The organism is Alteromonas sp. KS69, assembly GCF_003989595.1.
GTDB classification, from domain to species: domain Bacteria; phylum Pseudomonadota; class Gammaproteobacteria; order Enterobacterales; family Alteromonadaceae; genus Alteromonas; species Alteromonas naphthalenivorans.
The window spans coordinates 1-44,151 of the sequence record NZ_PYHU01000023.1 but is presented as its reverse complement, the minus strand read 5'-3'; the positions used below and the strand labels follow the sequence as shown (position 1 = coordinate 44,151).

Below are 44,151 nucleotides of genomic sequence, written 5' to 3'. Positions count from 1 at the left end.
ACAGTTAATCCGAACATAGCCTTACACAAAGTAAAGATGACACACAGATAACAAAATTAAGACAAGGAAATGACAAGGCTAAACTGATTTCCCCTTATATACTGTAGTCATATATAGTTAGGGTAATAGATGATTCTATCGATAAACTTGTATTTAGGCAGCGAGCTAAAGTTATTACTAGAAGCGGTTACCCTACATAAAATTTAATCCCCCTTTACCGATACAACGCGAGGTCGAGTTTTGCTAAAGATTATTGTACTAATACCACTTATCTTGTCGTTATTGTGGTTTGGCTACTTGAGGGTGAATAGCTATTCCCTAGCACAAGGCAAACAAGGTTTTACTTACATACTGGTACTGTCGAGTGTTATTGCGGTATTTTACGCGCTGATGCTCTTTCTGACTCATTAGTACTTTTACTTATTAAAGAAAAACGCTCACAAAAAAGCCAGTGTTGGCGAAGCGATAACCACATCGCTTGTTCAACACTGGCTTTTTTAGCGTATTTTTCACTTACCGTTAAGGCGAGGAATAGCGCTAGGCTTACTATATAACGGTTTTACGTTTCAACCTGGTTATATTCTCACAAGCCTTTAAACAGTAAGATCAGTAATACTAAAGGTTCTCAGACACCGTAACATCAGCATCAGCACGTAAAGCTTCAATGAACTGCTGGTAAACACGTTGACCTTGCATCTGTGCTAAACGAGGTTTCAGACTTTCTGACATCTCAGCACTTAGCGCAGGGGCACTGTTCACTTTAACAAGCTCTACAATGGCAACGTCACCGCTCACGGTCGCAATCACATCTACGCGCTTTTCAGCTTCGGTAGATAACGTAAACAGTTTATCAACGATACTGCGGTTTAGTGTACTACCACTTCTCGCTACGGCTTCAGCACTTTCCCAGTTAAGAGACTTTTCTGCTAATGTTGCATCTACACTTTCGCCTTGCTGAAGCGATTCAACAACACTTGTAGCCCAGCTTTCAGCAGCTTCTTGTGCTTTCTGTGCTTTCACTGTTGACACAATTCCATCACGAACTTCATCTAGGGCTTGAGTACGCTGTGGCAAGTGCTCTACAACACGCACAACAACTACCGTTTCATCATCTAGTTCGATAATGTCACTGTTCACGCCTTCATCGATAAGTTCAGAAGAAAACGCGACTTCAGTCAGTGCAGGTGAGCTCATATTTACTGGCACAGTGTTACGGCTAAACAAACCTGTTTCTTGTACCGGTAAGTCAACGGCGTTAGCAACATCTTCTAGTGTATCAGGCACTTCAAATGCAATTTCAGCCATGGTGTTTTGCAGCTCGAAGAATTCTTCTAATGCTTTATCGGTAAGCAATGTCTCGCGGATTTCTGCTTCTACGTCTTCAAATGCTTGAACTTGCGCTTCTTTAAGTTCAGTCAATTTAATGATGTGAAAACCGAATTCAGTTTCTACAACGTCGGTATAGTCTCCCACATTCGCTAAACTAAATACCGCTTCATCAAACGCATCGTCCATCATTCCAGGAGTAATAAAATCTAGATCACCACCATTTTCAGCTGAAAAGGTGTCATCTGAATTATTTTCAGCTAACTCAGCAAAATCAGCACCGTCGTTCAGTTGGTCTAATAGTGCTTGAGTTTTCGCTTTTGCTGCATCAGCATCATCACCTGACTCGATAAGAATATGTGAAACTCGACGCTCTTCTTCTTTGCCATAACCGCTAAGGTTATTGTCATAGTAAGTGCGAACGGCTTCGTCATCGACGCTTACGCGGCTTTTAACGTCTTCTACTGTCAGTGATACATAGGCAAGCTTAATTTGCTCTTCGGTATCAAATGCAGTGATGTTAGCGTTGTAATATTCGGCAATATCATCTTCTGTTACTTCCACCGACTCGGCGAATGAAGCAGAGTCAATCATCACGTATTTAGCGTCACGCGTTTGAAGCTGTAATGCATTCGCACGTTCAGCTTCTCCAGGTAACGCAAACTCAGAATTGGTTAACGCTGCAGCCAATTGATTTTGTGTCATTTGAATGCGTAAATAATCACGGAAGTCAGCAACCTGAAAGCCGTTTTGACGCAAAATAGTTTGGAAACGGTCGTTGTCGAATTGACCACCGAACTGAAACTCTGGCATTTGTACGATAGTTTCACGAATTTGAGCATCGCTAACGCGTAAGCCCATTTCCTGTGCTTGTTGCTGAATGAGTTTTTCAGCAATAAGTCTATCTAGTACGTTACGACGAAAGTCACTTAAATACTGTTCGCTTGAAAACAACTGGGCAATGCTTTCGCCAAATTGTGATTCCATTTGTGCCCGTTGGTTCTGATAACCGCGTTCTAATTCCTGAGCAGAAATTTCTTCGCCATTAACTGTTGCTACTGCCGTAGTACCTGAAGACGTCAGGTAGCTTCCTACACCAGCAAACACGAAACTCAATACGATTAGGGCAATAATTGCCATTGCCCATGGGCCTTGAGAACCTTCTCTGATTCTTTCTAGCATGATTGTTCTTCAACTCCGTTGCTTACTACACTTGCCCTTTAGCGTTGGATAATACCTACGCTAACATCATGGCAAAAAATAAGCGGTGATTATAACCTAATACCTGTGAAGATAAACGGCTTAACAAAAACTAATCCTTCTATTGTCCAATAAAACCGCAGCGTGATGCGCAATGCACTGTCGCGCTATAGGTGAGATAAAGAAAATAGTGGGAAATGATAAATTCGGCGTTACAAATAAAAAAGGCGATGGCATAAGCCATCGCCTTTTTCTTGCAAGTTTTGCTTAGTTACAAGCGTCTTTCAGAGCTTTACCAGCTTTGAAAGATGGAACTTTCGCCGCTGAAATCTGAATAGTCTCACCAGTTTGTGGATTACGACCACTACGAGCAGAGCGCTCACGTACTGAGAAAGTACCGAAACCGACTAGTGCCACTTGGTCACCGTCTTTAAGTGCTGCAGTTACTGAGTCAGTGAATGCATCTAGAGCGCGGCCGGCAGCTGCTTTTGAAATATCTGCGCCAGCAGCAATTTGGTCGATAAGTTGAGACTTGTTCACTATTATGATCCCCTTCGATTGTTATTATACTGTTTGTCCAAAACGATTTGATTGAACGTTATAGCAAGCTTGATTCTGAACATCAAGCATCTGTCACAATTAATTAACTTTTATTGAATCGCTGCAATCCCTTTTGTGGCAAGGCTTCAAGCGAATACAAATTAAAGGTAACACAACTCTTGCGACAAGAAAGCCCTATTTTGAAAAAAATAGGCGAATTGGCGAAGGTATGCACACTTTTTAATCAATTATTGCAAATTTAAGGCTGCAAGCCTTTAAAATTAGGACATGCAGCCAACCATTTTAGCTTTTAGTTGCAACCTCAAAAGACTCTACTGGCTCTTGAAGTGCAATATCAAGCACATCATCAATCCACTTTACAGGGTGAATTGATAAATCTTTTTTCACGTTTTCTGGAATTTCTTCCAGATCACGTTCATTTTCTGCTGGAATAACCACCGTTTTAATTCCACCACGGTGTGCGGCTAGTAGCTTTTCTTTCAAACCACCAATGGCCAACACTTCACCACGCAGTGTTATCTCACCGGTCATGGCCACATCGCATTTAACGGGGTTACCTGTTAACGATGACACCAAAGCTGTACACATGGCGATACCCGCACTTGGGCCATCTTTAGGTGTAGCACCTTCAGGCACATGCACGTGAATATCGCGTTTTTCATAAAAATCTTCGTTAATACGAAGCTTTTCAGCGCGACTACGCACTACCGTCATTGCAGCTTTGATAGATTCCTGCATAACATCACCAAGCGAACCGGTTGATGTCATCTTGCCTTTACCCGGCACTGAGGTGGTTTCGATAGTCAGTAAATCACCGCCTACCTGTGTCCACGCCAACCCGGTAACTTGGCCAATTTGATTGTCTTTGTCTGCCTTACCGTAATCGAAGCGTTGTACACCTAAGTAATCTTTAAGATTATCTTGAGTCACTGACACTTTATCTTTGCTCTTAGTCAGCAAGATATCTTTAACGGCTTTACGACATACCTTAGAAATTTCACGTTCTAAGCTACGAACGCCTGCTTCACGGGTGTAGTAACGAATCATGCCGATAATGGCAGATTCGGTAATCTCAAGCTCTTTAGACTTAAGCCCGTTACGTTCCATCTGCTTACTGATTAAGTGACGTGTTGCGATGTTTAGCTTCTCGTCTTCGGTATAACCAGAAAGACGAATAACTTCCATACGGTCAAGTAATGGGCCTGGAATATTCATGCTATTCGAGGTCGCCACAAACATCACATCAGATAAATCGTAGTCCACTTCTAAATAGTGGTCACTGAAACTATTGTTCTGTTCTGGGTCAAGCACTTCAAGTAACGCAGAAGCTGGGTCGCCACGCATATCAGACGACATTTTATCAATCTCATCTAATAGGAAAAGTGGGTTTTTAACTCCAACTTTTGCCATTTTCTGCACTAATTTTCCAGGTAATGAGCCTATGTAAGTACGTCTATGTCCACGAATTTCAGCTTCATCACGCACGCCGCCTAATGCCATACGTACATACTTGCGCCCTGTCGCTTTCGCAACAGATTGACCAAGAGAGGTTTTACCCACACCAGGAGGCCCTACAAGACACAAGATGGGTCCTTTCAGCTTTTTAACACGCTGTTGTACCGCGAGGTATTCTAGAATGCGTTCTTTGACTTTCTCTAACCCGTAATGATCTTCATTTAAAACCACTTCAGCGCGAGATAAATCTTTCTTCACTGGTGAACGCTTATTCCACGGTACATTGGTTAGCCACTCAATGTAGCTGCGTAATACGGTAGCTTCTGCCGACATGGGCGACATCATCTTAAGCTTTTGCAACTCAGACTTAGCTTTGTCCAACGCTTCTTGCGGCATTTTGGCGTCTTCGATTTTCTTCGCTAACGCTTCAAATTCATCCGGTGCATCATCAAGCTCACCGAGCTCTTTTTGAATGGCTTTCATTTGCTCATTCAAATAGTACTCACGCTGGCTTTTTTCCATTTGCTTTTTAACACGGGTGCGAATTTTCTTCTCAACCTGTAGCAAATCGATTTCACCTTCCATCAAGGCCATTAAATACTCAAGGCGTTCATTCACCCCTTTCATTTCTAGCACTTTTTGTTTTTCGGTGAGTTTAAGCGGCATGTGCGCAGCCATGGTATCTGCTAAGCGTGCAGCATCTTCGATACCATTTAGCGACGTAAGTACCTCAGGCGGTATTTTTTTGTTTAGCTTAACGTAACCTTCAAACTGCGATACCGCAGAGCGAATAAGCACTTCTTGCTCGCTCTCATCAATAGCACCGTCTTCAATTTTATTTACGTTAGCTACAAAGAATGGCTCTGATTGCTCGTAACCTTCAACTTCACCACGCACACTCCCTTCAACTAACACTTTCACCGTGCCGTCAGGAAGTTTCAAAAGTTGAAGAATGGTGGCAATAGTACCAACGGTATAAATGTCATCGGCATCGGGTTCATCCACACCGGCGTCTTTCTGGGCCACTAAGAAAATCTGTTTCTCGTTTTCCATTGCCGCTTCAAGACAACGGATCGATTTTTCTCGCCCGACAAATAAGGGTATGACCATATGCGGATAAACAACCACGTCCCTTAAGGCAAGCACAGGAATTTCAATGCGATTTTCTCGCTCAACTGTCATACGTGTTCTCTATTAGTTAGCATTGTCGATTGATATGGGGATGCTAGCGCAAAGTTCAAATAAAACATTCTTAATGTACGTAAATTCGCTGCTTTCCCTGCTTTTCTTTACCATTATCGATTTTAGACCGTATGGCAATAGTTTGTTGCCGAATCTATCAGAAAGGATAGGTTAAACGGGTTTGTTTGCTTAAATAACCAACAAGTTGTTATTTGAGAGGCGGAAAAACGCTAATTTTAGCCATACAGGAAAGCGTAACATTTGAGTATTATTTTTATGCCGTTGAAGTGAATAATCTTGAATGTTGAGGTTGAGGGTGAAAGTAAGCTCGAGGTTAACAAACCCTCACGCAGAAAATATTTATAGGCTTTTAGAAAACAAAAAAGGCCCTGAAGGACCTTTTCTAGAAAGCAAAGCTACCTACTCAGAGGCTGCTTTTTTATCTGTATTGTCGTAAATCAAGATAGGCTTAGACTCGCCGCGAATAACGGTTTCATCAATAACTACTTTGCTTACGTCTACCGCAGACGGTAATTCGTACATGGTATCAAGCAGAACTGCTTCAACAATTGAACGAAGACCACGGGCACCCGTTTTACGTTCCATCGCCTTTTTAGCGATAGCATGCAGTGCGTCGTCACGGAACTCAAGTTCCACATCTTCCATATCAAATAAAGCTGAATACTGCTTCGTAATCGCATTCTTAGGCTCTTTAAGAATTTGAATTAAGGCTTCTTCATTCAATTCTTCAAGACTAGTGACCACTGGTAAACGACCGATAAATTCAGGAATTAACCCGTATTTAACCAAATCTTGTGGTTCTACTTGTTTGAACAACTCGCTAATTTGCGCGGTGTTTTCGGATTTAGACTTAACAGCCGCACCGAATCCAATACCCGTTCCTTTCTGCGCACGTTGTTCAATAACCTTATCAAGGCCTGCGAACGCGCCACCACAGATAAACAGAATCTTAGAGGTATCTACCTGCAAAAATTCTTGCTGTGGATGCTTACGACCGCCTTGTGGAGGAACCGAAGCAACAGTCCCTTCAATAAGCTTAAGCAATGCTTGCTGCACACCTTCACCCGATACATCACGAGTAATAGATGGGTTATCTGATTTACGCGAAATTTTATCAATTTCATCAATGTAAACAATGCCGCGTTGGGCTTTTTCTACATCGTAATCACATTTTTGCAGAAGCTTTTGAATGATATTTTCAACATCTTCACCCACATAACCAGCTTCGGTTAATGTGGTCGCGTCTGCCATTGTGAAAGGAACGTCAAGCAAACGTGCAAGCGTTTCCGCCAGTAATGTTTTACCACTACCCGTTGGGCCGATAAGTAGGATATTACTCTTACCAAGCTCCACACCATCGTGCACATCACCATTACGTAAACGTTTGTAGTGGTTATATACCGCTACAGACAATACTTTTTTGGCGTGCTCTTGACCGATAACGTAGTCATCTAGGTGCGCATGTATTTCACTTGGCTTTGGTAAAGCATCCTGCTTTTGCTTAGGCGCGATCTCCTTGATTTCTTCGCGAATGATATCGTTACATAACTCAACACACTCGTCGCAAATAAATACCGACGGGCCTGCTATTAACTTTCTTACTTCGTGTTGGCTTTTGCCACAAAACGAGCAGTACAGTAACTTGTTATCACCGTCACCGCTTTGTTTATCACTCATTACTATTGCCTCTGCCTTGCCTGAACCGAAAACCAAATCGTGCCAAGCACTAGTTCAGGTCTACTATATATAACTATACTACTTAGTTGCAGCCGCGTCAGATCGATTTGTCATAACTTGGTCGATAAGACCATACTCTTTGGCTTCGGTTGCACTAAGGAAGTTGTCACGATCGGTATCGTGGGCAACTTTTTCATAATCTTGTCCAGTATGTTGGGCCATTAAGCGGTTCAACTTCTCTTTAATAGACAGGATTTCCTTCGCATGAATTTCAAAATCTGATGCTTGACCTTGGAATCCACCTAAAGGTTGGTGAATCATCACGCGAGAATTCGGTAAACAGTAACGCTTACCTTTAGCACCACCAGATAGCAAGAACGCACCCATGCTAGCCGCTTGCCCCACACATACCGTGCTTACGTCTGGCTTGATGAAATTCATGGTGTCGTAAATTGCCATACCCGCAGTTACAGAACCACCAGGTGAATTGATATAAAGGAAAATGTCTTTTTCTGGATTTTCAGCTTCCAAAAATAGCATTTGAGCCACAATCAGGTTGGCCATGTGGTCTTCTACCTGCCCTACTAAGAAAATAACATTTTCTTTTAGTAGACGAGAATAGATGTCGTACGAACGTTCACCTTTGGAAGTCTGTTCAACTACCATAGGAACAAGTGCATTCATTGGATCAAATGGGGTATTAGTCATAGCTACCTTGATTATCTAGCGTTAAAAACAAAAATGCTCGGAAGGCTCCGAGCATTTAAGCAGTTGCTGACAGGTGAAGTCAATCAGACAGTAAAAAATTACGCCTGTTTGTTCATAACCTCGTCAAAAGCTTTAGTTACTTCGGTAACTTTAGCTTGCTCAAGTACCCACTCAACCGCCTGCTCTTCTAATGCAACATTTTGCATTTGCTGCATGAGCTCTTGGTTGTTGTTGTAGTATTCTACAACTTCTTGAGGGTCTTCATACGCAGAAGCAGCAGTTTCGATCATCTCGTTTACTTTTGCTTCGTCAGCTTTAAGTTCGTTTTGCTTAATTACTTCACCTAATAATAGGCCAATTGAAACACGACGCTTGGCATTATCAGTAAATAATTCAGCAGGCAACTCAGGAAGGTTTTGACCACCGCCCTGTTGGCTGAAACGCTGCTTAGCTTGTTCACGTAAAGCGTTAACCTCTTGGTCGATAAGTGCTTGAGGAATATCAAGCTCATTAGCGTCAACCAATTTAGCAATAACGTCTTCTTTAACCTGAGTTTTAAGTGTTTGATCTAGCTCGCGTTGCATGTTCTTACGAACTTCAGCTTTAAGCGCGTCAACACCACCTTCCTGAACACCGAACAAGGTAGCAAACTCTTCGTCAACTTTAGGAAGTGACTGGCCTTCTACTTTTTTCACTGTTACTTGGAATACCGCGTCTTTACCTTTAAGGTTTTCTGCGTGGTAATCTTCAGGGAAAGCAACTTCTACTGTTACTTCTTCGCCCGCTTTCGCGCCTACAAGTGGCTTTTCGAAACCTGGGATCATGCGATCTTGACCTAGTTCAAGTTCGAAATCTTCAGCTTTTCCGCCTTCAAATTCTTCACCGTCGATAGAACCAACGAAATCGATAACAACTTTATCGTCTTTCTTCGCTTTACGTTTAACTTCTTTCCAAGAAGCGTGTTGCTTCTGTAGCGTTACCATCATGTTATCAAGATCTTCGTCAGTAATCTCTACTACTGGCTTTTCGATTTCAATATCGTTGATGCCTTTAACTTCTACTTCTGGATATACTTCAAAAGAAGCAACAAATTCCAAATCCTGACCATCTTCATCTTTAGTCAGTTCGAAATTTGGCATACCAGCTGGTTGAATTTTTTCTTGAACGATAGCCTGGTAGAAGTTTTGCTGCATTACATCACCAGCAATTTCTTGACGCACTGCTTGGCCGAAACGCTTTTTGATTACGCTTACTGGTACCTTGCCTGGGCGGAAACCGTTAATACGTTGCGTTTTCGCCAACTGCTGTAGGCGAGATTTAACAGCTGAATCAATAGCGTCAGCTGGAACGGTGATAGTAAGACGGCGTTCTAAACCCTGGGTCGTCTCGACTGAAACTTGCATTATATTACCTCAACTTTACGCCTATTTAAGCGCTTTGTTCTCAATCCCCTCTCCCGTCATGTCTATGTGACATATCACACCGGGGTAGAGGTCGTTTCCGACGTTTGCACTAACAAAACACCACACAATACTGTGTTAATCGCGTATTTGTTACAAACATACGAGTTAAAAAAAGACGCCGTAGTATACAGTCGCAGAGAACGAGAGTCGAGAGGGAAACACAAGTTTGTAACACGCTTTTGAATGATAAGTGTGCAAACGGATAGAAATAAGGAAATTAATAAGGAAAATATAACGAGGATAGAGTAAATGGTCGGTGAGATAGGATTTGAACCTACGACCCCTTGTACCCAAAACAAGTGCGCTACCAAGCTGCGCCACTCACCGACAATAATACTTAACAAAACACTTAAAAAGCACTTACAACAGCGCTTTAAACAGCTTTTGTGAAAAAAGCCTAAAACATGGTGCGGAAGGAGAGACTTGAACTCTCACGCCGTGAAGCACTGGAACCTAAATCCAGCGTGTCTACCAATTCCACCACTCCCGCGAAAAAGTGGGGTGGACGATGGGGCTCGAACCCACGACAACCGGAATCACAATCCGGGGCTCTACCAACTGAGCTACGCCCACCACTGAGGTGCTTGCAATAAATAAACATGTTGAATTGATAGTACATGTTTATCTTTAAAGATTCGACCAATCTGAATCAGGTCCTACCTGACTCGCATGGCGCGTCCGGCAGGATTCGAACCTGCGACCCACGGCTTAGAAGGCCGTTGCTCTATCCAGCTGAGCTACGGACGCTCGGCGAATCTTCGCTTGCAAAAAATGGTCGGTGAGATAGGATTTGAACCTACGACCCCTTGTACCCAAAACAAGTGCGCTACCAAGCTGCGCCACTCACCGACTGCGTAACGATACGTTTGAAGCAATTTGCGTCTGTGCCGTTACGGGGTGCGAATATTACTGACAAGACCCCACCTCGTCAAACACTTTTTTAAATAAAATATTCAACCGCTCACAAAGCACGCATAAATGTGCTTTTTTGAGCACTTTGGGCATTTTTCAAACTAACCGAAACCTAAAAACAGATAATTTAGTGCGAACTTGAAGGTAGGCGGCGTACTCGTTCATCGTAAACAACTTCACTCTTTATCGAAATTTACTTTTTATAAGCGCAAATCTTTAAAAATTTTCTCGATTTACAGTAATTGTATGTTTCTACTGGTCGCCAGTAGCAGTTTTATGAAACAATAATTAGCACTTAATGACCACACATTATAATCACTTCTATGACAGCTCATTTAATTGACGGCAAATTGATTGCCAAACAAGTACGCCAGCATGTTGCTTCTTATGTAGATTCACTTATTAACGCCAAGAAACGTCAACCTGGTTTGGCCGTGGTATTAGTCGGTAGCGATGCCGCCTCTCAAGTTTATGTTTCTAATAAACGTAAAGCATGTGATGAAGTGGGATTTGTATCTCGTTCTTTTGATTTACCCGCTGACACTACAGAAAACGAACTGTTAGCGCTTGTCGATCAACTAAATGACGACAAAGAAATAGACGGGATTTTAGTGCAGCTGCCCCTACCTGCCGGTTTAAATGCAGAAAAAGTATTAGAGCGCATTCACCCACATAAAGATGTTGATGGGTTTCACCCTTACAATATAGGTAGATTGGCACAACGTATCCCCGCACTTCGCCCATGTACTCCAAAAGGTATCATGACCATGATCGAGGCCACTAAGCGCCCCGTTAAAGGTTTAGATGCGGTTATTGTGGGTGCTTCTAATATCGTAGGTCGCCCTATGAGCTTAGAACTATTGCTTGCAGGTTGTACGGTCACTACTTGTCATAAATTTACACAAGATTTAAAAGCCCATGTAAGTCGTGCAGACCTTCTTGTGGTCGCGGTAGGCAAGCCAAACTTTATTCCTGGTGACTGGATTAAGCCCGGCGCTATCGTTATCGATGTAGGCATTAACCGTGTGAGTGACGGTTCGCTCGTTGGCGACGTGGATTTTGAGCCTGCTAAACAACGTGCGGGGTGGATTACCCCCGTTCCTGGCGGCGTGGGCCCAATGACAGTGGCCAGCTTAATAGAAAATACCCTAGAAGCTTACGTCAAATACCATTCCTAAGTTGAATTTGTGAACGATACACAGTTTATAGAAGCCACTATGCGTTGGGTTGATGACATTGTCATCAACCACAACTTTTGCCCCTTTGCCGGTTTCGTACGTCAACCGGGCCAAATTCACTGCGTCGTGGTTAACGGGGATGCAGGCGATGTTATTACCTCGCTTTTCGATGAGTGTAAACGCTTAGACGAACAAGATAATATTGCTACTACCCTTATCATCGCGCCTTCATCATCTACAGCTTCCTTCGATGATTACCTGGATGTATTAGCGATATGTGACCGTATGCTATCTGATTGGGGGTACACTGGCGTGTATCAACTCGCCAGTTTTCATCCTGACTATCAATTCGATGGCGAAGCTAAAGACAGCGTCGCGAATTATACCAACCGCTCTCCCTTCCCTCTACTTCATTTAATTCGCGAGCGAGATATTGCCCGCTATATGAAAAACGAAGATGATGCAGAGAAAATTTACACTCACAATATTGCCAAAGCCAATGAACTAGGTTGCCCTTATTTTGAAAAAGTATTGAAGGAAATGCGAAGCGCTAAAAATAAAAACGGCCTGTAAATGTACAGGCCAAAAGGTTTAATTGGGTCCAGGGATGCCAAATACGGCAGCCCCAAATGTCCGTAATTGGTTCAAGGTTTTAAACTTGAATTCGTACTCTACGTAAACTATGTGAGAATTTTATGACAGTGCGTTATGCAAGTAGGATTTTAAGGTAATGACCCCTAGTCAGTTTCCCCTTTCCGCTATCGGTCATATACAAACGCCGTTTAAACAAAAGTTTGCTATTCCCCGACAGCCCAATTTAGCCAAGGCGAAAGGGCAAGTAGTATTAGCGCCTGACTTTGATGATCCTCGAGTGTTTAAAGGTTTAGAGGTATTTAGCCATGTATGGCTACTCTTTCTCTTCCATGAGAATTTAGATAAAGGTTGGAAACCCTCGGTGAAAGCCCCTCGTTTAGGCGGAAATGCAACGCTTGGGGTGTTTGCCTCAAGAAGTACGCATCGCCCGAATGGTATAGGCATGTCGGCAGTGAAAAATTTAGGTTCTGACATTGTAGATGGAAAGCTTACCTTGCACGTCGAAGGAGTAGATTTGTTAGATGGCACCCCAATTATCGATATTAAGCCTTATTTACCCTACGCCGATGCGCTCCCCCATGCATCGGATAGCATGGCAGAACTGAATCACGCAGCCCCCATACCCAACTTAGAGGTAACCATTAACCCTCTCGTGCAAAACATGTTGAACGAAGCCGCATCGCAGCACCCGGATCTACCCACACTACTAACAGCCGTGCTGGCTCAAGACCCCCGCCCCGCTTATCGTCATAAACTATTAAGTGATGAAAAGACCTACCATACTGCACTGTATAATTATGACTTTGCCTTCACAGTAAAAAATAGTGTGGTTGAAGTCATTGGGATTAACACGCTTTAGTCGCACGTGGTTGTAGCACTATTGCTCACAGTTAATTAGAATACGCTCAATTGTATTTTTCATAGTTATAGGAAGACCGCTTCGAATGCGCACTAGTCAATATTTACTTGCCACGCAGAAAGAAACTCCGGCCGATGCTGAGGTTATCAGCCACCAGTTAATGTTACGTGCTGGTATGATAAGAAAACTGGCTTCAGGCCTTTATACGTGGTTGCCAACTGGGCTTCGCGTACTGAATAAAGTGGCAAACATCGTTCGTGAAGAAATGAACAAAGCAGGCGGTGTAGAAGTGTTAATGCCAGTAGTCCAACCTGCTGACTTGTGGGAAGAGTCTGGCCGTTGGGAAGAATATGGCCCAGAGTTACTGCGCATTAAAGACCGCCACCAGCGAGACTTTGTGCTAGGTCCTACACATGAAGAAGTAATCACATCGTTAGTTAGAAACGAAATCAGTAGTTACAAACAACTGCCAATTAATCTTTATCAAATTCAAACTAAATTCCGTGATGAAGTACGTCCTCGCTTTGGCATTATGCGTGGTCGTGAGTTCACCATGAAAGATGCTTACAGCTTCCACTTAGACGATACGTGTTTAGATAAAACTTACCAAACAATGTATGAAGCCTATGGAAATATCTTCAATCGCATGGGCTTAGACTACCGTGCGGTTATTGCAGATTCAGGCTCAATTGGTGGAAACCATTCCCATGAATTCCACGTCCTTGCCGAGTCTGGTGAAGATGCCATTGCCTTTGCAAGCGACAGCGACTACGCCGCAAACGTTGAAATGGCGGCTACTGCAATGCCAGAAAAACAACAAGCTTCAGGCGCAGCAGCAGAAGTCGTAAGTGGTAAAGCTTCAGATAGCGCACTTAGCATTTATGTTGTTAAAGGCGAAACGGAAGAAGAGAGCACAACTGAACAGTGGGTTGTATTAGTATTGCGCGCAGAACATGAGCTTAACGATGTTAAAGCGGAAAAAGTCACTGGCGTAGCTAGTCCGCTTGTTATAGCAAGTGAAGAAAAAGCCACTGAAATCTTAGGCGCTCATCCTGCTTTCGTTAACCCTAATGATATTACGCTGCCAATGCATGTCGATTTTAGTGCCGCAGCACTTGCTGATTTTGTTTGTGGTGCAGGCGAAAATGGCCAAATCACGAAAGATGCAAATTGGACTGTGGACATACAAACGGCAGATTTACGTAACATTGTGGCTGGTGATGCTTCACCAGACGGCAATGGTACTATAGAAATAAAGCGCGGCATTGAAGTGGGCCATATTTTCCAATTAGGTAGCAAATACTCAGAAGCGATGAATTGTGGTGTACTAAGCGAAACGGGTAAACATCAAACGCTTACCATGGGGTGTTATGGAATTGGTGTTTCACGTATTGTTGCGGCGGCTATTGAACAAAACCATGATAAATACGGCATCATGTGGCCTGATCCTATCGCGCCATTTAAAATTGCATTAATTCCAATGAATATGCATAAATCTCACCGTATCAAAGAAGCGGCTGAGGCACTGTACGAACAACTGATTGCGTTAGGTATAGACGTATTATTTGACGATCGTAAAGAACGCCCAGGTGTTATGTTCAATGACATGGAATTAATTGGTATACCTCATAGCATTGTTATCGGTGAGAGAAACCTCGACAATCAACAAATTGAATACAAAAACCGCCGTACAGGTGAAAAGCAATTATTAGATTTAGATTCGGCTAAAGACTTTGTTGTTAGTCTCTAACTTTGTCTATTATTGAAAGATAAATATTAGTAATTTTGCATTTGACCTTGTATACAGCTATGCAATAGCGGTTAGCTACAAGAATAAAAAACGGTGAACATATGCGGTTAACATTTTACGGCGTGAGAGGCTCTATTCCTACTCCTGGAGAAGCCTATGCACGCTATGGTGGTAATACCGCATGCGTTCACATTGAATTAGCCGATGGCACCGATATTGTGCTTGATTCGGGAACGGGTATCAGGCTGTTGGGGAACAAACTTCGCAGCAAAGATACGCCTATTCACTTGTTGCTCAGCCACAATCACTGGGATCACATACAAGGTTTTCCATTCTTCAGCCCTATCTTTCAAAAAGACCGAGATATCTATATTTACCCAGGGCAAACGACATTGCCCGAACACGATCAGATTTTAAGGCAAATGGACGGCTCAACGTTTCCTGTCCCTGTCAGTGCGTTACAGTCAAAACTCCATCTAACCATTATCCCGCCAGAGCAAGATATTTGGGAGATTGGTACTGCTACCATTCGCCGAATCCCTATTAATCACCCTGGTAAGGGTAGCGCCTATAGTATTGAAGAAAAAGGCATAAAAATCGCCTACATTACTGACAACGAACTCTACCCGCCGTATAATAAAGAAACCGACTTTTTAACGTTTGTCGATTTTGCTAGAAACGCAGACGTTATTATTCATGATGCACAATATATGATGTCCGATATGCCGGCTAAAACTGGGTGGGGCCATTCGGTTGCTGAAGAAGCCGTAAAACTTGCCATGGCGAGCAATTCAAAAAAATTAGCGCTATACAGCCATGATCCAGATCGTACAGATGAGGATATTGATAAGCTGGTTGAACACTGCATGGATTACATCACTATTGCAGAATCGAACCTAGAAATATTTGCATCAGCGGAAGGCCAGTTACTGGATTTCACTCATTAAAATAAATTAGCAAAAAACAACAACGACTTACCTAACGGAGAACACCACCAGTGTCAGTGTTTAAGCCATTTTTAATATTGGCTGCAGTCAGTCTGTGCAGCATAAATGCGCTTGCCCAAGAAAGCGCGCAAGATGAACAAGAGAGTGATATTGAAGTTATTGATATCATTAAACGAGATACCACAACAGAAAGTGCGCTCGATAATCGTATGGAAGGTGATAAGGAAGCAATTGATAACGTTTTTGCTATTACCCAGCATAGACAAAACTATTTACTTCCTATGAGTTACATTACCAATCCAAATTCGAACGGAAATGAAGAGCTCACAGAAGAAAATGTTGATAAAAAAGAAGCCAAGTTCCAGGTTAGTGTAAAGCTGCCTCTCTATTTGGAAGACACTGGATTTGATGGCATTTACCTCGGTTTTACCCTCACCTCATTTTGGCAGTTATATAATAGCGAAGTGTCAAAACCCTTTAGAGAAACCAATTACGAACCAGAGATATTTTGGCAAGAAACGGCAGACTACTCTGTTTTAGGGTATAAATTTAATACCTTTCAATTAGGGTTTAACCATATGTCTAACGGACAGAGTGGCCTTAGTTCTAGAAGTTGGAACCGTATTTTCGCCTCTGTTGTGTTTAGTGACCAAGACGATATTTATTACCTAAAAACTTGGTATCGTATTCCTGAAGATGAAAAAGAAGACCCACTTGATCCTACAGGTGATGACAACCCAGATATCGAAAACTATTATGGTCGTGTGGAATTTGGTTATGGGCGCAAGCTTGGCAATTTTAAAGTAATGGCATTGCTTCGAAATAACCTTAACTTAGGGAATAACCGAGGTAGCATTCAGCTTGATTTAACCTATCCGCTTACCGACCGTTATGAATTATTGTTTCAATATTTTAACGGCTACGGCGACTCGCTCATTGATTACAACCGCTCTCAAGAACGAGTAGGACTAGGCTTTCAGCTACTTTTCCTATAAGCAGTTTTTAATAAGAGGCCCTACTTGATAGGCCTCTTGTTTAAATGACGCCAGCTGCTTTATAAAGTTGAAGATGAACTTCTACTAACGCATCTATGTCACGCTGATACCCGCCCCCAATAACCGCCGCAATGGGTATGCCCATACGTTCAGCGAACGCAAAAGCCATATCGTCTCGGGCGCTAACGCCTTCAGTCGTGATGTTTAATAAGCCCAAGTCATCATTGATGTGAATATCTACACCAGCGTCATAGATAATGGCATCTGCTTGAAATTGCATAGCAACCATGGCGAGCGTTTCTTGCACCGCATTTAAGTATTCGTCATCTTCACAGCCCTTCGCCATGCCTATATCGATGTTTGAATGCTGCTTTCGATAAGGGAAGTTTTTCTCACCATGAACTGACACGGTGAAAATACTATTATCGTATTGAGTAAGCTTAGCGGTACCGTCACCCTGATGGACATCAAAGTCGATAATTAATACATTGTCTATACCGCTAAATTTTTGCATGGCTTTCGCCGCAAGAAATAAATCGTTAAATAAGCAAAAACCCGATCCAAAATCTGAAAAAGCATGATGGTAGCCTCCGGTTAAATTTAACGCCTTTCCATGTTTTATGGCCAATTCAGCAGTTAAACAGGTGCCAGCTACTGCCGTAAGCGTGCGTTCGATGAGTTGATCGGACCAAGGAAAGCCAATACGACGCATAGCTTTTTTATCTAACGTGCCGCTTGTTAACTGCTGAACATAGTCTTTGTCGAAGTGACACTCTAATTCCGTTATCGCTAACGGTGAAGGAGTGTGAAATACACTATCAGCAACACCGTGAGACGATAACGCGTTTCGAATGCCCTGGTATTTATCAATGGGGAAACGATGGCGTTCAGGTAGGCTAAGTTGGCTATAAATAGGATGGAATACCAATGGGATCATAACGTCTCAGTCACTACCTTATTTTATTTGCGGCGAAAACCCCAGTGAGTTTATGAAAAAGGAGCATGCACTTAAACTAACTCCGTTTCATTATACGCAATATCATGTGTTAGCGGGTTAAACTGTTCACCACTTTTTCCACATTGTCTGACATGCTTTTCATCGACTGTGCCATGTCATCACGTTGTGCCAATTTATGATAGCGGTCGGACGATGCCACCACGTTCGCAATAATACTTTCCACCTGCGACAACACTGCTTCTTGTTCGTCTGCGGCTTCATTAAGGGCAACCACTACACTCGCCGTTTCTTTAATATCCTCAACCACGTTATTTAAGGTTTGCAATGCAGTACCAGCTTCAGTCGCATTGCTGTCTGAAAGCTGTTTACCTTCTTCCATGGCCAGAACGGCTCCACGGGCTTCTGCTTCAAAGCTACTAAGAATATCGTTTATTTCTTTCGTTGATTGCTGTGTTTTAGCTGCTAACGCCCGCACTTCATCTGCCACCACGGCAAAACCTCTACCATGTTCTCCTGCCCTAGCAGCTTCAATTGCAGCATTCAAAGCCAATAAGTTGGTTTGATCGGCAATCTCATTGATAACGTTAACCACTTTAAGAATATTCTTACTGCGGCTTTGAAGGTCGCTGACAATGTCACTCGACTCTGTTACCGTTTTTGCTAGTTGTTTGAACCCTGCATTCGCCCGCTCAAAAGTTGAATAACAACTTGCTACGTTATCCTCTGAATTTTTGGTAGCCACAGCCACTTGGTCGGTAATGGCGACCAAGTTCTGCACTATACCTTTTAATTTATCTGTGGTGGCATCTAAAGAGAGTGAAGCATCGCGCTGCTCTACCGCACCATCCATAATTGACTGCCCCACGTCGCCAAGGGCAACAAAAGCGCGCTCCATTTCTGATTCAGTTTGATGCAACTGGGTAACCGAGGCTTTTAACTTGCTTTGTAATGCTCTGGCAGAGTCAGCCAAAATGCCAAGCTCGTGCCCACTTGAATACGTCAGCGAGTAATCGTACTGACTAGTAGCTAGATTAGAAATGCATGCAGCCACTTCACGGGTAGGGTTAATTACCTGCGTGCGAAGACGACTAATTACATAGGTAACAGATAGCAGTGACAGCGCGATAGCAGCAAGCAAAATCAGCCATAACATCCTTCGCGTACCGTTTTTCAAATCAGTAATGGCTAGCTCAGATTGATGTGCTATTTCATCGGCAATACTTTCTAGTAACTTCGCAGGTTCTCGGTCAATACCGCGAACGTAGCTATCCCCTACTTTCGGATCTAAACCCGATGCTATAAAAGCCGCATAGCCTTCTCGATACTTTTCAGCCATATAGGCGTGCGCCGTTTGGAACTTTCGAATATCCGCTTTGGCTTTATCACTCACTACAGGGTTCGACAGCATTTGGCTGAATTGCTGCTTTATCTCAGCTTCCCGCTTTTGGAAGCGAGACCAGTACTTTTCGCGGTCGTCGTCGTCATGCCCTCGCAGCAGTGTATTTTTCCACTCCTGAACCTGGGTTTTGAAGGTATTTAACGTTGCGTTTACGTCTCGTTCTGCCTGAACAAGTGTATGCTCTAGTGATTCGAAACTGCTCAACAGCGAAAAAGATTTATAAATAGATGCGGCGTTTAAAAATACCAATAAACATAAGCTCGCAAGCACAGGGGTAATTACTAATCGACTGATACTGGTATAATTGAACACGGCGGTTAACCTTTAGTCTAATAAAAATTCGAAAATCGTGAAGCGCCGCCATTAAATGATATATAAATGACAAAAACATTACAGGTAACGTATAACTTTACACACCTTTAAATGCGTATTTATACGAAAGAAATATAGTCAAAAAAAAAGGCCTTGCGGCCTTTTTTTATTCCCACTCAATCGTAGCTGGGGGTTTACCTGATATGTCGTAAACGACGCGGGAAATACCATCAATTTCATTAATAATACGATTCGATACTTTACCTAAGAAGTCGTATGGTAAGTGCGCCCAATGTGCCGTCATAAAGTCGATAGTTTCTACCGCGCGTAGTGATACAACCCAATCGTATTTACGGGCATCACCCATAACGCCCACAGAGCGTACAGGCAAAAACACGGTAAAAGCTTGGCTCACTTTCTGATATAAATCGGCGTTATATAATTCTTCAATGAAAATAGCGTCTGCGCGGCGTAGTAAATCACAATACTCTTTTTTCACTTCACCAAGCACACGTACACCTAAACCAGGCCCTGGGAATGGGTGGCGATAAAGCATGTCGTACGGTAAACCGAGTTCAAGACCGATTTTGCGTACTTCATCTTTAAACAATTCACGTAATGGCTCAACCAAACCTAGCGCCATATCTTCTGGCAAGCCACCAACATTATGGTGAGACTTAATCACGTGGGCTTTACCTGTTGCTGAACCGGCTGATTCAATAACATCAGGATAGATAGTGCCCTGCGCTAGCCATTTCGCATTGGCCAGCTTTCCAGCTTCTTCGTCGAATACTCGGACAAATTCATTACCAATGGCTTTACGCTTAAGCTCTGGATCTTCAATATCCTTTAAGCGTCCTAAGAAGCGCTCTTCTGCGTCAACACGGATAATATTGAGACCAAAATGGTCACCAAACATTTCCATCACTTGGTCAGCTTCGTTTAAGCGAAGCAAACCATTGTCTACAAACACACAGGTAAGGTTCTCACCGATAGCACGATGAAGCAGCATGGCAGTAACCGATGAATCGACACCACCCGATAAACCCAGAATAACGCGATCGTCGCCTACCTTCTTCTGGATACGCGTAATGGCATCTTCGATAATGGCATCAGCAGTCCATAGTTTTTCGCACTTACACACATCTAAAACAAAATGACTTAGTAAACGCATGCCCTGTTTAGTATGAGTAACTTCAGGGTGAAACTGAACGCCATAAAATTGCTTTTCTTCGTTATACATAGCAGCATGGGGGCAGGATGCTGTTTGCGCGATGGTTTCAAATCCCTCAGGAACCGCAGATACCTTGTCACCATGACTCATCCACACGTCGAGCAATGCATTACCATTCTCGCCAATACTGTCTTCAATATGGCTAAGTAAAGACGTTGGTTTAATAATTTCTACTTGCGCATAACCAAACTCTCGCTTGTCTGAGCCTAAAACACCACCACCCAGTTGCGCTGCCATGGTTTGCATGCCGTAACAAATACCAAAAACAGGCACACCAGCTTCGAATACATATTCCGGGGCGCGTGGAGAGTTTTCCTCAGGCACTGACTCAGGACCGCCAGATAAAATGATACCATCGGGGTTAAATTCTCGAATTTGTTCTTCGGTCACGTCCCAAGCCCAAAGCTCACAATAAACGCCTATTTCACGTACACGACGTGCGATAAGCTGCGTATACTGTGAACCAAAATCTAAAATAAGAATGCGTTGGTCGTGGATATTTGTGGTCATGTTTTTACCCGTTTTATAATAGAACGAAGGCGGCAGTAAGGCGGAAAACTACCCGCCTCTTAATGCGCTATATATGATAATAACTCGTCGCGAATCTAGCCTAAACGGTAGTTCGGCGCTTCTTTAGTAATGCTAACATCATGGACGTGTGACTCGCCCATACCTGCAGAGGTAACACGAACAAACTGCGCTTTTGTGCGAAGCTCGTCAATACTGCCACAGCCGGTAAGCCCCATGGCTGAGCGTAGCCCGCCCATTTGCTGATGGATGATATTCGCAATAGGCCCTTTATAGGCTACGCGACCTTCAATACCTTCAGGTACAAGCTTTTCTGCATTATTTGATTCTTGAAAATAACGGTCAGATGAACCGTGGTTTTGGTTCATTGCACCAAGCGATCCCATACCGCGATACGATTTAAAGTAACGACCTTGGTAAAGTTCAACTTCACCTGGCGCTTCTTCTGTTCCCGCTAACATGCTACCTACCATTACGCAGCTTGCGCCAGCAGCAAGCGCTTTCGCGATATCACCAGAGAATCGAATACCGCCATCGGCAATAACCGGAATGTCTGTACCTGCAAGTGCATCTACCGCATCAGATACCGCAGTAATTTGTGGTACACCACAACCGGTCACTATACGAGTAGTACAAATTGAACCTGGGCCTATACCAACTTTAACTGCATCAACGCCTGCATCGGCCAGTGCTTTTGCACCATCACCTGTTGCTACGTTACCGGCAATAATTTGGACATCAGGATAATCACTGCGCACTTTCTTAACGCGGTCAATAACACCTTGTGAATGACCATGAGAGGTATCGATAAGTAAAACATCTACACCGGCTTCAACTAAAAGTTGAATACGCTCATCAGTACCTGGCCCAACGCTAACTGCTGCACCAACACGTAATCGACCCAATGAATCTTTACAGGCATTCGGTTTATTTTCTGCTTTTTGGAAATCTTTAACTGTAATAAGACCAGTAAGCTTGAACGCATCATCAACCACAAGAATTTTTTCAATGCGGTGTTCATGCATAAGATCGAGTACTTGGTCTGAACTTGCACCTTCTTTAACAGTAACAAGGTCGTCTTTACCCGTCATCACATTACTGATTGGTAGTTCTAGGCGCTTTTCGAAACGTAAATCTCGACCAGTCACGATACCAATTAAATTATTTTGATGATCGGTTACCGGAAAACCAGAGTAACCTAGACGCTTAGAAAGGGTAATAACTTCGCCGATAGTGGCATCTTTAGCAACCGTAACGGGGTCAGAAACCACACCACTTTCGTACTTTTTCACTTCACGAACATGCTTTGCCTGTTGCGCAGGTTCCATGTTTTTGTGAATAAAGCCGATGCCGCCCTCTTGAGCAAGTGCAATCGCTAGGCGTGCTTCAGAGACGGTGTCCATCGCCGCAGATACCATAGGGATATTTAACGTGACACCACGAGTTAGACGAGTTTGAAGTTTGGCAGTATGAGGAAGAACTGTCGAGTGGCCGGGAACCAGCAACACATCGTCGAACGTCAGGGCTTCTTGGATGATTCGTAGCATGCAACAACACCTATTCAGTTGAGGGTTAATTGCGGCGCAATTGTAGTGTTTTTTAGATTTCAGGTAAACTCTATTTTATTAAACCAGACGATTTTTTCTTATGTTTACATCTTCACCCTCTACATCGCGACAAATTTTAACAGTTACTAAGCTAAATCGGCTCGCTCGTACCGTGCTTGAAAGCGAGGTAGGACTCATATGGTTATCCGCTGAAATATCTAATTTTGTGAGTGCCGCTTCCGGTCATTGGTACTTCACACTAAAAGATAACAAGGCACAAGTGCGCGCTGCCATGTTTAAAAATACGAATCGTGGTGTGAAACAGCGCCCTAAAGAAGGCGATAAAGTGCTCGTAAGGGCATCTGTAGGTATTTACGAAGCCCGTGGCGACTACCAGCTTGTAATAGAGCATATGGAGAGCGACGGCGAAGGTGCCCTGCAGCAAGCCTATGAAGCGTTAAAAGCAAAACTTAACGCTGAAGGTTTGTTCAGTATTGACCGCAAGCGCCCCATGCCTGAGGTTATTAATCGAATTGGTGTTATAACCTCATCAACAGGCGCGGCACTGCATGACGTACTTAGTGTATTGAAACGCCGTAGCCCGCAAACGGAGGTCATTGTTTATCCTTCCATGGTGCAAGGTGAAACCGCGCCTAATCAGCTTATTAACGCCCTTCGCACTGCGAATCAACGAAATGAAGTAGATGCACTTTTGCTAACCCGTGGTGGTGGCTCGTTAGAAGATTTATGGTGTTTTAACAATGAAAACCTTGCTAGAGAAATTGCCGAGTCGCAATTACCGTTAATCAGCGCCGTTGGGCATGAAGTTGATTTTACTATTGCTGATTTTGTTGCCGATTTACGCGCCCCTACCCCTTCGGCAGCCGCGGAAATATTGAGCCAAGACACGAACGCGCTCAGCGAGAGCTTAGTTCAGTATAAGCAGCGCTTAACCCGTGCCATGCTTCAAAAACTTAGTCATTTAGCTCAGCAACATAAACTTCAGCACCAACGTTTGCAGTCAGTGCATCCGCAAAGCAAAATACAAAATCAGTGGCAAGCCCTCGACAGACTACAATTGCGTTTAAGCCATGCTATTAACAATAAACTCGCTATCGAAAATAAACGGTTTGAGTCTGTCGATAATCGCTTAGCGCGACAAAACCCCACGGTGCGTGTGAATCAAGCTAAAGCGCGCATGATACAAACCCATAAAGCGCTATGTAACAACATGAAGCAGTTAGTAAATAGTAAACAACAAGCTTTTGCTGCAAAAGTGGGTTTATTGCAGTCTGTTAGTCCGCTTTCTACATTGTCGCGAGGCTACAGTATTACGATGTCGAGCGGAAAGGCAGTTACCTCTGTAGATACCGTTAAAGAAAACGATATACTTATGTCTCGAGTGACTGATGGAGAAATAACCAGTAAAATAGTGGAAATTCGTCGTCATCAATAAAGGTTGGCCTTTGTTTCCTATTTTTTCGCGTTCGGGCTGGTTGCTACTTGCGCTAGCCTCTTTATGCGCACCAGCAGTTCATGGTCAACAACAAGCAGTATTATCTGAGCTACCGGTGTTGCCTGAACCGTCATCTTTATCGGCACCTGCGCCTGAAGTTCCTGCAATCGCAATTTCTCTGGCGGTGTTTTCTACTTACCCCAGTGAAACCCTTTTGGATGCCTGTGGCGATACAGAGCCTAATCAGGCGTGTATTGAAGATACCATTACCCCAGAAGCATTTATCTCTACACTGATAGCAAAATCTTGGTTCACTGAGATTAAGCCTTTTGGCAACGACTCAGACTACGAACTACTTATTGCTAACGTGGCTAAGCAAGATGAAACTTCCACTATAAGTGGAGCGCTACGTGAAGAGCTAGATGAAGAACTGGATAAAGAGAAACACTTCACTGAATTAACGCTGCAATGGCGAGGAATAGAGATTGATTCTTTGGTTGTTAGCAGTCAAGTAAATAGCAATGAAACGGCAACAAAGAAAGCCATAGAACCGCTACTATCGTGGTATAAACATGCTACCGAAAACGGGCTGTTCACCCCAAGGTTTTTATATCATGCGCTAAACGCGAGCGATTACGGCAACCATTTAAGCGTACCTGAGTCTTTAGGTGATTTCACCAGACTTGATACTCAGCTGTACCCCGACCCCTTCAAAGGCTCAATTACAAGATATACCCACCCTTCTTTTGAAGATGCGTTAGTTGATGTAACGGTTTATCCCATATTGGCGAAACTCGACACGAATGCGTCACGTAATAAAGCGAACTCGGCCAGCACTGCTAATACTGAAAACTCAGCCCGCACCGACGCTTTGCTTCACCAGCAATTAGATGAAGATTGGAACAAAGCTGACCACGTTGCCACCGCGCGTAATTTAACCTTGTCTCAACCCCAACCAATGTCGCCTTTTAATGTGAAGGGCTTTGCTAGTGGATGGCGACTAGCGCTTAAAGCTGACTCGCCAGTAGACGACCCTATTTTCGCGACAACCTATGTATTTACATGCAACGATAAGATAGTGAAAGTGGCCACCACTTTCCCTAGTGACTTCTCTGACAACTTAGCCCACGAACTCATTGCACATATCACTGTGCCAGAAGAATCTGTGCTTATGCAGCAAGTTCGCGCCATGCTCAAGTAAATAAACGCGTGAAGCACACACCACATAAAACCAAAAAGGTCGGCGCTATTAATAGCGCCGACCTTTCTGTATGTTTGGAATAATAACGTTTCAAACCTGCATATCGCCATTGCCCAAAACGCTTAGTTACCAAGCTTGTTCCGATTAACAGTTACTTTTTCTTACTATGATAAGACAGTAAACGCTTTCGTTTTCGTTCTTGAGTAAGCGTGAGCTTGTTCTTTTTGCCTTCAAACGGGTTAGCCCCTTCCCTAAATTCGATGCGTATAGGCGTGCCCATCACCTGAAGCGCTTTACGGAAGTAGTTCATCAAGAAGCGCTTGTACGACGTAGGTAAATCGTCAACTTGGTTACCGTGAATAACAATGACCGGCGGGTTATAACCACCAGCATGTGCATATTTCATTTTAACCCGACGACCGCGAACTAGCGGCGGCTGATGGTCATCTTGAGCCATTTCCATAATTTGGGTAAGCATAGAAGTATTAATACGCTTAGTGGCGCTTAGGTAAGCTTCTTGTACAGATTCGAATAAGTTACCTACACCGGTGCCGTGCATTGCAGAAATAAAGTGCAAACGTGCAAAGTCGATAAAACCAAGACGGCGATCGAGTTCCCTTTTGATATCGTTTTTAATATCTGTACTCAACCCATCCCACTTATTCACGGCAATAACCAGTGAGCGACCTGAATTTAACACAAAGCCGAGTAAACTTAAGTCTTGGTCGGTAATGCCCTCTCGGGCATCAATAATCATCAGCACAACGTTCGCTTCATCAATCGCTTGCAACGTTTTAACGATAGAGAATTTTTCAACCGCCTCATTCACTTTTCTGCGTTTGCGAACCCCAGCGGTATCGATAAGAATATATTCACGGTCGTCACGTTCCATTGGAATGAAAACGCTATCGCGGGTAGTACCTGGAAGGTCAAAAACAACAACTCGTTCTTCACCTAAAATACGATTCGTTAACGTAGACTTACCTACGTTAGGCTTTCCAACAATGGCCAGCTTGATAGGCTGTTCTTGAAGACGCTTAAGCTGTTCTTCAGCATCAATCTCTTCTTCTTGAACTTCTTCAACAATACGCATGTCAGGAAAAGACGCTTCAAGTGGCACTAGAGCATCTTGAAGTAACTGGCTTACACCACGTCCATGAGCCGCGGCGATTTGCTTAACCGTACCTAAGCCCAGCGCGTAAAAGTCAGCGCTTTCGCTATCGCCATCAATGCCGTCGACTTTATTTGCAACAACTAACACTTTTTTGTTGAGGCGACGAATATGGTCAGCGATCCCTTGATCTGCAGGCAGTAGGCCTGCTCTGGCATCAACAAGTAATAAGACTACGTCGGCTTCTTCAATGGCTAAAAGTGACTGCTGCGCCATTTCAGCATCAATACCTTCTTCGTCACCCGTGATACCGCCGGTATCCACCACGATGAATTGACGCTGCTCAAACTTAGCCTGACCGTACTTGCGGTCACGGGTAAGCCCTGGGTAATCAGCGACCAGCGCATCTCGTGTATTAGTTAAACGATTAAACAAGGTGGACTTACCCACATTAGGGCGGCCTACCAAAGCAACAACGGGCAACATGTATCAAATCCTAAAGGAAAAAAGCTAAAAAACACAAACCGCAAGTAAGCATAGCTTACTTGCGGACAGAGTGTGATTGGGCATTATACCTGTTTAGGTATGATGCGTCAGCCTAACAGAAGATATTAGGCCAACTATCCAACAAATTATGTTGTTGAACAGGCTATAACGTAGAAATGGCTGCCACTACGCCGTTACGGGTCATGGTTACTACCACACCGTCAACGTTTAATGGTGCATCGTATATAGCATCGTCTTCATCATCGCCGCCTACATCAACGCGAGCCACTATTTGGCCAGTCTCTTGTTCAATCCAATGAACGAAACCCCAGTTGTCACCAACAACAATATGCTCACCCACTGGCGTTGCCGCAGTAACAGAACGAGACTTCAGGCTACCTTGTGACCAAAGCTCTACACCGTTTCGTCTGTCTAGGGCATAAATATTAGAGTTGTTATCTACAACAAAAATACTGTTTCCTTCAATACTTAGGTTGCGATACGAACCGTACTCACGCTTCCAGATAATACGACCACTGCGCAGCTCTACTGCTGCCAGCGTCCCATTGTAAGAAACCGTATAAATGGTGCCACCAAAAAGCACGGGGGTGGTATCAAGGTCAACAATACGCTCTAACTCTGTCGCGCCCGTTGGCGTGGCAATAACGGTTTCCCAAGCAAGAATACCTGACTCAAGTAAGTTAACTTGCAACTTGCCCGTAGGGGTTCCTATCAAGGCGCCGCCGTTTGCCGCTACAGGGCCAGAAATACCACGAAGGGTTAATGGCGGTGTATCGCCTTCATGTCGCCATAACTGCTCACCAGTTCGAGTATCAAAGCCAAATAAGGTACCCGCGCCGGTATTAACAACTAAAATACCTTCGTCAGCAGAAGGCGCCGCTAACACTTCACCAGGAACAGACGCTTCCCACTTGGTTTCGCCGGTTTCGGAATCAAGTGCCATTACAACGCCGTTTTCTGTACCTACAAATAACAATCTGTCGGCAACGGAAATGCCACCAATACGCGCACTTGCTCCACTGCGCCAAAGGCGTGCAATAGAGTCCCACCAGCCGTCATCTTCGAATACGGCGAAGTCACGTTCCCATAAAACATCACCGTTCTCTGGGTTCATAGCCACAACACTGCCATGGCGGTCAGCGGCATAAAGGTTTTCGTAAGCATATACCGGGCGAAGGCGAGAGAAATAATGATCAACACCGTCGCCGATGTCTCTGTCCCATTTTACTGAAGGCGTAAACTTCGCATCGATTGGTTTCAAACGGCGAATTTCGAGCTCTTCTTCATCTGCAAACCAATCAGAGACGGTAGAACAACCAGAAAGCGTTACAGAGATGGCCAATGCCATGCCCATCGCCCGAGCAAATCGGCCCTTACGGCCACACGTATTGTGAAACAAATTGCTTACCTCTTTATTTTTATGTACCAGCTTATTGGCCCGCAGCAACGGCTAAGTTGTCTAACTTCATTTGCAATAACGGGTTGTTGGCATTTTTTTCAAGCGCACCTGAGTAGGCTAAACGAGCATCATCAAATTTACTTTGTTGCTGATATACATCACCTTTCAGTTCAGATACTTCAGCAGCAAATGCTTCGTTTGTAATATTGCCTAGCGTAGACAACGCTGCGTCTAGCTGGTTCATTTCAATTTGAACTCGCGTTAAACGAATAGCGGCTAGCGCTTTTAATTCTTCATTTTCAGCAAAGGTAACCACATGGTTTAGGTGTGATGCAGCGGCGTCAAAATCACCAGCATCTACAGCTTGTTTGGCTGCCAATAGACTAGCAATACTGGCGTAGCCTGAGTCTTCGTTTGCATTAATAAAGGCGGTAATTTTATCTGCGCTACCTTCTTCACCATAGGTTTCAACTGCGTTTTGGTATTCCACTGATGCCGCTTCTTTGGTTGCCATCTGCGTATCAGAGTAATAACGCCAGCCCCAAAGGCCACCTAGCCCCAATGCTGCGCCAACGATAATGGCGGTACCGTGCTCTTTCCAAAAGCGTTTAATCGCTTCTACTTGTTGATCTTCTGTTGCGAATTGTTCCATGATTTCCTCTTATTATGCGTTCAGCAGGTCGGCAATAGTGCTCGACAACGCATTAAAAGCGATTGTCTGTTGCTCTTGACCATCACGTAATGGCTTTACTGCTACTTCACGTGATTGCATTTCTTGTGACCCTAACAACAAGGCAAAACGTGCCCCTGTTTTGTCAGCGCGTTTTAATTGTTTTTTAAAGTTTCCGCCGCCACAGTGCATCATCACCCGTACATTAGGCAATGTATCACGAAGGTGTTCTGATACTTCCAAGGCATAGGCCTGAGCATCGTCGCCCATCGCGGTAACGTACACATCAGCACTACTAGTATCTAATGCATCTTCACTTAACGTGGTAAGCAAGAGTACTAAACGTTCCATACCCATAGCAAAGCCTACCGCAGGTGTGGCTTTTCCGCCTAGCTGTTCTACCAAACCGTCATATCGGCCGCCCGCACAGACTGTGCCTTGTGAACCTAAGCTTTCGGTTACCCACTCAAACACGGTACGATTATAATAATCCAGCCCACGCACTAAGCGAGGGTTAATTTCGAATGAAATACCTGCTTGTGTTAAGCGTTCACATAAGCTGTCAAAGTGGGTTTTAGATTCTTCATCTAAATGATCAAGCAATGACGGCGCATCAGCAATGGCTGCTTGCACATTCGGGTTCTTGCTATCAAGTACACGAAGTGGATTTGACTCTAATCGGCGAAGCGATTCTTCATCAAGCTTATCTGCGCGTTCTTTCAAATAGCTAATTAAAGTTTCACGGTAGGCCTGACGGGCTTCGTTTGAACCTAATGAGTTAATTTGCAAGGTAACGTGCTTTTCAATACCAAACGCTTTCCATAATCGAGCGCTTAATAAAATGACTTCCAAATCGATATCGGGGCCATCAAGGCCATAAGTTTCAACACCGAACTGGTGGAATTGACGATAACGCCCTTTTTGCGGACGTTCGTGGCGGAACATTGGCCCCATGTACCACAAGCGTTGCTGTTGGTTATACAACAAGCCATGCTCATTACCGGCACGCACCGTGCTGGCAGTACCTTCAGGGCGAAGGGTTAAACTGTCGCCATTTCTGTCTTCAAAGGTATACATTTCCTTTTCGACAATGTCGGTCACTTCGCCAATAGAGCGCTTGAACAAGTCAGTGCTCTCTACAATAGGCGTGCGAATTTCTTGATAGCCATAACTGGCCACCACTTGACGGAGTACAGATTCTACTTTCTGCCATGTACCGGATACTTCCGGCAGGCAATCATTCATTCCGCGAATTGCCTGAATAGTCTTAGCCACGTGAAATTCTCATACTGCTAAATAGTGAAAAGCCCCGCATTATAGGGGCTTTGTAGATAAACAACAATCGTACAGGCTTAGTCTTTCACCGATACCTGTATTTTGTTGGCTTCGCTCATACGGGTTGCTTTCGCACGAATTCTTGCTTCAAGCTTGTCGATAAGGTCATCGTTGGCTAATCGCTCTTTCACGCGCTTACCATCTTCATATAAGCCGCTCATGTTTCTGGCGCCCGTTAAGCCTAAGTCTGATACCTCAGCTTCACCTGGACCATTTACTACGCAGCCGATAATAGACACATCCATGGGCGTAAGAATATCTTCAAGGCGTTGTTCTAACGCGTTTACCGTACCGATAACATCAAACTCTTGTCTTGAACAACTCGGGCATGCAATGAAGTTAATACCTCTTGAACGGATTCGGAGCGACTTTAAAATGTCGAAACCCACTTTAATTTCTTCGACAGGATCAGCAGCCAGTGAAATACGAATAGTATCACCAATACCCTCTGCCAAAAGCATGCCTAGACCGACAGAGCTTTTTACTGCACCGGCACGTTGACCGCCCGCTTCAGTGATACCCAAATGTAGTGGCTGATCGATTTGCTGCGCTAATAGTCGATAAGCCCCCACCGCCAGAAACACATCAGAGGCTTTTACACTCACTTTGAATTGGTCGAAGTTAAGCTTATCGAGTATATCTACATGTCGCATAGCCGACTCAACCAAGGCTTCAGGCGTAGGTTCGCCGTATTTCTCTTGTAAGTCTTTTTCCAGCGACCCGCCATTTACGCCAATGCGAATGGGGATATTTTTGTCTTTGGCACAATCAACCACGGAACGTACACGTTCCATATTGCCAATATTACCAGGGTTAATTCGTAAACAATCAACACCGTACTCGGCCACTTTAAGCGCAATGCGATAGTCGAAATGAATATCAGCGACCAAAGGCGTGCTTACTTGTTTACGAATTTCCTTGAATGCTTCAGCAGCGTCCATGGTAGGTACGGAAACACGAACAATCTCACCACCTACGGCGACAATACGATTAATTTGATCAACCGTCGCAGCCACATCTGTGGTACGCGTATTCGTCATAGATTGAACAGCAATGGGTGCACCATCGCCAATAGGAATATTACCTACATTAATACGCGTGGACTTTCTGCGTTTGATAGGACTTTCTGCAAACATCTAATTACCTACATAGGAAGCGAGAATCGCGCTATCTGGCCATTTTGAAAGGCCGTGATATCCACGGGGTCGCCATTAACTGATATACGTACATTATCCGGTTTGCCGAGTGTAACTGCAACAGGAGGCACACCTTGAATTTCCATAACACGGCCAGATTGCTTAACACCGTAAGCAATTGCCTCACCGGTTGCGTCTTTTATGTTCACCCAACAATCGTCGTCAAAGGTAAATGTCATTGATATAGGCACTGCCCCACTTTGACTACCTGAACTCGAGGAATTGCTGGCAACTTGGCTACCTAAGCGGATTTCACCGGAGTCTGAATCGCTCACCAATGCAGTCAGGTTATTACTTTCATTGATACCTGCAGACGGCGGCAAGCTTTCATCATCTGTATTACTGCTATTACCATCGACAGATTGAGGAAGCACTGTGCTCTGCGTATCAGTGCCCGTAATAGTGCTTGTTGCTGTATTAGTACTCCTGCTGTTTAACACACCCGAATTAGTGCGGTTAGTTGCTTGAGGAATGGGGGTGTTTGCAGCTTCTTCTTTAATTTTTTCAAGATTAGGCGCTTCAACGATAGCTTCATCACTAGGTTGTTGAACCCACCAGGCTACAATGCCACCGATTATCAGCAATAAAATAATATAGGTAACCATCATCCAGCGATCATCGTGTGTCTGTTTAGCGACACGACGAGAAAAACTCTGCAGTTTGGCCGGTGGTTCTACACTTGTATGATATTGCTCGAAGGCAGCAACAACTTGTTCGGCATTTAATCCTAGTTGTTTCGCGTAGTTTCTTACGTAGCCTTTTGTAAAAGTAATAGAGGTGGTTTTATCCACAGCATCTTCTTCTAAGGCATTGATTTGAGTGACTTTCAAGAAAAGCTTGTCAGCAATTTGCTGCTGCGTTAGCCCTAGCGATTCCCGTCGCTCTCGAAGCATTTTACCTGGGCTTGGCACGGTAGATTCTTGTGCTAAACCTGCTTCTTCAGTCGTTTGTTGTTCTGACACCATTCGACTTCCTATTCCCCTTGCATGTTGTGTGGTACTAACCAAAGCTTCATACCGGCAAAAATCGAGCCAGCATTTTCAATGTTGTTCCACTCCTTCAGCGAGGTAATTTTAATGTTATGCTTCAGAGAAATACGATAAAGGTTTTCGTTCGCCTTTACTATGTGGAATTGCGCTTGCTGGGAAGACAATCCCGTTTTTGTTTCTGTATTCGCATGTGCTGAGTTAGATACTGTATCAGCATTAGTATCTTCCCCTTTTACTTTTCGTTCAACCTGTGGCGTATGCTGCGCTAGAATATTCTTATATTCCGCTGTATACGGGCTGTCAGGAAATAAGGTTGATAATTTATACCCTACTTCTTTTGCCCCTTCCCAATCGTTTGTTCCTTGATGTATTTCAAAGGCCAGCCATAAGGAATCGGGAGAAGGTTTAGCAACGCGTTGGTACTTGTCTAACGTGTACTTCGCTGATGTCCACTGCTCGGTGGCAATATAAAGCTCTGTCAGTAAATATAAACTTTTAGCACGCAAGGGCTGGTGTTTAAGTGCACTTTGAAAGTAGGTAATAGCATCATCAACATTGCCTTGGCTTTGTGCACATAAGGCGAGATTTTCGTAAGTTTCTGCTGAATTGGCATATTGTTGATTACTCACTGCCTTAAGGAAGTACTCCTTAGCGCCCTCGTAATCACCATCTTGACACTTGAACGCGCCATAGCTGTTGGCAATATCACCGTTATTGGGTGCTAACGACATTGCTGTTTGATAGAGATCATCAGCGCGCTTTGCATCCCCAACCAGTTGGTAATAATACGCAATAGCATAGTTAACCTCAGCTGAGCGTGGATCGTATTCTAACGCTTGATCTAAATTCACTTTAGCTTGTTTATAATTATTGTTTTTAAGGTAGGTTAACCCTAAAGACATACGAGTTTTAGCAGCTTCCTGGCGATCAAAGTTACTATTGTAACTCCCAGGTTGCGAGTTGCTTACGCACCCCGCTAAAAAGACTACAGCTGCTATCAATCCTATTCGCATGTTATTACCCTAATATCTTAATGATTATTGGGCCATTTTTACCGAAATCGCTTCGCCCTTCACCTGTTTTTTTAACAATCGCTTAGTTCTGTCTACAACATCACCTACTAATTGCCCACAAGCCGCATCGATATCGTCGCCTCGTGTTTTGCGTACAACAGTGGTAAACCCATAATCCATAAGAACTTTTGAGAATCTATCGATACGCGAATTACTTGAACAAAGGTACGGTGAACCCGGGTATGGGTTAAACGGAATTAAGTTTATTTTACACGGTGTATCTTTCAATACTTTCGCTAATTCATGCGCTTGGTCGGTGCTGTCGTTAATATGTGAAAGCATAACGTATTCAACCGTCACTCGGCCTTGGTTAGCTTTCGATTTTTCAAGATAACGGCGTACGCCAGCCAAAAAGGCTTCAATATTGTATTTTTTATTCACTGGTACAATTTCATTGCGCAGCTCGTCATTTGGCGCATGTAATGAAATCGCCAAAGCCACGTCAATTTGATCGCCCAGCATATCAAGTGCAGGTACCACACCTGAGGTACTTAACGTTACGCGGCGCTTAGATAGGCCAAAACCAAAATCATCTAACATAATGTTCATGGCTGGCACCACGTTTTTAAGGTTAAGCAAAGGCTCACCCATGCCCATCATGACTACGTTAGTAATAGGACGTTTGCTGGTATCTTTTGATAAGCCAAGAAACGTGGCTACACGCCATACTTGACCAATAATTTCACTCACGCTCAAATTACGGTTAAAACCTTGTTGAGCGGTTGAGCAGAACGTACATTCAAGGGCGCAGCCTACTTGTGACGATACACAAAGCGTTGCACGGTCAGCTTCTGGGATCCATACCGTCTCCACTTCCTGACCGCCCTCAAGCGCTAACGCGAACTTAATGGTGCCATCGCTCGCTTCTTGGAAATAGGCAATCTCTGGCGCTTTCACTTCACAGTGTTCTATCAGCATCGCGCGCAGGTTTTTATTCAGGTTGCTCATTTTCTCAAAATCGCTTTCGCCCTGCTGATAAATCCATTTCATTACCTGATCGGCACGAAATGGTTTTTCTCCTTTTTCTTTGAAGAAATTACGCAAGCCTTCGCGATTAAGATTTAACAAATTTGTCTTTGCCATAAAATGATGACCCTTTTACCTATTCAAGGCTATTGCCTTGTACTGCTAATATGATGACGCGAACGGACATTAGGAGGTTCGAATCCATGTTGCTCTAAATCTACTTGAGTTATTAAGATGAAACCTCATGAGCCTCTATCGGAAGCCCTTAAATAACGAGTTACTCTTTAAAGCGTAAGTAGTGAAAAGCCGTTCACTTGTAGGACGTAAGCAGAAGAAATGCTGCTAAGAAAAACGTTACGCCCAAAACGGTCAAAAGTCATAGACCAAAGCCGTTCAAAATTTGCGCGGATTTTACCATACTTGTTCAAGTAGAAAAAGCGTAACCCACAGACTTAATACAGGGTGTAACTTGCTATATTGTTACGTCTTCTTGACGAAGCTAGCCAAAACTAGAGGCTGTACAATAAAGCTGAAAAACAGACTTACAGAAACAAAAAACGAGGCCGAAGCCTCGTTTTTTAGATTCGGTCGTTTGCGATTAACGCGTACGAGGACAAATCTCTTCTTCAGAGAAGAAGTAAGCAATTTCACGTGCAGCTGATTCTGGTGCATCAGAACCGTGACATGCGTTTTCATCAATTGAAGCAGCGTAGTCAGAACGAAGTGTTCCAGCAGCGGCATCAGCTGGGTTAGTTGCACCCATGATTTCACGGTTTTTAACAACAGCGTTTTCGCCTTCAAGAACCTGAACCATTACTGGGCCAGATGTCATGAAATCAACTAGAGCGCCGAAAAAAGGACGTTCTTTATGTTCTGCGTAGAAACCTTCAGCTTGTTCTTTGCTCATGTGGATCATCTTAGATGCCACGATGCGAAGACCAGCAGATTCGAAACGGTTGTAAATTGCACCGATAACGTTTTTAGCTACCGCATCAGGCTTGATAATCGAAAAAGTACGCTCTAGAGCCATTGTTTTCTCCAAACAAATTTAAGTCTTATGAATTTTTGGCCGCGAATTATAGGCAATTATTAACGGCTTGACCAGCGGCGATTTCAACACCCCATGGCGCTCTACTACACGTGATAAAAGTGACACTATTATGACAGCGTTTATGACGCACTCGGTTTTGGACGCATATTACACTTAATTTTACCTAGCGCCCGGCACCAATATTTATATAACTAACTGTTTTCTTTAGCAAGATGTTGAATTTTCGCCACGATTGCACGAAGTCCATTTCCCCGAGTCGGCGTAATATGGCGCTCCAAATCTAGCGCTTCGAAATAGCCATCAATATCAAATTCAAGAATATCTTTCGGCGATTTATTATTATACGCCGCTAAAACTAACGCTAATAAGCCTTGAACAATCACTGCGTCACTGTCTACTTCAAAGGTAATTTGGTTATTGTCGTAAGACTCAACCAGCCACACACTGCTTTGGCAACCTTTTACCAGCCTGTCTGCCGTGCGCTTGTCTTCTGGCAAGCCAGGCACAGATTTACCTAAATCGATAATATATTGATAGCGCTGTTCCCAATCATCGAAAAACGCTAAATCATCAATTATTTCTTCAGTAGAGGGTAATGCCATGAATAATCCTGTGTTATTAAAAGAAAAGGCCCGCTTCTAGCTGCGCTTCTTCACTCATCATTTCTCGTGACCACGCTGGATCGAATACTAACTCAACATTGACGGCAGTAACAAAGGGAACAAGTGCTACACGATATTCTACATCGCCTACCAATACTGGCCCCATGCCGCAACCTGGCGCGGTTAACGTCATATCAATATCAACTTCGCCACTATCTTGATTAACGTTAACCTTATAGATAAGCCCTAGCGATACTAAGTTAATCGGTATTTCAGGGTCGAAGATAGTTTCAAGCGCATCCCAGACCTGCTGCTCACTCACTTTGCCATCTTCAGGCTCGGCGAAGTTAAGTACTTGGGCTTTACGGCCAATCGCATCGGCATCGGTGCCGTCAATACGGTACATATTGCCACGCCACGTAACCGTGTAATTTCCACCTAAATCTTGCGTGATCGTAACAAACTCACCTTCTGGTATGGTTGCAGGGTTTCCTGCTGGAACAAGACGTGCTTTACACTCTCGTTCTGTCACCACCATCTTCTGCTTCATGCTATAACTTCTTAATATTGCAGTTAGCCAACGTTGAAGCTTTCGCCACAACCACACTCATCAACCACATTTGGGTTGTTGTACTTGATAATGCCGTTCACACCTTCAGTCACATAGTCAATTTCCGTACTACGTACTAGGTCTGCTGCATCTTCTGAAACCGCAACACGAAGGGTTGGTGAAATTTCTACAATTTCGTCGCCGTCTTTCGCGCTATCAGCAAAATCAAGTTCGTATGCATAACCGGTACAGCCACTTACACGGGTAGACAAGCGAATTAACTGACCCGGCTTGTCTTTAAGCTTGCTTTCAAAATGCTTAATGGCGCTGTCGCTCAAGGTAATAAGCTTTGTGCTAGGAACAAATGTTTCAACACTCATAGTGCCTCCTTAGGCCAACATCATTTTCGCTTTCTTAAGTGCAGCAAATAAGCTGTCCACTTCTTCAAGCGTGTTGTAAATTGAGAACGATGCACGAGCAGTGCCTGGAATACCAAAGCGCTTCATCAGCGGCTGAGCACAGTTATCGCCCGTTCTTATTGCTACGCCTTGCCTATCAAGAATAAACCCAACATCACCAGGGTGCGCACCGTCTAATAAAAAGCTTAAAACACCAACTTTATTAGGCGCAGTGCCAATTAAACGCATACCTTCAAACGCAAGTGCTTGTTCAGTGGCGTAGCTTAATAGTGCTTGTTCATGGTTATGTAATGCGGCCATATCAAGATTTTTAAACCAGTCAACAGCAGCACCTAAACCAATAGCGCCCGCAATATTAGGCGTACCTGCTTCTAAGCGATTCGGCAATTCGCCCCACGTCGCTTCATGATAAGACACGTCTTTAATCATTTCGCCGCCGGTTTGCCATACTGGCCAGTCTTCTAGCACCGATTTACGGCCCCATAAAACGCCAATGCCAGTAGGTCCGAACAGCTTGTGCCCGGAAAAAGCGTAAAAATCACAGCCTATGTCTTGTACGTCAACGCCGCCATGGGCAATGCCCTGCGCGCCGTCCACTAACACCCATGCACCTACTGCTTTCGCTTTTTCCGTTAGCAGTTTAATAGGGTTAACCGTACCTAATGCATTTGATACATGCGGAAACGCCACCATTTTAGTGCTAGGTGTTAAGAGTCTATCGAAAGCGTCGATATCGAGCTCACCGTTATCGAACACCGGCACAATATTTAATGTTGCGCCAGAACGTCGACACGCTTGCTGCCACGTAACCAAGTTCGCGTGGTGCTCTAATTCTGTCACCATGACTTGGTCGCCTTCGCGAAGCAACTGCCCCAACCCGTTAGCCACAATATTAATGGCTTCAGTGGTCCCGCTGGTCCAAATCACTTCTTCCCGCGCACTGGCGTTAATGAAGCCCGCTACACTCGTGCGCGCATTTTCATAACGTCGAGTTGCTTCATCAGATAAATGATGAGCGCCGCGATGCACGTTCGCATTGGTGTTCGTATAGAAATCGACAATGGCATCAATCACCGCATGCGGCTTTTGTGTTGTCGCCGCGTTGTCGAGGTAAACCAATGGCTTACCATCTACCGTTTTAGCAAGGATTGGAAACTGGGCGCGAAGCGCAGCAACGTCTAAGCTCATTTTACCTCCATGTGTGCAAAGCGCTCGCTTAGCACAGGAAGTAGCCAATCGCGGATAGCCGCATTTGGCATATCGTTAATTAGCTCTTGAATGAAACCAAAGTTCAACATCACTAAGGCTTTACTGCGCGGTACGCCGCGAGTCAGCATGTAATAAAGCGCTTCACCTTCAATTTCTGCCACTGTTGCACCGTGAGCACAGCGCACGTCGTCAGCATAAATTTCAAGTTCAGGTTTAGTGTTGATAACACCGCGACGAGACAACAATAAGTTACGGTTGTTAAGCTCTGCCAAGGTCTTTTGCGCGTCACGGTGAATGTGAATACGACCGTTAAACACCGCACGGGCTTTATCACCCACAATCCCACGCGCATTTTCTTCTGTGGTGCCGTTAGGCATGGCGTGCTCAATGGTTGAATGTAAGTCGAATAACTCACCTTCAGCCAACAAATAAATCGCGTTCATTTTGGCGTTAGCAAATTCACCGGCATGATGCATATCTACATCTAAGCGTGACAACTCACTACCATAGCCCACTAGAGTGCTATTTAAGGTTGAGCGGTCGTGCAACATAAAGTGGCTTCCACCTAGTTGCTTAGCGCTGCCTGTGAACATCGCAAAACGGTAGTGCTCTAAGTGCGCATCATCAGCAATATCGTATTCAGCAAATGCCGTAGTAAGGCTATCGGTATCACCTGAACCTTGTTCAATGATAACCGCGCTTGATGCATTACCTAGCTTAACCAATACGCGAGTATGGGCATCTACGTTTTTAGTCGCTAAATTCACAATGCGAATAGGCTTGGTTACTTTTGCGCCGTCTACTACATTGATGAAAACACCGTGCTGGCAAAGTGCATCATTAACACGGCCAAATAAATGGCGCGTTGGCTTCACTTGACCGAACACACTGGCAATGGCTTGCTGTGTAGCCGCATCGTCAACGTTTAGCGAAGTAATTGACATGCCTTGTGGCACGTCTAGCGTGTTAATTTGCGTAACTAACACACCATCAACAAACACGATATCTAACGCGTTTAAGTTATCGATATTTGGCACAGGTACGCTGTCTACTTGCGTGGCAATCGCAACGTTACGCTTTTCTACGGGCGTAAGTGGCGTATTGATCCAGCTTTCGTTGCGGCGTTTCGGCCAACCATCGTTTTTTAATTGTGTTAAGGCCTGCTGACGCACGGGCGCCAGATAATCATCTAGCGCTGCCCCATCAATGACCTGTTCTAGCCATTGACTCATGCTTCGGCCTCCTCGTAGGCTTTACCTAAGAAGGCATAACCGCTTTTCTCTACTTCTAGTGCTAGAGATGCATCACCACTTTTCACAATTTTGCCGTCGGCAAGAATGTGTACAAAGTCAGGTTTGATATAATCAAGCAAACGCTGGTAGTGAGTCACTACGATAAAGCTGCGTTCACCATCACGTTGGCTGTTTACACCATCAGCCACCACTTGAAGTGCATCAACGTCTAGGCCTGAGTCAGACTCATCAAGAATACAAAGCTTTGGCTCTAACAAAATCATTTGCATGATTTCGTTACGTTTTTTCTCACCACCAGAGAAGCCTTCGTTAACACCACGCTTTAAAAAATCTAGCGGCAATTGCACTTGCTTACACGCATCTTTGGCTTTCTTTAAAAATTCTGCAGCAGTAAGCGGGTCTTCGCCGCGCTGTTCACGCATGGCGTTGACAGACTCTTTCATGAATTCCATGTTGCTTACGCCTGGAATTTCTACTGGATATTGAAACGCTAAGAACAAACCTTCACGGGCACGTTCTTCCACTTCTAAATCGAGCAAATCTTTACCGTTCAGTGTCACTTCACCTTCGCTAACTTCATAACCATCACGGCCAGAAAGCACATAACCAAGGGTACTCTTACCGGCGCCGTTAGGGCCCATGATAGCGTGTACTTCACCTGGCTTAACTTCTAGGTTAAGCCCTTTAATGATGTTTTTCTCTTCTACGCTGGCATGTAAATTCTTGATACTAAGCATTGATTACCCCACTGAACCTTCAAGACTAATTTCGAGCAGCTTGCCGGCTTCTACGGCAAATTCCATCGGCAGCTCTTTGAATACTTCTTTACAGAAACCGTTAACAATCATGGAAACGGATTTTTCTGTGTCTAAACCACGTTGCTGGCACAAGAACAACTGCTCGTCGCTTACTTTCGACGTTGTTGCTTCGTGCTCAACAATGGCACTTGGATTTCTACTTTCGATATACGGGAATGTATGTGCGCCGCATTTATCGCCGATTAACAGCGAGTCACACTCTGTGAAGTTACGCGCGCCATCGGCACGAGGGCCCATTTGCACTAATCCACGATACGCATTGTTACTGTTACCCGCTGAAATACCTTTAGAGATAATGGTAGAGCGGGTGTTCTTACCAAGGTGAATCATTTTGGTACCGGTGTCGGCTTGCTGCCTACCACGGGTTAACGCCACTGAGTAGAACTCACCTACACTATTATCGCCTTTAAGCACGCAGCTTGGGTATTTCCACGTAACCGCTGAACCGGTTTCAACCTGAGTCCACGAGATTTTTGCGTTCTTATGGCAAATACCACGCTTGGTCACGAAGTTATAAATACCGCCTTTACCATTTTCATCACCCGGGTACCAGTTTTGTACGGTTGAGTACTTAATAGTGGCATCGTCCATAGCAACTAATTCAACTACAGCAGCGTGCAATTGGTTTTCGTCACGCTGAGGTGCAGTACAGCCTTCTAGGTAGCTTACATAACTGCCTTCTTCGGCAACAATAAGCGTACGTTCAAACTGACCGGTGTTCATTTCGTTTATACGGAAATAGGTAGAAAGCTCCATAGGGCAACGTGTGCCTTTTGGAATATAAACGAATGATCCGTCGGTAAATACGGCACTGTTTAATGCAGCAAAGTAGTTATCGGTGCGCGGTACTACCGAGCCGATGTACTTTTTCACTAAATCTGGGTATTTCACCAGCGCTTCAGAGATAGGGCAAAAGATAACGCCCGCTTCTTCTAACTTGCTTCGAAAAGTCGTTACCACTGAAACTGAGTCAAATACCGCATCTACTGCAACACCCGCTAGCATTTCTTGTTCATGCAACGGAATACCTAGTTTTTCGTAGGTACGCAGTAGTTCAGGATCAACTTCATCAAGAGACTGAGGCTTGTCTTTCATACTCTTTGGTGCCGAGTAATAAGAAATGGCTTGATAGTCTACTTTAGGGTAGTCGACATGAGCCCAATCAGGCTCTTCCATTTCAAGCCATGAATGATACGCTTTTAAGCGCCACTCTAGCATCCACTCCGGCTCGTTTTTCATTGCTGAAATACGGCGAATTACTGACTCGTCGAGGCCACTTTCAAAAGTCTCAGATTCGATCTCTGAATAAAATCCAGCATCGTACTTTCTTTCTAACGCCTGTTCGATCTGTTCACTCATGTTGGGATCTCACTTGTTTGCCTGCGTTCGCTGCCTTCACTACTGGCCTCTCGGTCTTGCCAGTAAGTCACGTTGCCGTTTTAGCTACTTACGTATTTGCCAAAACGTATTTGCGATATTCCTATCGAATATCTAGACAGCCTAAAATTTTGGAGCCGTATTATATAATACCTGAGTATTTCACTCAAATATTCAACAGCCCAGTTAAATAAAAATTAAATATCATACCAATCGGTAATTACGATAACGTGCAATAAAATGTGCTATCGGCTTGCGGCCAATACAGTAGCCTCACGCAAACGGGTAACAACATCTGTCACTTTGTTGATGACGTAAGTGATGTCATCTAATGTGGTGAACCTACCTATACTGAAACGTATTCCAGCGTGAGCCAGTTCACTACTTCTGCCAATGGCGCGTAATACGTATGAGGGTTCTAAGCTTGCCGATGTGCAGGCAGAGCCAGAGGATACCGCAATATCGTTCATCGCCATCATCATACTTTCCCCATCCACACCACCAAAACTCACATTTAAAATGTTCGCTATACGCTGAGTTTCATGGCCATTAAGGTAAATATCATCTAACTGGCTTAGCCCTTCCCACAACGCAGTTTTCAACTTGCTAATATGGGCGGTATCATTCTCTAACTGTTGATAGGCAAGGTGTATCGCTTCGCCCATCCCCACAATCTGGTGTGTTGCCAACGTGCCTGAACGCATACCCCGTTCGTGTCCGCCACCATGAATTTGGGCAGCTAAATTGATTTTTGGTCGACGGCGAACGTATAAGGCGCCCATGCCTTTCGGACCATAAATTTTATGCGCTGAAATAGATAACAAGTCGACTGGCAATGCTTGCAAGTCAATGGGAAGCTTACCCACGCTCTGCGCCGCATCTACGTGAAACAGGATGTTCTTAGCACGGCAAAGCTCACCAATAGCGCTAATATCTTGAACAACACCTAATTCGTTATTCACGTGCATTACTGACACTAAAATGGTGTCGGTAGTTATTGCTGCTTCAAGCTGTGAAAGTGAAACAAGACCTGACGTATCCACATCTAGGTAAGTCACTTTAAAACCTTGCTTTTCAAGGTATTCACACGTATCTAAAACAGCTTTGTGTTCGGTATTAACGGTAATGATATGTTTAACGTTATTCACATAGCCTTCTGCTACACCTTTAATGGCCAAATTATTTGATTCTGTCGCACCCGAGGTGAATACGATTTCTCGCGGGTCGCAGTTCAGTGCATCACTTATTTGATTACGGGCGACGTCTACCGCTTCTTCCGCCATCCAACCAAAACGATACGAACGGGAAGCTGGGTTGCCAAAATTGCCATCCATAGTCAGGCACTGCACCATTTTTTCTGCAACCTTTGGGTCGACAGGCGTGGTAGCGGCGTAATCTAAATAAATAGGTGTTGAACGAGACATAAGCGACTAAAACATTCTCTAAAACTGTTGTTATAACTGAAAGCTAACTTCGATATCGTTGGCAACATTACGAAGGGAGGCGCTTTTATCTTGACGCCCAGCCACTTCTTGAACATCGCGCTTGGCCATTAATTCGCCAAGGGTAATATCGTTCAAAAAGGAACTTATCCGATCGCTTAAGTCTTGCCATAAACTATGAGTTAGGCAACGGTCGCCACTTTGACAATCCGCTTGACCTTGGCAACGGGTGGCATCTACAGATTCATCTACCGCACGAATAACTTCACCAATTGATATATTGGCAGCATCGCGCCCTAGTAAATAACCACCACCTGGCCCACGAACACTATCGACTAACTGGTTTTTACGTAGTCGAGAGAAAAGCTGTTCTAAATAAGATAGCGAGATAGCTTGGCGTTCAGAGATATCAGCGAGAGGCACAGGACCGCGTGTCGAATGCAATGCTACATCAAGCATTGCCGTTACTGCGTAGCGCCCTTTAGATGTTAATTTCATAGAATCCTCCCGCTATTAATATAGCAAGAATTTTCACATACCTGACTAAATTGGTCAAGTATAAGACCTAGTAATTTAGTCAAGTATTTTGTCGTTTCCATTCCAAAGCAGGAATGGTTTCTAACGAATCTGGAATGCTCACGCAGCATGGGCGAGGGGCCAAGCCGTAGTGTTTTAGCAGCCTCGTATTTTTTTCTATCTAAGGTAAGCGTCCGATAATTCC

36 protein-coding genes and 5 tRNA genes are annotated in these 44,151 nt (G+C 44.1%); 8 read left to right on the top strand and 33 right to left on the bottom strand.

Translation table 11 applies throughout. The annotated features are described in order from the left end of the window. Positions 1-615: 615 nt before the first annotated feature. The 11 genes from C7Y69_RS14190 to C7Y69_RS14140 form a co-directional block, all read right to left on the bottom strand. Entirely contained in the window at positions 616-2,508 is a 1,893-nt protein-coding gene (locus C7Y69_RS14190) for a SurA N-terminal domain-containing protein (protein WP_013783307.1), read from the bottom strand. A gap of 285 nt (positions 2,509-2,793) precedes the next feature. Next, positions 2,794-3,066, bottom strand: a complete 273-nt coding sequence (gene hupB, locus C7Y69_RS14185) for a nucleoid-associated protein HU-beta (protein ID WP_012518978.1) — start codon at positions 3,064-3,066, stop codon at positions 2,794-2,796. Positions 3,067-3,369: 303 nt separating this feature from the next. Continuing rightward, the gene (gene lon / locus C7Y69_RS14180; protein ID WP_013783306.1) at positions 3,370-5,724 is read right to left on the bottom strand and encodes an endopeptidase La; all 2,355 of its coding nucleotides are present in this window, start codon (positions 5,722-5,724) and stop codon (positions 3,370-3,372) included. A gap of 420 nt (positions 5,725-6,144) precedes the next feature. Continuing rightward, entirely contained in the window at positions 6,145-7,422 is a 1,278-nt protein-coding gene (gene clpX, locus C7Y69_RS14175) for an ATP-dependent protease ATP-binding subunit ClpX (protein ID WP_013783305.1), read from the bottom strand. Positions 7,423-7,500: 78 nt separating this feature from the next. After that, entirely contained in the window at positions 7,501-8,130 is a 630-nt protein-coding gene (gene clpP / locus C7Y69_RS14170) for an ATP-dependent Clp endopeptidase proteolytic subunit ClpP (RefSeq protein WP_013783304.1), read from the bottom strand. A gap of 98 nt (positions 8,131-8,228) precedes the next feature. Continuing rightward, positions 8,229-9,533: a trigger factor gene (gene tig / locus C7Y69_RS14165; protein ID WP_013783303.1), complete on the bottom strand. Its 1,305-nt coding sequence runs from the start codon at positions 9,531-9,533 to the stop codon at positions 8,229-8,231. Positions 9,534-9,843: 310 nt separating this feature from the next. Continuing rightward, a tRNA-Pro gene (locus tag C7Y69_RS14160) sits at positions 9,844-9,920 on the bottom strand. 78 nt (positions 9,921-9,998) lie between these two features. Next, a tRNA-Leu gene (locus C7Y69_RS14155) sits at positions 9,999-10,083 on the bottom strand. 7 nt (positions 10,084-10,090) lie between these two features. Then, a tRNA-His gene (locus C7Y69_RS14150) sits at positions 10,091-10,166 on the bottom strand. Positions 10,167-10,263: 97 nt separating this feature from the next. Beyond that, positions 10,264-10,340: transfer RNA gene (locus C7Y69_RS14145), tRNA-Arg, on the bottom strand. A 25-nt stretch (positions 10,341-10,365) separates the two neighbouring features. Next, positions 10,366-10,442 (bottom strand) — tRNA-Pro (locus C7Y69_RS14140). 386 nt (positions 10,443-10,828) lie between these two features. On the opposite strand from C7Y69_RS14140, the gene folD reads away from it, so the two are divergent. The 6 genes from folD to C7Y69_RS14110 all read left to right on the top strand — a co-directional run bounded on the left by folD (position 10,829) and on the right by C7Y69_RS14110 (position 16,828). After that, positions 10,829-11,683: a bifunctional methylenetetrahydrofolate dehydrogenase/methenyltetrahydrofolate cyclohydrolase FolD gene (gene folD / locus C7Y69_RS14135; protein WP_126873149.1), complete on the top strand. Its 855-nt coding sequence runs from the start codon at positions 10,829-10,831 to the stop codon at positions 11,681-11,683. Between the two features lie 9 nt (positions 11,684-11,692). Next, entirely contained in the window at positions 11,693-12,256 is a 564-nt protein-coding gene (locus C7Y69_RS14130; protein WP_013783301.1) for a DUF1415 domain-containing protein, read from the top strand. A 157-nt stretch (positions 12,257-12,413) separates the two neighbouring features. After that, positions 12,414-13,136, top strand: a complete 723-nt coding sequence (gene tsaA / locus C7Y69_RS14125) for a tRNA (N6-threonylcarbamoyladenosine(37)-N6)-methyltransferase TrmO (RefSeq protein ID WP_013783300.1) — start codon at positions 12,414-12,416, stop codon at positions 13,134-13,136. Between the two features lie 85 nt (positions 13,137-13,221). After that, a complete protein-coding gene (locus tag C7Y69_RS14120) occupies positions 13,222-14,886 on the top strand; it encodes a proline--tRNA ligase (protein WP_013783299.1) in 1,665 nt (554 codons plus the stop codon). A gap of 101 nt (positions 14,887-14,987) precedes the next feature. After that, a complete protein-coding gene (locus C7Y69_RS14115; RefSeq protein ID WP_013783298.1) occupies positions 14,988-15,833 on the top strand; it encodes an MBL fold metallo-hydrolase in 846 nt (281 codons plus the stop codon). A gap of 50 nt (positions 15,834-15,883) precedes the next feature. Next, positions 15,884-16,828: a phospholipase A gene (locus C7Y69_RS14110; RefSeq protein WP_126873148.1), complete on the top strand. Its 945-nt coding sequence runs from the start codon at positions 15,884-15,886 to the stop codon at positions 16,826-16,828. Between the two features lie 40 nt (positions 16,829-16,868). On the opposite strand, the gene C7Y69_RS14105 is transcribed toward C7Y69_RS14110, so the two are convergent. From C7Y69_RS14105 to guaB, 4 genes are all read right to left on the bottom strand, one after another. Further along, complete coding sequence (locus C7Y69_RS14105; protein WP_013783296.1) at positions 16,869-17,765, bottom strand: histone deacetylase; 897 nt, start codon at positions 17,763-17,765, stop codon at positions 16,869-16,871. Positions 17,766-17,874: 109 nt separating this feature from the next. Beyond that, the gene (locus C7Y69_RS14100; RefSeq protein ID WP_013783295.1) at positions 17,875-19,497 is read right to left on the bottom strand and encodes a methyl-accepting chemotaxis protein; all 1,623 of its coding nucleotides are present in this window, start codon (positions 19,495-19,497) and stop codon (positions 17,875-17,877) included. Positions 19,498-19,663: 166 nt separating this feature from the next. Beyond that, positions 19,664-21,241 (bottom strand): glutamine-hydrolyzing GMP synthase, encoded by a 1,578-nt coding sequence (gene guaA, locus C7Y69_RS14095; RefSeq protein ID WP_013783294.1) that lies wholly within the window; start codon positions 21,239-21,241, stop codon positions 19,664-19,666. A gap of 95 nt (positions 21,242-21,336) precedes the next feature. Then, the gene (gene guaB / locus C7Y69_RS14090; protein ID WP_013783293.1) at positions 21,337-22,806 is read right to left on the bottom strand and encodes an IMP dehydrogenase; all 1,470 of its coding nucleotides are present in this window, start codon (positions 22,804-22,806) and stop codon (positions 21,337-21,339) included. A 100-nt stretch (positions 22,807-22,906) separates the two neighbouring features. Between guaB and xseA the strand changes: the two genes are divergently transcribed. Beyond that, the gene (gene xseA, locus C7Y69_RS14085) at positions 22,907-24,262 is read left to right on the top strand and encodes an exodeoxyribonuclease VII large subunit (RefSeq protein WP_013783292.1); all 1,356 of its coding nucleotides are present in this window, start codon (positions 22,907-22,909) and stop codon (positions 24,260-24,262) included. Positions 24,263-24,272: 10 nt separating this feature from the next. Beyond that, the gene (locus C7Y69_RS14080) at positions 24,273-25,463 is read left to right on the top strand and encodes a hypothetical protein (protein ID WP_126873147.1); all 1,191 of its coding nucleotides are present in this window, start codon (positions 24,273-24,275) and stop codon (positions 25,461-25,463) included. Positions 25,464-25,614: 151 nt separating this feature from the next. Here C7Y69_RS14080 and der read toward each other — a convergent pair whose 3' ends face one another. From der to iscR, 18 genes are all read right to left on the bottom strand, one after another. Continuing rightward, positions 25,615-27,060, bottom strand: coding sequence for a ribosome biogenesis GTPase Der (gene der / locus C7Y69_RS14075; protein ID WP_126873146.1), 1,446 nt, complete (start codon positions 27,058-27,060; stop codon positions 25,615-25,617). 163 nt (positions 27,061-27,223) lie between these two features. Continuing rightward, the gene (gene bamB, locus C7Y69_RS14070) at positions 27,224-28,480 is read right to left on the bottom strand and encodes an outer membrane protein assembly factor BamB (protein WP_126873145.1); all 1,257 of its coding nucleotides are present in this window, start codon (positions 28,478-28,480) and stop codon (positions 27,224-27,226) included. A gap of 31 nt (positions 28,481-28,511) precedes the next feature. Continuing rightward, positions 28,512-29,132 (bottom strand): YfgM family protein, encoded by a 621-nt coding sequence (locus tag C7Y69_RS14065; protein ID WP_126873144.1) that lies wholly within the window; start codon positions 29,130-29,132, stop codon positions 28,512-28,514. A 12-nt stretch (positions 29,133-29,144) separates the two neighbouring features. Continuing rightward, positions 29,145-30,425: a histidine--tRNA ligase gene (gene hisS, locus C7Y69_RS14060; protein WP_013783287.1), complete on the bottom strand. Its 1,281-nt coding sequence runs from the start codon at positions 30,423-30,425 to the stop codon at positions 29,145-29,147. Positions 30,426-30,502: 77 nt separating this feature from the next. Further along, positions 30,503-31,621 carry a flavodoxin-dependent (E)-4-hydroxy-3-methylbut-2-enyl-diphosphate synthase gene (ispG, locus tag C7Y69_RS14055; protein ID WP_013783286.1) on the bottom strand — a complete coding sequence of 373 codons (1,119 nt, stop codon included), beginning with the start codon at positions 31,619-31,621 and terminating at the stop codon, positions 30,503-30,505. An 8-nt stretch (positions 31,622-31,629) separates the two neighbouring features. Continuing rightward, positions 31,630-32,646 carry a RodZ domain-containing protein gene (locus C7Y69_RS14050; RefSeq protein WP_126873143.1) on the bottom strand — a complete coding sequence of 339 codons (1,017 nt, stop codon included), beginning with the start codon at positions 32,644-32,646 and terminating at the stop codon, positions 31,630-31,632. An 8-nt stretch (positions 32,647-32,654) separates the two neighbouring features. After that, positions 32,655-33,683, bottom strand: coding sequence for a type IV pilus biogenesis/stability protein PilW (pilW, locus tag C7Y69_RS14045; protein ID WP_126873142.1), 1,029 nt, complete (start codon positions 33,681-33,683; stop codon positions 32,655-32,657). Between the two features lie 24 nt (positions 33,684-33,707). After that, complete coding sequence (locus C7Y69_RS14040) at positions 33,708-34,826, bottom strand: bifunctional tRNA (adenosine(37)-C2)-methyltransferase TrmG/ribosomal RNA large subunit methyltransferase RlmN (protein ID WP_013783283.1); 1,119 nt, start codon at positions 34,824-34,826, stop codon at positions 33,708-33,710. 481 nt (positions 34,827-35,307) lie between these two features. Further along, on the bottom strand, positions 35,308-35,739 hold the full coding sequence (ndk, locus tag C7Y69_RS14035) for a nucleoside-diphosphate kinase (RefSeq protein WP_013783282.1): 432 nt from the start codon (positions 35,737-35,739) through the stop codon (positions 35,308-35,310). Between the two features lie 212 nt (positions 35,740-35,951). Then, on the bottom strand, positions 35,952-36,362 hold the full coding sequence (locus C7Y69_RS14030) for a SufE family protein (protein WP_126873141.1): 411 nt from the start codon (positions 36,360-36,362) through the stop codon (positions 35,952-35,954). A gap of 16 nt (positions 36,363-36,378) precedes the next feature. Next, positions 36,379-36,912 carry a putative Fe-S cluster assembly protein SufT gene (gene sufT, locus C7Y69_RS14025; RefSeq protein ID WP_013783280.1) on the bottom strand — a complete coding sequence of 178 codons (534 nt, stop codon included), beginning with the start codon at positions 36,910-36,912 and terminating at the stop codon, positions 36,379-36,381. Positions 36,913-36,935: 23 nt separating this feature from the next. Next, positions 36,936-37,292: a HesB/IscA family protein gene (locus C7Y69_RS14020; protein ID WP_126873140.1), complete on the bottom strand. Its 357-nt coding sequence runs from the start codon at positions 37,290-37,292 to the stop codon at positions 36,936-36,938. Between the two features lie 9 nt (positions 37,293-37,301). Further along, on the bottom strand, positions 37,302-38,519 hold the full coding sequence (locus C7Y69_RS14015; protein WP_126873139.1) for an aminotransferase class V-fold PLP-dependent enzyme: 1,218 nt from the start codon (positions 38,517-38,519) through the stop codon (positions 37,302-37,304). Then, positions 38,516-39,772: a Fe-S cluster assembly protein SufD gene (gene sufD, locus C7Y69_RS14010; protein ID WP_126873138.1), complete on the bottom strand. Its 1,257-nt coding sequence runs from the start codon at positions 39,770-39,772 to the stop codon at positions 38,516-38,518. Before sufD ends, C7Y69_RS14015 begins: the two co-directional genes overlap by 4 nt. Continuing rightward, a complete protein-coding gene (sufC, locus tag C7Y69_RS14005; RefSeq protein WP_126873137.1) occupies positions 39,769-40,530 on the bottom strand; it encodes a Fe-S cluster assembly ATPase SufC in 762 nt (253 codons plus the stop codon). The genes sufD and sufC overlap by 4 nt, the downstream gene beginning before the upstream one ends. Before the next feature lie 3 nt (positions 40,531-40,533). Continuing rightward, positions 40,534-41,970, bottom strand: coding sequence for a Fe-S cluster assembly protein SufB (sufB, locus tag C7Y69_RS14000; RefSeq protein ID WP_126873136.1), 1,437 nt, complete (start codon positions 41,968-41,970; stop codon positions 40,534-40,536). 263 nt (positions 41,971-42,233) lie between these two features. Then, positions 42,234-43,412, bottom strand: coding sequence for an IscS subfamily cysteine desulfurase (locus C7Y69_RS13995; RefSeq protein ID WP_013783274.1), 1,179 nt, complete (start codon positions 43,410-43,412; stop codon positions 42,234-42,236). A 30-nt stretch (positions 43,413-43,442) separates the two neighbouring features. Continuing rightward, a complete protein-coding gene (gene iscR / locus C7Y69_RS13990; RefSeq protein WP_126873135.1) occupies positions 43,443-43,928 on the bottom strand; it encodes a Fe-S cluster assembly transcriptional regulator IscR in 486 nt (161 codons plus the stop codon). Between the last annotated feature and the right edge of the window lie 223 nt (positions 43,929-44,151).

Excerpts from the sequence above, each read along its gene's own strand:
- C7Y69_RS14050 (WP_126873143.1), bottom strand. The coding sequence starts at position 32,646 with ATGGTGTCAGAACAACAAACGACTGAAGAAGCAGGTTTAGCACAAGAA.
- ispG (WP_013783286.1), bottom strand. The coding sequence starts at position 31,621 with ATGTTTGCAGAAAGTCCTATCAAACGCAGAAAGTCCACGCGTATTAAT.
- lon (WP_013783306.1), bottom strand. The coding sequence starts at position 5,724 with ATGACAGTTGAGCGAGAAAATCGCATTGAAATTCCTGTGCTTGCCTTA.
- C7Y69_RS14065 (WP_126873144.1), bottom strand. The coding sequence starts at position 29,132 with ATGGAACAATTCGCAACAGAAGATCAACAAGTAGAAGCGATTAAACGC.
- C7Y69_RS14120 (WP_013783299.1), top strand. The coding sequence starts at position 13,222 with ATGCGCACTAGTCAATATTTACTTGCCACGCAGAAAGAAACTCCGGCC.
- sufD (WP_126873138.1), bottom strand. The coding sequence starts at position 39,772 with ATGAGTCAATGGCTAGAACAGGTCATTGATGGGGCAGCGCTAGATGAT.
- tig (WP_013783303.1), bottom strand. The coding sequence starts at position 9,533 with ATGCAAGTTTCAGTCGAGACGACCCAGGGTTTAGAACGCCGTCTTACT.
- sufC (WP_126873137.1), bottom strand. The coding sequence starts at position 40,530 with ATGCTTAGTATCAAGAATTTACATGCCAGCGTAGAAGAGAAAAACATC.
- iscR (WP_126873135.1), bottom strand. The coding sequence starts at position 43,928 with ATGAAATTAACATCTAAAGGGCGCTACGCAGTAACGGCAATGCTTGAT.
- der (WP_126873146.1), bottom strand. The coding sequence starts at position 27,060 with ATGTTGCCCGTTGTTGCTTTGGTAGGCCGCCCTAATGTGGGTAAGTCC.
- xseA (WP_013783292.1), top strand. The coding sequence starts at position 22,907 with ATGTTTACATCTTCACCCTCTACATCGCGACAAATTTTAACAGTTACT.
- clpP (WP_013783304.1), bottom strand. The coding sequence starts at position 8,130 with ATGACTAATACCCCATTTGATCCAATGAATGCACTTGTTCCTATGGTA.
- C7Y69_RS14190 (WP_013783307.1), bottom strand. The coding sequence starts at position 2,508 with ATGCTAGAAAGAATCAGAGAAGGTTCTCAAGGCCCATGGGCAATGGCA.
- guaA (WP_013783294.1), bottom strand. The coding sequence starts at position 21,241 with ATGACCACAAATATCCACGACCAACGCATTCTTATTTTAGATTTTGGT.
- pilW (WP_126873142.1), bottom strand. The coding sequence starts at position 33,683 with ATGCGAATAGGATTGATAGCAGCTGTAGTCTTTTTAGCGGGGTGCGTA.
- C7Y69_RS13995 (WP_013783274.1), bottom strand. The coding sequence starts at position 43,412 with ATGTCTCGTTCAACACCTATTTATTTAGATTACGCCGCTACCACGCCT.
- C7Y69_RS14015 (WP_126873139.1), bottom strand. The coding sequence starts at position 38,519 with ATGAGCTTAGACGTTGCTGCGCTTCGCGCCCAGTTTCCAATCCTTGCT.
- C7Y69_RS14115 (WP_013783298.1), top strand. The coding sequence starts at position 14,988 with ATGCGGTTAACATTTTACGGCGTGAGAGGCTCTATTCCTACTCCTGGA.
- tsaA (WP_013783300.1), top strand. The coding sequence starts at position 12,414 with ATGACCCCTAGTCAGTTTCCCCTTTCCGCTATCGGTCATATACAAACG.
- folD (WP_126873149.1), top strand. The coding sequence starts at position 10,829 with ATGACAGCTCATTTAATTGACGGCAAATTGATTGCCAAACAAGTACGC.
- ndk (WP_013783282.1), bottom strand. The coding sequence starts at position 35,739 with ATGGCTCTAGAGCGTACTTTTTCGATTATCAAGCCTGATGCGGTAGCT.
- clpX (WP_013783305.1), bottom strand. The coding sequence starts at position 7,422 with ATGAGTGATAAACAAAGCGGTGACGGTGATAACAAGTTACTGTACTGC.
- sufT (WP_013783280.1), bottom strand. The coding sequence starts at position 36,912 with ATGAAGCAGAAGATGGTGGTGACAGAACGAGAGTGTAAAGCACGTCTT.
- C7Y69_RS14105 (WP_013783296.1), bottom strand. The coding sequence starts at position 17,765 with ATGATCCCATTGGTATTCCATCCTATTTATAGCCAACTTAGCCTACCT.
- guaB (WP_013783293.1), bottom strand. The coding sequence starts at position 22,806 with ATGCTACGAATCATCCAAGAAGCCCTGACGTTCGACGATGTGTTGCTG.
- C7Y69_RS14020 (WP_126873140.1), bottom strand. The coding sequence starts at position 37,292 with ATGAGTGTTGAAACATTTGTTCCTAGCACAAAGCTTATTACCTTGAGC.
- sufB (WP_126873136.1), bottom strand. The coding sequence starts at position 41,970 with ATGAGTGAACAGATCGAACAGGCGTTAGAAAGAAAGTACGATGCTGGA.
- C7Y69_RS14040 (WP_013783283.1), bottom strand. The coding sequence starts at position 34,826 with ATGGCAAAGACAAATTTGTTAAATCTTAATCGCGAAGGCTTGCGTAAT.
- C7Y69_RS14030 (WP_126873141.1), bottom strand. The coding sequence starts at position 36,362 with ATGGCATTACCCTCTACTGAAGAAATAATTGATGATTTAGCGTTTTTC.